Annotated in this window: 53 protein-coding genes (2 of these 53 running past the window's edge); 11 read left to right on the top strand and 42 right to left on the bottom strand. The window is 74.6% G+C overall.

Annotated elements, in window-relative coordinates:
• On the top strand, positions 1-1782 hold the 3' portion of the coding sequence (locus LPU61_RS22405; RefSeq protein WP_229406005.1) for a glycoside hydrolase family 3 N-terminal domain-containing protein. Its footprint begins 543 nt before the window's first position; the window shows 1782 of its 2325 coding nt (coding positions 544-2325); the start codon falls outside the window, past its left edge; it ends in the stop codon at positions 1780-1782.
• Between the two features lie 14 nt (positions 1783-1796).
• On the opposite strand, the gene LPU61_RS22400 is transcribed toward LPU61_RS22405, so the two are convergent.
• The 23 genes from LPU61_RS22400 to LPU61_RS22290 all read right to left on the bottom strand — a co-directional run bounded on the left by LPU61_RS22400 (position 1797) and on the right by LPU61_RS22290 (position 24374).
• Entirely contained in the window at positions 1797-2651 is an 855-nt protein-coding gene (locus LPU61_RS22400) for a CoA ester lyase (RefSeq protein WP_043968511.1), read from the bottom strand.
• A gap of 4 nt (positions 2652-2655) precedes the next feature.
• The gene (locus LPU61_RS22395; RefSeq protein WP_043968509.1) at positions 2656-4119 is read right to left on the bottom strand and encodes a dihydroorotase family protein; all 1464 of its coding nucleotides are present in this window, start codon (positions 4117-4119) and stop codon (positions 2656-2658) included.
• 4 nt (positions 4120-4123) lie between these two features.
• On the bottom strand, positions 4124-5557 hold the full coding sequence (locus LPU61_RS22390; protein ID WP_043968507.1) for an MmgE/PrpD family protein: 1434 nt from the start codon (positions 5555-5557) through the stop codon (positions 4124-4126).
• A complete protein-coding gene (locus LPU61_RS22385) occupies positions 5550-6389 on the bottom strand; it encodes a cyclase family protein (RefSeq protein ID WP_229406003.1) in 840 nt (279 codons plus the stop codon). The genes LPU61_RS22390 and LPU61_RS22385 overlap by 8 nt, the downstream gene beginning before the upstream one ends.
• A 33-nt stretch (positions 6390-6422) precedes the next feature.
• Positions 6423-7637, bottom strand: a complete 1215-nt coding sequence (locus LPU61_RS22380; protein WP_229406002.1) for a CaiB/BaiF CoA-transferase family protein — start codon at positions 7635-7637, stop codon at positions 6423-6425.
• A 5-nt stretch (positions 7638-7642) separates the two neighbouring features.
• Positions 7643-8455: an IclR family transcriptional regulator gene (locus tag LPU61_RS22375; RefSeq protein WP_229406000.1), complete on the bottom strand. Its 813-nt coding sequence runs from the start codon at positions 8453-8455 to the stop codon at positions 7643-7645.
• A gap of 46 nt (positions 8456-8501) precedes the next feature.
• Positions 8502-9479 (bottom strand): EamA family transporter, encoded by a 978-nt coding sequence (locus tag LPU61_RS22370; RefSeq protein WP_043968500.1) that lies wholly within the window; start codon positions 9477-9479, stop codon positions 8502-8504.
• Positions 9480-9488: 9 nt separating this feature from the next.
• On the bottom strand, positions 9489-10313 hold the full coding sequence (locus tag LPU61_RS22365; RefSeq protein ID WP_043968498.1) for an alpha/beta fold hydrolase: 825 nt from the start codon (positions 10311-10313) through the stop codon (positions 9489-9491).
• A complete protein-coding gene (locus LPU61_RS22360) occupies positions 10310-11674 on the bottom strand; it encodes a M20/M25/M40 family metallo-hydrolase (protein ID WP_229405998.1) in 1365 nt (454 codons plus the stop codon). Before LPU61_RS22360 ends, LPU61_RS22365 begins: the two co-directional genes overlap by 4 nt.
• Before the next feature lie 17 nt (positions 11675-11691).
• On the bottom strand, positions 11692-12432 hold the full coding sequence (locus LPU61_RS22355; protein WP_043968494.1) for an SDR family NAD(P)-dependent oxidoreductase: 741 nt from the start codon (positions 12430-12432) through the stop codon (positions 11692-11694).
• Entirely contained in the window at positions 12429-13277 is an 849-nt protein-coding gene (locus LPU61_RS22350) for an ABC transporter permease (RefSeq protein WP_229405997.1), read from the bottom strand. Before LPU61_RS22350 ends, LPU61_RS22355 begins: the two co-directional genes overlap by 4 nt.
• Before the next feature lie 12 nt (positions 13278-13289).
• Positions 13290-14114, bottom strand: coding sequence for an ABC transporter ATP-binding protein (locus tag LPU61_RS22345; protein WP_199486161.1), 825 nt, complete (start codon positions 14112-14114; stop codon positions 13290-13292).
• 26 nt (positions 14115-14140) lie between these two features.
• Positions 14141-15253 (bottom strand): ABC transporter substrate-binding protein, encoded by a 1113-nt coding sequence (locus tag LPU61_RS22340; protein WP_229405996.1) that lies wholly within the window; start codon positions 15251-15253, stop codon positions 14141-14143.
• Between the two features lie 126 nt (positions 15254-15379).
• Positions 15380-15763: a nuclear transport factor 2 family protein gene (locus LPU61_RS22335; protein ID WP_043968490.1), complete on the bottom strand. Its 384-nt coding sequence runs from the start codon at positions 15761-15763 to the stop codon at positions 15380-15382.
• On the bottom strand, positions 15763-16074 hold the full coding sequence (locus LPU61_RS22330; RefSeq protein ID WP_043968488.1) for a hypothetical protein: 312 nt from the start codon (positions 16072-16074) through the stop codon (positions 15763-15765). The genes LPU61_RS22335 and LPU61_RS22330 overlap by 1 nt, the downstream gene beginning before the upstream one ends.
• Complete coding sequence (locus LPU61_RS22325) at positions 16074-17150, bottom strand: class I SAM-dependent methyltransferase (protein ID WP_043968486.1); 1077 nt, start codon at positions 17148-17150, stop codon at positions 16074-16076. The genes LPU61_RS22330 and LPU61_RS22325 overlap by 1 nt, the downstream gene beginning before the upstream one ends.
• Before the next feature lie 94 nt (positions 17151-17244).
• Positions 17245-19257, bottom strand: coding sequence for an FAD-dependent oxidoreductase (locus LPU61_RS22320; protein ID WP_229405995.1), 2013 nt, complete (start codon positions 19255-19257; stop codon positions 17245-17247).
• A gap of 129 nt (positions 19258-19386) precedes the next feature.
• A complete protein-coding gene (locus tag LPU61_RS22315; RefSeq protein WP_229405994.1) occupies positions 19387-19758 on the bottom strand; it encodes a DUF2470 domain-containing protein in 372 nt (123 codons plus the stop codon).
• Positions 19755-20447 (bottom strand): heme oxygenase (biliverdin-producing), encoded by a 693-nt coding sequence (locus LPU61_RS22310; RefSeq protein WP_229405993.1) that lies wholly within the window; start codon positions 20445-20447, stop codon positions 19755-19757. Before LPU61_RS22310 ends, LPU61_RS22315 begins: the two co-directional genes overlap by 4 nt.
• On the bottom strand, positions 20448-21368 hold the full coding sequence (locus LPU61_RS22305) for a heme ABC transporter ATP-binding protein (protein WP_229405992.1): 921 nt from the start codon (positions 21366-21368) through the stop codon (positions 20448-20450).
• Positions 21365-22462, bottom strand: coding sequence for an iron ABC transporter permease (locus tag LPU61_RS22300; protein ID WP_229405991.1), 1098 nt, complete (start codon positions 22460-22462; stop codon positions 21365-21367). The genes LPU61_RS22305 and LPU61_RS22300 overlap by 4 nt, the downstream gene beginning before the upstream one ends.
• A complete protein-coding gene (locus LPU61_RS22295) occupies positions 22459-23544 on the bottom strand; it encodes a hemin ABC transporter substrate-binding protein (protein ID WP_229405989.1) in 1086 nt (361 codons plus the stop codon). The genes LPU61_RS22300 and LPU61_RS22295 overlap by 4 nt, the downstream gene beginning before the upstream one ends.
• Positions 23541-24374, bottom strand: a complete 834-nt coding sequence (locus LPU61_RS22290; RefSeq protein WP_229405987.1) for a hypothetical protein — start codon at positions 24372-24374, stop codon at positions 23541-23543. The genes LPU61_RS22295 and LPU61_RS22290 overlap by 4 nt, the downstream gene beginning before the upstream one ends.
• A 193-nt stretch (positions 24375-24567) precedes the next feature.
• Here LPU61_RS22290 and LPU61_RS22285 point away from each other — a divergent pair, with 193 nt between their 5' ends.
• The 4 genes from LPU61_RS22285 to LPU61_RS22265 all read left to right on the top strand — a co-directional run bounded on the left by LPU61_RS22285 (position 24568) and on the right by LPU61_RS22265 (position 28817).
• On the top strand, positions 24568-26076 hold the full coding sequence (locus LPU61_RS22285) for an HtaA domain-containing protein (protein ID WP_043968478.1): 1509 nt from the start codon (positions 24568-24570) through the stop codon (positions 26074-26076).
• Between the two features lie 68 nt (positions 26077-26144).
• Positions 26145-27188: a WxL protein peptidoglycan domain-containing protein gene (locus LPU61_RS31640; protein WP_305071972.1), complete on the top strand. Its 1044-nt coding sequence runs from the start codon at positions 26145-26147 to the stop codon at positions 27186-27188.
• The gene (locus LPU61_RS22270; RefSeq protein WP_082106862.1) at positions 27185-28012 is read left to right on the top strand and encodes a hypothetical protein; all 828 of its coding nucleotides are present in this window, start codon (positions 27185-27187) and stop codon (positions 28010-28012) included. The genes LPU61_RS31640 and LPU61_RS22270 overlap by 4 nt, the downstream gene beginning before the upstream one ends.
• 205 nt (positions 28013-28217) lie before the next feature.
• Entirely contained in the window at positions 28218-28817 is a 600-nt protein-coding gene (locus LPU61_RS22265) for a DUF5134 domain-containing protein (protein ID WP_229405984.1), read from the top strand.
• 20 nt (positions 28818-28837) lie between these two features.
• On the opposite strand, the gene atzF is transcribed toward LPU61_RS22265, so the two are convergent.
• The 7 genes from atzF to LPU61_RS22230 all read right to left on the bottom strand — a co-directional run bounded on the left by atzF (position 28838) and on the right by LPU61_RS22230 (position 37224).
• Positions 28838-30535, bottom strand: coding sequence for an allophanate hydrolase (gene atzF / locus LPU61_RS22260; protein ID WP_229405983.1), 1698 nt, complete (start codon positions 30533-30535; stop codon positions 28838-28840).
• Complete coding sequence (locus LPU61_RS22255) at positions 30532-31155, bottom strand: urea amidolyase associated protein UAAP2 (protein ID WP_229405982.1); 624 nt, start codon at positions 31153-31155, stop codon at positions 30532-30534. The genes atzF and LPU61_RS22255 overlap by 4 nt, the downstream gene beginning before the upstream one ends.
• A complete protein-coding gene (locus tag LPU61_RS22250; protein ID WP_043968468.1) occupies positions 31152-31868 on the bottom strand; it encodes an urea amidolyase associated protein UAAP1 in 717 nt (238 codons plus the stop codon). The genes LPU61_RS22255 and LPU61_RS22250 overlap by 4 nt, the downstream gene beginning before the upstream one ends.
• 119 nt (positions 31869-31987) lie before the next feature.
• Positions 31988-33049, bottom strand: coding sequence for an extracellular solute-binding protein (locus tag LPU61_RS22245; protein ID WP_043968466.1), 1062 nt, complete (start codon positions 33047-33049; stop codon positions 31988-31990).
• Between the two features lie 284 nt (positions 33050-33333).
• Positions 33334-34860: a glutamine synthetase family protein gene (locus tag LPU61_RS22240; RefSeq protein ID WP_229405981.1), complete on the bottom strand. Its 1527-nt coding sequence runs from the start codon at positions 34858-34860 to the stop codon at positions 33334-33336.
• A complete protein-coding gene (locus tag LPU61_RS22235) occupies positions 34853-36181 on the bottom strand; it encodes a Rieske 2Fe-2S domain-containing protein (protein ID WP_229405980.1) in 1329 nt (442 codons plus the stop codon). Before LPU61_RS22235 ends, LPU61_RS22240 begins: the two co-directional genes overlap by 8 nt.
• Positions 36182-36276: 95 nt before the next feature.
• Positions 36277-37224 (bottom strand): PDR/VanB family oxidoreductase, encoded by a 948-nt coding sequence (locus LPU61_RS22230; protein WP_043968463.1) that lies wholly within the window; start codon positions 37222-37224, stop codon positions 36277-36279.
• A gap of 216 nt (positions 37225-37440) precedes the next feature.
• Here LPU61_RS22230 and LPU61_RS22225 point away from each other — a divergent pair, with 216 nt between their 5' ends.
• The 3 genes from LPU61_RS22225 (at position 37441) to LPU61_RS22215 (ending at position 39234) form a co-directional block, all read left to right on the top strand.
• Positions 37441-38160, top strand: a complete 720-nt coding sequence (locus LPU61_RS22225; RefSeq protein WP_198956737.1) for a GntR family transcriptional regulator — start codon at positions 37441-37443, stop codon at positions 38158-38160.
• Between the two features lie 73 nt (positions 38161-38233).
• Complete coding sequence (locus tag LPU61_RS22220) at positions 38234-38590, top strand: cupin domain-containing protein (RefSeq protein ID WP_043968460.1); 357 nt, start codon at positions 38234-38236, stop codon at positions 38588-38590.
• Positions 38587-39234: a cysteine hydrolase family protein gene (locus LPU61_RS22215; RefSeq protein WP_229405979.1), complete on the top strand. Its 648-nt coding sequence runs from the start codon at positions 38587-38589 to the stop codon at positions 39232-39234. The genes LPU61_RS22220 and LPU61_RS22215 overlap by 4 nt, the downstream gene beginning before the upstream one ends.
• A 49-nt stretch (positions 39235-39283) precedes the next feature.
• Here LPU61_RS22215 and LPU61_RS22210 read toward each other — a convergent pair whose 3' ends face one another.
• The 11 genes from LPU61_RS22210 to LPU61_RS22160 form a co-directional block, all read right to left on the bottom strand.
• Positions 39284-40294, bottom strand: coding sequence for a phosphotriesterase (locus LPU61_RS22210; protein ID WP_229405977.1), 1011 nt, complete (start codon positions 40292-40294; stop codon positions 39284-39286).
• Between the two features lie 10 nt (positions 40295-40304).
• Positions 40305-42221 (bottom strand): primary-amine oxidase, encoded by a 1917-nt coding sequence (locus tag LPU61_RS22205; protein WP_043968455.1) that lies wholly within the window; start codon positions 42219-42221, stop codon positions 40305-40307.
• A 79-nt stretch (positions 42222-42300) separates the two neighbouring features.
• Positions 42301-43413, bottom strand: coding sequence for an FAD-dependent oxidoreductase (locus tag LPU61_RS22200; RefSeq protein ID WP_229405976.1), 1113 nt, complete (start codon positions 43411-43413; stop codon positions 42301-42303).
• Positions 43410-44648 carry an aminotransferase class V-fold PLP-dependent enzyme gene (locus LPU61_RS22195; RefSeq protein ID WP_158499203.1) on the bottom strand — a complete coding sequence of 413 codons (1239 nt, stop codon included), beginning with the start codon at positions 44646-44648 and terminating at the stop codon, positions 43410-43412. The genes LPU61_RS22200 and LPU61_RS22195 overlap by 4 nt, the downstream gene beginning before the upstream one ends.
• Before the next feature lie 136 nt (positions 44649-44784).
• The gene (locus LPU61_RS22190; RefSeq protein WP_043968451.1) at positions 44785-46233 is read right to left on the bottom strand and encodes an aldehyde dehydrogenase; all 1449 of its coding nucleotides are present in this window, start codon (positions 46231-46233) and stop codon (positions 44785-44787) included.
• On the bottom strand, positions 46223-47281 hold the full coding sequence (locus tag LPU61_RS22185; RefSeq protein WP_043968449.1) for a hypothetical protein: 1059 nt from the start codon (positions 47279-47281) through the stop codon (positions 46223-46225). Before LPU61_RS22185 ends, LPU61_RS22190 begins: the two co-directional genes overlap by 11 nt.
• A 28-nt stretch (positions 47282-47309) precedes the next feature.
• On the bottom strand, positions 47310-48371 hold the full coding sequence (locus tag LPU61_RS22180) for an ABC transporter ATP-binding protein (protein ID WP_229405975.1): 1062 nt from the start codon (positions 48369-48371) through the stop codon (positions 47310-47312).
• Positions 48368-49216: an ABC transporter permease gene (locus LPU61_RS22175; RefSeq protein ID WP_229405974.1), complete on the bottom strand. Its 849-nt coding sequence runs from the start codon at positions 49214-49216 to the stop codon at positions 48368-48370. The genes LPU61_RS22180 and LPU61_RS22175 overlap by 4 nt, the downstream gene beginning before the upstream one ends.
• 1 nt (position 49217) lies before the next feature.
• Entirely contained in the window at positions 49218-50093 is an 876-nt protein-coding gene (locus LPU61_RS22170) for an ABC transporter permease (RefSeq protein WP_229405973.1), read from the bottom strand.
• 226 nt (positions 50094-50319) lie between these two features.
• Entirely contained in the window at positions 50320-51675 is a 1356-nt protein-coding gene (locus LPU61_RS22165) for an amidohydrolase (protein WP_229405972.1), read from the bottom strand.
• A gap of 33 nt (positions 51676-51708) precedes the next feature.
• Complete coding sequence (locus LPU61_RS22160) at positions 51709-53436, bottom strand: gamma-glutamyltransferase family protein (RefSeq protein WP_229405971.1); 1728 nt, start codon at positions 53434-53436, stop codon at positions 51709-51711.
• Positions 53437-53594: 158 nt separating this feature from the next.
• Here LPU61_RS22160 and LPU61_RS22155 point away from each other — a divergent pair, with 158 nt between their 5' ends.
• On the top strand, positions 53595-54356 hold the full coding sequence (locus tag LPU61_RS22155) for a sulfite exporter TauE/SafE family protein (protein ID WP_229406070.1): 762 nt from the start codon (positions 53595-53597) through the stop codon (positions 54354-54356).
• Between the two features lie 58 nt (positions 54357-54414).
• Here LPU61_RS22155 and LPU61_RS22150 read toward each other — a convergent pair whose 3' ends face one another.
• A complete protein-coding gene (locus tag LPU61_RS22150) occupies positions 54415-54918 on the bottom strand; it encodes a RidA family protein (protein ID WP_043968436.1) in 504 nt (167 codons plus the stop codon).
• Positions 54919-54982: 64 nt separating this feature from the next.
• Here LPU61_RS22150 and LPU61_RS22145 point away from each other — a divergent pair, with 64 nt between their 5' ends.
• On the top strand, positions 54983-55483 hold the full coding sequence (locus LPU61_RS22145) for a RidA family protein (protein WP_043968433.1): 501 nt from the start codon (positions 54983-54985) through the stop codon (positions 55481-55483).
• Positions 55480-56657, top strand: the 5' portion of a protein-coding gene (locus tag LPU61_RS22140; RefSeq protein WP_229405970.1) for an MFS transporter. 100 nt of this gene lie beyond the right edge of the window; 1178 of the gene's 1278 nt are visible here — the first part of the coding sequence; it begins with the start codon at positions 55480-55482; the stop codon falls past the right edge of the window. The genes LPU61_RS22145 and LPU61_RS22140 overlap by 4 nt, the downstream gene beginning before the upstream one ends.

The raw sequence follows: 56657 nt of genomic DNA, 5'->3' as shown, positions 1-56657 counted from the left end.
GGCGAGGACCTGGCCGACCCGACCGCCGTCCTGGCCACCGCCAAGCACTTCGCCGGCTACTCCGAGACCCAGGGCGGCCGGGACGCCACCGAGGCGGACCTGTCGCGGCGCAAGCTACGCGCGTGGTTCCTGCCTCCGTTCGAGCGGGTGGCGCGCGAGGGGTGCCGCACGTTCATGCTCGGCTACCAGAGCACCGACGGCGTGCCGATCACCGTCAACGACTGGCTCCTGACCGACGTGCTGCGCGGCGAGTGGGGCTGGACGGGCATGCTCGTCACCGACTGGGACAACGTGGGCCGGATGGTCTGGGAGCAGCGGGTGCAGCCCGACCACGCGCACGCCGCCGCCGCGGCCGTCCGCGCCGGCAACAACATGATCATGACGACCCCGCAGTTCTTCCAGGGCGCCCAGGACGCGGTCGCGCGGGGCCTGCTGGTCGAGTCGGACCTCGACGACGCCGTCTCCCGCATCCTGGCCCTGAAGTTCGAGCTGGGCCTGTTCGAGGACCCCCGCCGGCCCGACATCGCCCGGCAACGCGCGGTGATCGGCAGCGCCCCGCACGCCGCGCTCAACCTGGAGGTCGCCCGCCGGTCGCTGGTGCTGCTGCGCAACGACGGGGTGCTCCCGCTCGCCGGCGGGTTCACGGCCGACGACACCGGCCGCGCCCGGGGCGACGGCGGCCCGCCGCGCACGGTCGCGGTCGTCGGCCCACTCGCCGACGACGCGCAGACCCAGCTCGGCGACTGGGCCGGCTCCTCCGGGCAGGCCGACTGGATGCGCGACGGCCAGCCCCGCGACATGATCACCACGGTCCTCGACGGGCTGCGCGCCCACGTGCCCGACGACTGGGCGGTCACTTACGCGCGCGGCGCCGACATCCTCACCATGGCCCCCGACCCCGAGGGGGATTTGTTCCCCGACGGCCAGCCCCGCCCGCAGGTCGTCCTGCCCTGCCCGCCGGACGCGGCGCTGATCGCCGGGGCGGTCGCCGCCGCCGAGCGGGCCGACTACGTCGTCGCGGTCGTCGGCGACCGCATCGAACTGGTCGGCGAGGGGTGCAGCACCGCGACGCTCAACCTGGTCGGCGGGCAGATCGCCCTGCTGGACGCCCTCGCCGCGACCGGCACCCCGATGGTCGTCGTGCTGCTCGCGTCCAAGCCGCTGGTGCTGCCCGACTCGGCGCTCGACGCCGCCGCCCTGCTCTGGGTGGCCAACCCGGGCATGCGGGGCGGCCGGGCGGTCGCCGAGCTGCTGCTCGGCCTCGTCGAGCCCGCCGGGCGGCTGCCCATCTCGTTCGCCCGGCACGTCGGGCAGCAGCCCACCTACTACAACCAGATCCGTGGCCAGCACGGCTCCCGCTACGCCGACCTGACCCAGCGCCCCGCCTTCGCCTTCGGCGACGGCCTGTCCTACACCACCGTCGAGTACGCCGACCTGCGGGTCGCCCCGGGCGACCTCGCGCCGACGGACACCGTCCGCGCCGAGGTCACCGTCCGCAACACCGGGGCCCGGCCGGTCCTGGAGACCGTCCAGGCGTACGTCAGCGACGACGTCACCTCCGTGAGCTGGGCGGACAAGGAGCTGAAGGCGTTCCGGCAGGTGGAGCTGGAGCCCGGGCAGGCCGCCACGGTGCGGATCGACGTCCCCGTCGCCGACTGCGCCATCGTCGACGGCCGGGGCGTGCGGGTGGTCGAGCCCGGCGACTTCACGCTGCTCGTCGGCCCGTCGTCGCGGGACGAGACGCTGCTGCGGGCCCCGTTCACCGTGCGGCCGGCGGGCTGACCGCCCGGGGCGGCTCAGCCGGCGTGCCGCTCGGCGCGGCGCAGCACCTCCGTGGCGGCGCGGATCACCGCCCGGTCCAGCAGCCTGCCGTGGGCGTCGGTCGCCACGCCGGAGCCGTCGCGGGCCGCCCGGTCCAGCGCGTCGACCACCTCCCGGGCGGCGGCCACCTCCGCCGGGCCGGGCGTGAAGACGGCGTTGATGGTCGCGAGCTGGCCGGGGTGGATGGCGCTGCGCGCCCGGAAGCCCTGGCGCAGCAGCGTCCGCGTGCCGGCCTCCAGCCGGTCCGGGTCACGCAGCGTCGTCTCGACGGGGCCGACCGGCGCGACGATCCGCGCCCCGGCGGAGGCGACCACGACCTGCGAGCGGATCGGGGCGAGTTCGGTCCGGTCCGGCCCCGGTTGCAGGCCCAGCTCCCCCGCCAGGTCCGCCTCGCCGAGCCCGAGCCGCAGCACCCTCGGCGCGGCGGCGACCTGCGGGCAGGTGAGGATCCCCCGGGCGGTCTCGATCAGGGCGACGACCGCGAAGGTGGCCTCGGCCAGCCCGAGCCGGCGTTCCGCGCCGGTCAGCGCCCGGTCGACCTCGGCCAGCAGCTCCGGTTCCGCCTTCGGCACCCACACCCCGGCCACCGCCGGGGAGAGCACCGCGACGTCGGCGTCGACCTGGTCGCTGTTGATCCGTACCCAGGTCTCGGTGGTCGCCGGGGCGGCCAGCGCGGCGGCGACCGCGCGGCGGGCCTCGGCCTTGCGGGCCGGGGTGACGGCGTCCTCCAGGTCGAGCACGAGCGCGTCGGCACCCCGGCCGGGGGCCTTGCGCAGTAGTTCCTCCCGGTCCCCGGGGACGTAGAGGTAGCTGCGGGCGACGGGTGGCACGGCGCTACCGCCCGGCCCGGGGCACGTAGCGACCCTGGGGGCTGCCGGTGACCTTGCCGTCGACGAGGACGTGCTCGCCCCGGACGAAGGTGTCGGTGACCCGGGCGGTCAGCTCGAATCCCTCGAACGGCGTGTACTCCTGGCTGGACTCGGAGTCCGCGGCCCGTACCGTCCAGGTGTGGTCATCGTCGACCAGGCAGAGGTCGGCGTCGTAGCCCTCGGCGACGGCGCCCTTGCCGGCCAGGCCGAAGCGGCGGGCCGGGTTCCACGAGGTCAGTTCCGCGACCCGCGACAGCGGCAGGCCCCGGCGGCGGCCCTCGGTGAGCAGGCCGGGCAGCAGATACTCGGCCCCGCCGAAGCCGGACTTGGCGACGAAGACGTCGTCGCGGGGCTCGCCGAACTTGACCTCGTCCCTGCAGCAGGCGTGGTCGCTGACCACCCAGTCGACGTGGCCGTCGAGGAGGTGGGCCCAGAGCGCCTCGACGTCGGCGCGCGGGCGCAGGGGCGGGTTCACCTTGCCGCCGAGGCCGTGCGCGGTGGTGATGTCGGCCAGCAGGTGCCCGATGGTCACCTCGCGGCGGAAGTCGATGTGCGGGAACGCCTCGGCCATCCGCAGGGCCGCGTCGAGCGCCTTGGCCGAGGACAGGTGCAGCAGGTTGATGGTGGGCAGGCCGGTCTCGTGGGCCAGGTACGAGGCGATGGAGACGGCGAGTCCCTCGGAGTGCGGCGGCCGGGAGGCGTGGTACGCCTCCAGCCCGCGCAGCCGGCCCTCCTGCTCCACCTGCCGGGTGTAGGCGCTCATGATCTCGGCGGTCTCGCAGTGCAGCGACAGGGAGATCTGGTCGGCCAGCTCGGGGAAGCGTTCCCGGGCCGCCTGCACGCCGCGCATCACGAACTCGAAGTGGGCGTAGTCGTAGCGTTCGCCCTCGGGGATCATCAGGAACGAGTTCTGGTCGGCCGAGCGGCCGTGCAGGCCGTGCCCGCCGTAGAACATGAAGATCTTGAAGGAGGTCACCCCGAACCGGTCGACCAGGTCGGGCAGCTCGTCGATGTGCTCGCGCATCATCGGGGCCAGGTGGAAGCCGTAGTCGATGTGGGACCGGCCGGCGCTGGCGGCGAGCACGTCGGGGAAGAAGTCCTCGTACCGGCCGCCCCGGTTGAGGTAGTACTGCCCGGTGCGCATGTAGGTCAGGGCGGTGGTGACGCCGCCCTGGGCGCTGGCGCGGCTCTCCGAGGCGGTGTCCTCGGCGAGCGGATTGTAGATGCCCCAGTGCTGGTGGGCGTCGACGACGCCGGGGAAGGCCAGCTTCCCCTGCCCGTCGTGCACGGTCGCGGCGTCGGCCGGGTCGAGGCCCGGCGCGACGCGGGTGACCTTGCCTGCGGTGACGCCGATGTCCACCGTCTCGGTGTCGGGCCGGTCGTGCCGGACCAGGCGCACGTTGCGCAGCAGCAGGTCGAAGGTGGTCATGCGCTCACTCCTCAGGGGTGTCGGATGCCGCGACGGCGGCCAGCAGGCCGGCCAGCCGTCGGACGTCGGGGGCGGTGTCGAGGGCGGCGATCTCCCGCTCGACGGCCCCGGCGACGTCGGCGGGCAGCCGGCCGGCGACGTTGTGCCGGAACTTCAGGGCCAGCTCGGCGGTGGTCAGCGGGCGGGCCGGGCCGCCCCGGTTGGCCAGGACCTCCTCGGTCCACTCCCGGCCGTCGCGGGTGACCACGCGCAGCACGGCCGGGAACTGGTGCGGGAAGATCTCGTCGCAACGCTCGTCGGGGACCACGTCGACGCGGGCCATCACGGCCCGGCGGGACTCCTCGACGGCGAGGACGTCGGTGAAGTCGTCCGGGCCGACGCCGAGCACCCCGCCGCCGTGCAGCCCGGCGGCGACCGCGTACGGGCCACTGAACTGGGCCTCGTAGCCGGTGCTGGGGCGGCGCTTGCGGTCGATGGGCTGCCCGATGGTGCGGATGACCGGGGTGGGCACGCCGAGGGTGACCGACTCGACGTCGGGCGGGCGTACACCGCGTCGCCGCAGCGCCAGGGCCGCGTCGATGGCTGCGTGGGTGAAGTGGTTGGCCGGGTAGGGCTTGAAGAAGATGTCCGGCACCGCCCAGTCGACGCCCAGCCCCGCGGTGATCTCCGCCGGGTCGTACTCGCCGCGCAGGAACGCCTCGAAGAAGCCGAACCGGCCCTCCAGGACGGTGGGCGGGCCGGTGATGCCGTGCCGGGCCAGAGCCGCCGCGCTCACCGCCGAGTGCGCCGCCCAGCCGCAGTGGATCCGCTTGACGGTGCCGCCGGTGCGGTTGGCCTCGATCAGTCCGGCCGCCATGGAGGCGGCCACGCCCAGCGCGTCGAGGGTGCGCCCGGCGTCCAGCCCGAACAGCCGGGCGGCGGCGACCGCCCCGCCGAGGGTGCCGCAGATGGAGGTGGCGTGCTGGCCGTGCTCGAAGAAGACCGAGTTGCCGGCGGCGCGGTCGTAGCCGGCCATACCGAGCCGCACGCACACCTCCAAGCCCACCGCGACGGCGGCGACGGTCTCCCGGCCGGACGCGCCGGTGAACTCGGCGGCGGCGAGCGCGGCCGGCACCACCGACGCGCTCGGGTGCAGCACCGACGGCAGGTGGGTGTCGTCGTAGTCCAGCGAGTGCGCGAGCACCCCGTTGGCGAACGCGGCCAGCGCGGCGGGCACCGGGTCGGCGACCCCGATCGCCCGGGCCTGCCCCCGCCCGCCCTGGTCGCGGACGTACGCCAGGGCGGCCCGGCTGCTCGGCAGGTCGACGGCGGCCACGCAGAGCCCGACGACGTCGAGCACCCGCTGGCGGACGCTGTCGACGACGGCGGCGGGCAGCGCGGCGGCGGGCGTGTCGGCGGCGAACGCGGCCAGGGCCCGCCCGAGGGTCGGCTCAGCCACGGCCGACCACCGCCAGCGGGCGCACCGGCGAGCCGGTGGCCCCGTACAGGGGCAGCGGGGCCAGCACGAAGGTGAACTCGTGGACCGCGTCGCGGGCGAGTTCCTCCAGCGCCATCGCCTCGATCAGGTAGACGCCGTGCTCGACCAGGAGGATCCGGTGCGCGGGCAGGCTGCTGTGGCCCTGGCCGGGGCGCAGGCACTCGAAGGCGATGGTGTCGGCCCCGGCGGCGTGCACGCCGTGCGCGGCGAGCCACCGCGCCCCGTCGGCGCCCACGCCCGGCACGCCGGAGTCGTGGCCGACGTAGCGGGTGCGGTCGGGATCGTCGAAGTGCCGGCCCCAGCCGCTGCGGATCAGGACCACGTCGCCGGGCTCCACGGGGGTGCCCTGCCGGTCGACGACGGCGTCCAGGTCGGCCGGGGTGATCTCGTAGCCGGCCGGGCAGTCGGGCCGACCGAGGGCGGCGGGGACGTCGAGCAGGACGCCCCGGCGGACCATCGGCGCGACGGTGTGCACGCCGAGTTCGGTGAACCGCCCGCCGGACTGGGCGGCGGCGGCGTCCGCGCCGCCGTGCAGCAGCCCGTCGTGGGAGACGTGGGCGAGGGCGTCGACGTGCGTGCCGACGTGGGTGCCCATCACCAGCAGATCGTTGGCCGCCGAGCCGCCGTCGGCGCGGACCATGTCACCGTGCCGGCGCGGCATGGTCAGCCAGAACGGCGGGTGGTTCGGCGACTGGGGCATGCCGATCGAGAGCAGCCGGCCGAGGTCGTAGATCTCGACTCCGGCGCGGACGGCGTGGAGCAGCCGGTCGGCGTGGCGGGCGGTGGTCGTCACGGTTCCTCACGTTTCAGCGGTTCGGCCACGCCGTCAGGCGACGATGTGGCGGGCTCGGAGATCGGCGATCTCGGCCGGGTCGCAGCCGAGTTCGTCGATCAGCAGGGATTCGGTGTCGGACCCGAGGGCGCGCCCGGTGAAGCGGATCCGTCCGGGGGTCGCGGACATCCGCCACATCACGTTGTGCATCCGCACCGGCCCGAGGTCGGCGTCGTCGACGGTGGTGAGCATCCCGGTGGCCCGCACGTGCGGGTCCTCGGCGATGTCGCGGGCGCTGTAGACGGGGGCGACGGCCGCGCCGGCCTCGGTGAACGCGCGGCTGACCTCGTCGCGGGTACGTTGGGCGATCCACCCGCCGACGTACGCGTCGAGTTCGTCGGCGTGCCCGGCGCGGCCGGCGCCGGTGCGGAACCAGGGCTCGTCGATGACCTCGGGGTGGCCCACCAGGCGCAGCACCCGTTCGGCGATGGCCTGGGCGCTGGTGGAGACGGCGACCCACGCCCCGTCGCTGGTGCGGTAGGTGTTGCGGGGCGCGTTGTTGACCGACCGGTTGCCGTTGCGCTGCTCGACGACGCCGAGCTGGTCGTAGACGGTCGGGCCGGGACCGACCGCCGTCATGATCGGCTCCAGCAGGCTCAGGTCGACGACCTGGCCCTCGCCGGTGCGGTCTCGGTGGCGCAGCGCCATCAGCACCGCCGAGGAGGCGGCGATGCCGCAGATGCTGTCGGCCAGGCCGAACGCGGGCAGGGTGGGCGGGCCGTCGGCGGCGCCGGTGAGGTGGGCGAAGCCGCTCATCGCCTCGGCGAGGGTGCCGAAGCCGGCGCGGGAGGCGTACGGGCCGGTCTGGCCGAAGCCGGTGATCCGGGCGATGACCAGGCCGGGGTTGACCGCGTGCAGTTGCGCCGGGCCGATCCCCCAGCGCTCCAGGGTGCCGGGGCGGAAGTTCTCCACGAGCACGTCGGCCCGGGCGGCCAGGCGCAGCAGCAGCGCCGCGCCCTCCGGGGCGGACAGGCTCAGCCCGATGGTGCGCTTGTTGCGGGAGATCTCCTTCCACCACAGCGGGTGGCCGTCCTTGGCCTTGCCGTGCCCGCGCATGCTGTCCCCGGCGGTCGGGTGCTCGATCTTCACGACGTCGGCGCCGAAGTCGCCGAGGATCTGGCAGCACAGCGGCCCGGCGAGGATCGTGGAGGCGTCCAGCACGCGCAGCCCGGCGAGCGGGCCGTCGGCGGGCGTGGTCGGTGTGGTCACGGCGATCACCCCTCTGCCCGGTCGGCCGGCGGGTGGTAGCCCAGCTCGGCGGAGATGTCGGCGGCGGCGGCGGCCACCAGCGCCCCGTGGTCGGCGCAGACCTGCCGGGTGAACCGGTCCTGCGGCCCGCACAGGGAGATGGAGCCGAAGACCTGGCCGGTGCCGTACCGGATGGCGGCGGCGACGCTGCCCGCGCCGTTCTGCCGCTCCCCGATGCTCACCGCGTAGCCCTGCCGGCGGATGTGGGCCAGCTCGTCGCGCAGCACGGCCGGGTCGGTGATGGTCGAGGGGGTGACCCGCTCCAGCGGCTGGGCCAGGTACTCGTCGAGCTCCACGGCGGGCAGCGCCGCGAGGATCGCCTTGGACGACGAGCCGGAGTGCAGCGGGTGGCTGGTGCCCAGGGACACCGACATGCGGACCTCGTGCGGGGAGAGCACCTGGTCGATGTAGACCCGGATCGAGCCCTGCCGCACCGACAGGGTGGCGGTCTCGCCGGTGCGACGGACCAGCCGGACCAGGTACCGGCGGGCGATCTCCGGGACGTCCAGCGCGCGCAGGGCGGCCAGGCCCACCGCGAGCGCCCCGGCGCCGAGCCGGTAGCGCTTGGTGTCCTCGTCGAAGTCGAGGAACTCGTCGGCGGCCAGCTCCTTCAGGATCCGGTACGCGACCGCCTTCGGCAGCCCCAGCTCGCGGGCGATGGTGGACACCCCGAGGGTCTCCGGTGCCCGGGTGGCGATGATGTTGATGACGTCGAGGGCCCGGCCGAGGCCGGAGCGGACCCGCCGGTCATCGGGTGCGGCGAGGTGGGTGGTGGTCATGTCTGTCCTCACTGTGGGCGGACGCGGGCGCAAGGGTCACCGCCGGTCACGGTGGTGTCGCGGGGGTGCCTGGCGGCAATCCTCGCAACTGCCGCTGCCGTTCCACGGCGACGACGAGCGCCACCGAGGCGAGCACGACGGCACCGGCGAGCACCTGCCGGCCGGCGAGCCGCTCGTCGAGCACCACCATGCCCAGCAGCACCGCGATCACCGGGTTCACGTAGGCGTACGTGGCCACGAGTTGCAGCGGCGCGCGGCGCAGCAGCCAGGTGTAGACGCTGAACCCGACGACGGTGCAGACCAGCATCAGGTAGGTCCAGGCGACCCAGGAGCGGCCGGTGACCTCGGCCAGGCGCAGGCGATGCCACTCGCCGGCGGGCAGGGCGGCCACCGCCACGGCCGCGCCGCCGGCGAGCATCTGCCAGCCGGTGCCGACCAGGTGGTCGGCCGGGGCGGGCAGCCGTTGGGTCAGCGTCGAGCCGGCCGCCCAGACCATGGTGGACGCCACGATGGTGGCGATCCCGGCCAGGTGCAGGCGCTGGTCACCGGCGAGCACCAGCAGGGCCAGCCCGGCGAGTCCGCCGAGGACCCCCACGACGGCCGCCGGCCGGGGGCGCTGCCCGCCGCCGAGGCGGATCGCCAGCACCCACAGCGGCATCGCGGCGACGAGCAGGGAGGCCAGGCCGGACGACACGTACTGCTGGCCGACGGCGAGCAGGGCACTGCCCGCCCCGACCATGAGAAGGCCGCCGGCCAGCACGCCGGGCCACCGGTCGCGGGGCAGGCGCAGCCGGTCCGCTCCGTTGCGGGCCGCGACCACCGCCAGCACCAGGGCCCCGGCGGCGAGGAACCGGCCGGCGGTGGAGACCATCGGCGGCAGGCTCTCCAGGGCCACCCGGTTGCCCAGGTAGGTGGAGCCCCACAGCAGGTAGACCGCGCCCAGCCCGGCGGCGAGCGCGGCCGGTTCCACCGGTGGTGGGCCCACCACCGGCGCCGCCGCGGCGGTGGGTTCAGCGCCGGACATGGGACCGGGTCACGGGGTCACCGCCGGGGCGTCGAGGTCGCACTGGGCGGCCACGGCGTCGGCGAACGCCTCGGGCTGCTCGTCCGCCACGAAGTCGGTGCCGCCGGGGATGGTGACCAGCGGGGCGTGCGGCAGGGCGGCCCGCACCTGCGGCGTCATCCGGTCGACCAGGTCGTCGGCGCCGTGCAGCAGCACGGTCGGCACCGCCGCCAGGGCGGCCGTGTCCAGCCGGTGGTCGAAGACGGCCCGGTACGCGGTGGCGTAGTCCGGCCCGGTCAGCAGGTATTCGGCGACCTGCCGGTCCGCCTCGTCGGGGCTGAGCCGGGGGTAGAGCCCCCAGACGCGGTCCCAGATCACCCGCAGGTGCGACCCGTCGCGCTCCGGCGTGTAGCCGGGGGCGTACGTCGCCTTCTTCTGGGCGCGTTCGGCGTCGTCGTAGAGCGGCAGCCCCTGCAGGATGAGCCGGCGGACCCGGTGCGGGGCCCGCAGGGCCGCCTCCGCGGCGATCACCGCGCCGGTGTGCTGGCCGAGCAGGTGCACCCGGTCCAGGCCGAGGGCGTCGGCGGTCTGCCAGAGCGCGGCGGCGTACTGCGGGATCGTCCACGGCTGCGGCGGGGCGTCGGACATCCCGAAGCCGGGGGTGTCCACGGCGACGACGCGCAGCCCGCGCCGGGCCAGCGGGGCCAGCGCCACGTCGTAGGTCGCCGACGACAGCGGCGACTGGTGCACGACGAGCAGGGTCGGGTGTCCCGGCGTCCCGGCGTGGCGGTAGTGGACCTGGCCCCAGGGCAGGTCGACGTAGCCGCGCGCGGCGTGGCCCCGCACCCGGGTCACTCGGTCACCGCCAGGGCGGCCATGACCTCGATGACGTGCCTGATGCCGTCGCGGTAGTCGTCGAGGCGGATGTTCTCGTTGGGCCCGTCCACCCCGGAGTCGGCGCGGGACACGCCGACTCCGACGATGGGCCGGGCGGCGAGGGCCCCCTGGTTGCCGATCCACTGGGTGTACGGCTCGATCACGGGTTCGGTGCCGTACGCGCGGCGGGCGGCGTCGGCGACCAGGGCGACGAACGGGTCGCGGTGGTCGGTCATGCTCGGCCGGCTCGTCGCCATCACCTCGATGTCGACGTCGCCGAAGCCGGTGGCCGCGAGGTGGTCGCGGACGGCGGCGAGCACCCGCTGCGGGTCCTGGCCGGGCACCAGCCGGATCTCGACCTTCGCGGCGGCGGTGGCGGGGATGCCGAGGGTGACGTCGTCGCGCATGTCGCCGCCGGCGATGCCCGCGACGGTCAGCGTCGGCACGGTGCGGATCGCCACGGCGGCCTGCCGGTCGTCGAGACCGCCGGTGAAGCCGCGCACGCCGGCCCGCTCGCGCAGGAAGTCACCGTCGAACTCCACCTCGGCGAGCAGGTCGCGTTCGGCGTCGGTGAGCGGGCGTACGTCGTCGGCGAAGCCGGGCACGGTGACCGTGCCGTCGGGGCGCTGCAACTGCGCCAGGGCGGCGGCGAGCCGGGCCGTCGCGGCCGGCAGCAGCGCGGTGTTCTGGCTGGTCAGGTCGCGGGGCAGGGTGCGGACGGTGAGCCGCAGGTAGAGCACGCCCTTCTCGGCGAGCTTGAGCAGCGGCCGGTCCTGCCCGTCGCGCCAGGAGTTCTCCCACAGCGCCGCGTCGCTGTCGAGCCGGTCGGCGTACGCCGCGCAGAACGAGCCGAGGCCGGGGCTGTGCAGCCACTGCTTGCCCTCGAAGATGAACCGGCTGGTGACCGGCGGGGTCAGGCCCGCCAGCCGCCAGGCGGCCACCGCGTGGATGCGCGACATCAGCGCGCCCTTGTCGTCGGCGACGCCCCGGGCGTAGAGGCGGCCGTCGTGGATCTCGGCCGCGTACGGCGGGCTGATCCAGTCGGCGTCGTCGCCGGCCGGTTCGACCTCGACGTCGTAGTGGGTGAAGTGCAGCAGCCGGCGCTGCCCCGAGCCGGGGATCTCGGCCAGCACGTACGGGTGGGACTGCTCCCACTCGATGATCTCGGCCTGGCCGCCCCAGCGGTGCACGGAGTCGGCGATGAACCGGGCGGTGGCCGCCATCTGGTCGGGCTCCTGCCGGCGGCTGCGGATGCGGCAGAGCTGCTGGAGTTCGGCGACGAACTCGTCGAAGTGGGTGTCCACCGCGGCGAGCGCGGCGGCGGTGTCCGGGTGGGGCATGGGTTCCTCCGCGGGGCTCAGTGGATGGTGACGCCGCCGTCGACGAAGACGGTCTGGCCGGTGACCATCGCGGCGGCGTCGCTGAGCAGGTAGGCGACGGCGTTGGCGACGTCGTCGGGGTGCGCCATCCGTCCGAGCGGGATGGTGGCCAGCTTCTCGGCGAGGTACGCGGCGTCGCCGCGCACGTCGGTGGTCATGTCGGTGGGGACGATGGTCGGGCCGACCGCGTTGACCCGGATGGCGTCGCGCGCCCACTCCAGGGCCAGCACCCGGGTCAGGTGCAGCACGCCGGCCTTGCTGACGCAGTAGCCGACGGTGTTCAGCACGGCGATCTGCCCGTTGGTGGAGCCGAGGTTCACCACGGCGCCCCGGGCGGCGCGCAGCGCCGGGTACGCCGCCTGGCACATCCGGAACGTGCCGGTGAGGTTGACGTCCAGGACCGTGGTGAAGTCCTCCTCGGTCATCGTGGCCGCCGGCCCCCGGCGGACCACGCCGGCGTTGTTGACCAGCAGGTCGAGCCGGCCGTGCCGGTCGATGACCCCGGCGACCAGGCCCGCGCAGGAGCGCGCCGAGCGAATGTCGACCCGGTGGCGGCTGTGCGGCCCGCCGGGGTCGTCGACGTCGGCCAGGTCGGCGTGGGCGACGACCGCGCCCCGGGCCGCGAGGGTCGCGGCGATCCGCGCGCCGATGCCCCGCGCCGCGCCGGTGACCAGGGCGACCCGGCCGTCGAAGCGGTTGACGTCGCCGGGGGCGGTCATGCGCCGATCACCTTGGTGTCCTCGGCCCAGAAGGCGAGCCGACGCTGCAACAGCCGGATGACGAAGTGCGCGAGCAGGCCCATCACCGACAGCACCACCAGCACGGCGAACATGCCGGCGATGTCGAAGTTGTAGTTGGTCTGCAGCAGCAGGTAGCCCAGGCCCTCCTTCGCGCCGATGAACTCGCCGACGACCGCGCCGAGGATGGCGAAGACGATGCCGATGTCCAGGCCGGCGAAGATGAACGGCAGCGCGCTGGGCAGCCGCACCATCCGGAAGATCTGCGCCCGGCTGGCCCCGAATACGGTGAGCATCTGGATCCGGTCGGCGTCGGCGGCCCGCAGCCCCTCGATGACGTTGACCAGCATCGGGAAGAACGAGATGACGGCGGCCATGACCACCTTGCTGGTGAGCCCGAAGCCGAACCAGAGCACGAACAGCGGCGCGAGGGCGACCTTCGGCACGGTCTGGAACGCCACGATGTACGGCATCAGGGTGGCCTCGACCACCTTGATCTGGGAGATGAAGGTGCCCAGCAGCACGGCCGCGCCGACGCCGATGGCGAAGCCGAGCAGCGCCTCCTGGGTGGTGACCCAGAAGTGGCCCCAGAACTGCTCGTCGGTGAGCTGCCGGTGCAGCGCCTCGACGATCTGGGAGGGGCGGGGCAGCACGTACTCGTCGACGTCCAGCAGCCGGGTGCCGTACTCCCAGGCGAGCACGACCACGACGAAGACCGTGGGGACGAGCCAGAGCTGGGGGCGTTCGCGCAGGTCGACCCGGCGTCGCCGGGTGGCCGTCGGCCCCGGGGCCGGGGCCGTGGTGTCCACTACCTCGGTGTCGGTCATGGCGGCACCTCCTCAGTCGATGACGCCGGCGGCGTTGAAGTGGCGGCGGATGCGTTCGACGTAGACGCCGGCCCGGTCGGAGGACATGACGCCCAGGTCGCGGGGCCGGTCCAGGTCGATGGTGAGGATCTCGGCGATCCGGCCTGGGCGGGGGCTGAGCACCACCACCCGGTCGGAGAGGAAGACCGCCTCCGGGATGGAGTGGGTGACCAGCACCGCGGTCTGTCCGCTCTCCCGCCAGATGCGCAGCAGCTCGACGTTCATGTACTCGCGGGTCATCGCGTCGAGCGCGCCGAACGGCTCGTCCATCAGCAGGACGGCGGGGTCGTGCACCAGCGCCCGGCAGATGCCGGCGCGCTGCTGCATGCCGCCGCTGAGCTCGTGCGGGTACTTCCGCTCGAAGCCGGTCAGGCCCACCATGTCCAGCAGCTCCTGGGCACGGGCCCGGTGCCGGGCGGGATCCAGCTTCTGGATCTCCGCCGGCACCATGACGTTGTCGAAGATGGTGCGCCAGGGCAGCAGCGTGGGAGCCTGGAACACCATCCCGACCTCGCGGAGGGGGCGGGCCACCTCGGTGCCGGCGATCCGCACCGTGCCGGCCGTCTTCGGGCTCAACCCGGCGAGGATCTTGAGCAGGGTGGTCTTGCCGCAACCCGACGGGCCAACGACCGAGATGAACTCGCCGCGGCGTACGGTCAGGTTGATGTCGTGCAGGGCCTGGGTCGGTGCCGACCGGCGCGGCCGGTACTGCTTGTCCAGCCCGGCGACCTCGATCCAGGAGTCCTCCGACACCGTTGCCGGCTGCTGCGTCCGGCGACCCATCGCCTTGATGGCCATCGAATTCCCTTCCGCGTCCGCTGCCGCTACTTGGCGGGGTGGTTGGCGGCCTTGTCGAGCACCGCGGCCTTGTCGAAGTCGTTGGCCCCGGCGAGCAGGCCCGGCTCCCACACGTCGCCGAGCTGCACGTCCCCGGTGATCTGGCCGGCCTCCTTGGTGTACGCCTGGGTCTTGGTCCACTCCTGGTCGCTGATCGCGCCCCAGTCGCCGAACTGGTCGGGCGTGCCCGACGCCGGGGTGGCGGTCTTCAGCCAGGCGGTGAGGCTGCGGGTGTCAGCCGGCAACTGGTCGGCGGCCTGCTTGCCGGCGAGGATCTGCGGGAACACCTGGTAGCCGATCCGCATGGCGGCCTCCGGGTTCTTCGCGGAGAAGAGCATCGCCTTGTACGCCGCCCGCAGGAACCGGGTGTAGACGTCCTTGTTGTCGTCGAGCTTGCGGGCGCCGACGGCGAAGCTCAGCGACCGGATGCCGTCGAAGGCGTCGGGGTTGTCGAGATACTTGAGCGTGATCCCGGAGTTCTCGATCACCGCGTACGCCTGCGTGTAGAGCGCCAGCATGTCGACCTTGCCGTCGTTGAGCGCGGCGGCGGCCGGCGCGCCGACGCCGACCGGCAGCAGCTCCACGTCCTTGGCCGGGTCGAGGCCGGCGGCGGCGACGAAGGCCCGGGCGTACGGCGCGGAGCCGGAGGCCAGGCTGATCACGCCGATCTTCTTGCCCTTGAGGTCGGCGCCGCCGGTGAGCGTGCTGTCCGGCTTCACCGCCATCACCCACGGCCAGTTCTGCACCAGGCCGCCGATGGCCTTGACCGGCACGTTCTTCTCGACCGCACCGAGGATGGAACCGCTGTCGGCGGCGGTCAGGTCGGCGCTGCCCGAGGCGACGGCCTGCAGGGCGGCGACGGAGCCGTCGGTGTTGATCGTCTCGACGGTGAGCTTCTCCTCCGCGAAGTAGCCGAGCTCCTTGGCCACCGCGTAGACGGCCACCTCCTCCTTGGGACCGATGACCGCGGAGGCGATGGCGAAGGTCAGCTTCGTCGGCGCCCCCTCCTCGGCCGCCGCGTCGTCGCCGGAGCCCCCACATCCGGCCAGGGCCAGCGCGGCGACCAACACCGCCGGCAGCACACCCCACTTCTGCTTCATATCGACACCTCGTCCTCAGGGTTCTTTGGGTAGGGAAGATCGGCCGCGCGGGATCCACGCGGCGGGTGGGACGGTTCGGTGATGCCGGCCGTGGTGCGGCCGGTGGGCCGGGCGGCCCGGGGAGGGTCAGCGGGACGGGTCCCGCGACGCCACGGCGATGGCGAGGTCGTTGTAGACGTGCTGCTCGACGATCAGCCCGTCGCGCAGGACGAACACGTCGGCGTAGCGGATCCCGTCGAACGGCTCGCCGTCGGGCCACTGCCCGTACAGGCGGCCGAGGGAGGTCACCGAGACGCCGTCGGCGGCGGCACCGACCAGGTACCGGTCACGGTGCTTGCGCACCCACCGGTAGGTGCCCCTCGACGCCGACGCCAGCTCGGGCAGGGTGGCGAAGCGACGCCCGCCGGGAAAGACGATCAGCGCCCCCGGGGCGAGCAGTCGGCCGGCCCGGTCGAGGTCGCGGTCCTCGCAGAGTTGCAGGTAGTGGTCGACCAGCCGGGCGGCGTCCATCAGCCGCTCTTGCCGCTGAGGGCCGCTTCCCACTGGTCGCGCAGCGGGTGCTCGGCCGGGCCCTGCTCGGTGAGGATGCGCATCAGCCGGGTCAGCAGCAGGTCGCGCTCCCGGTCGAGCACGGCCTGCCCGTCGGCGTCGGCGGTGAAGCCGTCGAGGTCGCCGGGACCGAGCACGTCGCGGCGGACGAGCAGCTGCTCCAGCGCCCGCAGCCGCTGCCGGTCGACGTGCAGCTCGGTGGAGAGCTGCAGCACCAGGTCGAGCAGCTTGCCGAAGCGGGGGTCGCCGAAGTAGTCGAACTCGGTGCTCATCACGCCTCCGGCTTCGTCGCGGCCAGCACGGCCCAGGGGAAGTGCCACTCGACCCGGTCGCCCCAGCCCTCGGGGCGTACGCCGTCGCGGCGCTCGTCGAACGGGGTCCAGCTCGCGTCGACCAGGCCGGCCTCGGCGCAGACGGCGAGCAGGTCGGAGCCGAACAGCGCGTGGAAGAACGGCTCGTTGTTGCGCTCGGCGTGCTCGTAGACGGTGGCGTCGCGCAGCGGGTCGCCGGTGAGCTGGAACTCCAGGAAGCGCAGCGCGCCCCCGGGCTTGAGCAGGCGCGCCGCCTCGACGATCGTCTCCCGGATCGCCTCGGCGGGCATCTCGTGCAGGACCATCGTGCCGGTGACCACGTCGCAGGAGGCGTCGTCGAGGCCGGTGGCCCGCCCGTCGGCCTGCCGGTAGTCGATGGCCAACCCCTGCGCCTCGGCCTCGACGTGCGCCAGGCGCAGCCCGGGCGCGGCCAGGTCGACGCCGATGACCTGCGCCGACGGGTAGCGGCCGACCAGCGGGCGGGTGCTCTTGCCGAACCCGCAGCCGATGTCGACGACCCGGGTGGCCCCCGGCAGGTCCGGCAGCGCGGTCTCGGTGAACAGCCGGTGGAACTTGTAGCCGTCGTTGTCGCGCAGCATGACGATGCGCGCGCCGAACTCGTAGACGTAGGCGGACATGTCGTCGGAGAAGAAGCCGCCCGGCTGGATGTGGATGTCGTAGTCGGTGTACCAGGCGGGCAGGTCCACGTCGGGGTCGAGGGTGAGCGCGCCGAGCGGCTGCGCCGGCACCTCGGCGAGCTGGGCGGCCAGCTGGTCGCGGCGGCCCAGGACGGCCTCCCCGGCGGTCTTCCACAGCATCTTCTGCTGCACCCGCTCCAGGTGGCTGAACCACGGGTAGAGCGGCAGGTCGCGCAGGGTCGCGCCGGCGTCGGCGATGGTGTCCGCCGGTTCGCCGGTGGCGGCGTACTCCCGCGTCAGGGCGGGGTAGACGGTGTCCGCCCAGCGCTTGCGCAGGCCGAGGACGAAGTCCACGGCGGAGCGTTCGTCCAGGGTGAGTCGATCCTCGATGTCCAGCATGCGGATCTCCTTGCGTCGCGCCGGCCCGGTGAGGCGGGCGGCTCGGTGAGGGGATGCTCGGGTCGGTGCCGGCGGGGGTCCGCCACCGACGTGGTCAGTAGGCGAGGGCCACCGCGGCGGCGTCGGGGCTGTCGTGGCGGCCGAGGAACGCGCCGGCGAACCGGCCCTCGTACACCGCCTCCAGCGTGGTGCGGGGTGCGTTGGCGTCACCGACGAGGTGGATCCGGGGTCCGTCGGATGCCGCGTCCAGGTGGCGGAACAGGGTGTCGTCGGCGGCCGGCGCTCCAGCGTCGACGACGGCGGTGACGCCGGCGACGGTAACGTCGGCGCCGGCCAGTGGGCCGGTCAGGGCGATCGTGTCGCCGCCCACCACGCGGGGGGTCCGCAGTGGATGGACGACGACACCGAGTTCGGTGAAGCGCCGCAGCAGCGCCAGTCGGGAGTAGGTGGTGATCCGGGCGGCGAGGCTCGCCGTCGGGGAGACCAGGTGCACCCGGGCGCCCCGCCGGGCCAGCGCCTCGGCGACGGAGGACGCCGCCCAGGTGCCGTCGTCGTCGAGGACGACGTACGCGCCGTCCCCGGCCCCGGGTGCGTCGAGCAGGTCGACCGCCTGCCACAGGTCGAGCACGGGTGGCCCGCCGGGCAGGGCGCAGCGGGCAGGGCGGGAACCGGTGGCCACCACCACGTCGTCGTAGCCGCCGGCGCGTACCCCGGCGGCGGTGACGCGGTGGCCGAGGAGGATCTCGACGCCGGCGGCGTGGGCCTCGGCGGCGAGGTCGCGGGTGAGCAGGCCGAGCCGTTCCCGGCCGGACACCCGGGCCGCGACGCGGACCTGGCCGCCGAGGTCGTCAGCCGCCTCGGCGAGGGTGACCCGGTGCCCGGCGCGGCGGGCGGCGGTGGCGGCGGCCAGGCCGGCCGGGCCGCCGCCGACCACCAGCACCCGACGGGCTGGCACGGGCCGACGCCGGGCCGAGGCCCACTCCTGTTCGGCGCCTACCTCGGGGTTGACCACGCAGGTGATCGGCAGGCTGGCCTCGACGCGGGCGATGCAGCCCTGGTTGCAGGCCAGGCAGGAGCGGGTCTCGTGCTGCCGGCCCTCGGCGGCCTTGCGGACCAGGTGCGGGTCGGCGATGTGCGGGCGGGCGAGGCCGACCAGGTCCGCCTCGCCCGCCGCGATCAGTTCGGCCGCCTCCGGCAGGCTGTCCAGCCGGCAGACCGCCAGCACCGGCAGGTCGGGGAACTCCCGGGAGAACCGGGCGGCGTGGTGGCGGAAGGGCGCGTGCCCGAAGCTCATGTCGGCCATCTGGGTGGCCAGCGACCAGCTGCCGTGGTAGGCGGAGTGGCTGACGTGGACGTAGGCCAGCGGGTGGTCGGCGCGCAGCCGGGCGACGATCTCCACCATCGCGTCGGGGTCGAGTCCACCGGGGAGGAACTCGTCGGCGCTGATCCGCAGCCCGACCGGCAGGTCGGTGGCGGCGTGGACGGCGTCGAGCACCTCCCGGGTGAGCCGCATCCGGTTGGCCAGGCCGCCGCCGTAGTCGTCGTCGCGGCGGTTGGTGTGCGGGGAGAGGAACTGCTGGAGCAGGTGCCCGTGTCCGGCGTGGACCTCCAGCCCGTCGAAGCCGGCCCGCCACATCCGGCGGGCGGCGGTGGCGAACGCGTCGACGACGGTGGCCAGGTCGCGCCGGCCCATGGCGTGCGGCACGTGCGCCCCGGCGGCCCACGCCACCGGGGAGGAGGACCAGGCGGCGGTGCGGGTGGCGTCGCCGTTGGCCTGCCGGCCGGCGTGCATGATCTGGGCGAAGATCCGCGCGCCGTGCTCGTGCACAGCGTCGGTGACCCGCTGGTACGCCGGGACGCACGCGTCGGTGAAGGCGCCGAGGCTGATGCTGCGTCCGGCGCTGGTGGGGTGCACCCGGATCGCCTCGGTGATGATCAGCCCGGCGCCGCCGCGGGCGCGCTCGGCGTGGTAGGCGGCGAGTCGGGCCGTGGGCTCGTTGTGCAGGCCGAAGTTCGTGGTGTGACCCGGGACGAAGACCCGGTTGCGCAGGGTCAGCGAGGCGATGCGGACTGGCGAGAGGAGCTGCCGCAGCTTCTCGTCGACCATGCGCGGGCCTCCTGTCTGGACCTACCGACCCCCGACCGCAGACCGTTCGGGTGAACCGTACGCCGTTCGAACAAGAGGAACGCTAGGGCTGTCGTTCATCTCCCGTCAATGACTTACCAGTCAGTAACTTCACTTGAGACCCTGCCTTGACCTGCTGTTTCTCTCAGCCGAACGGGGCGGCACGCCGAGCGCGTCGCACGCCTGCTCGTACATCCGGACGACCTCCTGGCGGATCTCGGCCCGCTCGCTGATCCGGCGGGCGAACGGGATCCGCACCGGCACCTCGATGCCGGCGACGGCGACGGCGAAGTCCATGCCGTCGGCGTCCAGCCCGGTCGCCCGCGCCCGGGTGGCGTCCGGGCAGCCGCCGAGGGTGCGGCAGATCAGCAGCGAGTCGTCGGCGTGGTCGGCGTTCATGTGCCCGCAGACCGCGCGCACGGTGTCGGCGTCGAACGGCTGCCCGGCACCGTGAGACGCGGGTCGGTCCGGCCGGCCGGTCACGCCACGGCCTCCGTCGCCCCGGCGTCGGCATCGGCGGCGGCGTCGGGCACGTGCCGGGCCAGCGCGGCGAAGACCGCCGTGTTGTGCCGGTACGCCAGCAGCACCTCCTCCAGCAGGGCCACCTCGGCCGCCGGGTCGAGCGGCAGGGCGTCCAGCCGCGCCCGGTAGGCGTCCTTGTACGCCTTCGGCCGGGTGATCCGGTCGAACGCGTAGAAGCCGGCCCCCGCCTGCCCGCTCAGCCCGTATCGCCGGGCGACGGCCCGGCCGATGTGCCGACCGCCGGAGAGGTCGCCGAGGTAGCGGGTGTAGTGGTGGGCGACGAAGCGCTCCGGGGACGTGGTGGCGACGGCGCGGATCCGGTCGGCGTAGGCCAGCGTCGCGGGATGCACTGCGCTCCGCCGCGCCCAGTCCGGCCCGACCAGATGGGTCAGGTCCGCCTCCAGCGCGGGCAGCCGGGTCAACGCGTCGTCGACGAACGGCCCGGCGAGCGGGTCGTCGCGCATCGCCTCGGCGGCCGACTCCAACGCCTGGTACAGGGCGTGGTGCTGCACCACGAGGTCGACGTAGCCGGCGAGGTCCACGTCGCCGGCGACCAGCGCCGTGACGTAGCGCTGACTCTCGGCGGCGGCGTGGGCCCCCTGGCTGGCGGCCCGCAGCCGGGCCGAGAACGGGATGGGTGGCGTGCTCATCTATTCCTCCGGAACGGCGGTGCGGTGGGCCGGGCCCCGGCGGGGCACGACCAGCGGCAGGCGGGTACGCGGGTGCGGCACGACCTCGATGTCGTGCCGGTAGACCTCGCTGAGCAGGGGTGCGGTCAGGACGGCGGCCGGCGCCCCGGTGGCCCGTACCCGCCCGTCGGCGAGCAGGGTCATCCGGTCGGCGTACGCCCCGGCCAGGGCGAGGTCGTGCAGCACCACCACGACGGCGTCCCCGGCCTCGGCGCGGTCGCGGGCGATCCGCATGACCAGTTCCTGGTGGTGCAGGTCGAGGGCGGCGGTCGGCTCGTCGAGCAGCAGCACCCCGGCCCGCTGCGCCAGCGCCCGGGCCAACGCCGCGCGGGCCTGCTCGCCGCCGGAGAGGGTGGGGAACGGCCGGGCGGCGAACCGGATCACGTCGCAACGCCGCATGCTCTCGGCGACGATCGCGTCGTCGTGCGCCTGTTCGGGCCGCCCGGTCCAGGGCGCGCGCCCCATCCGGACGACGTCGACCACGGCGAACGGGAAGCTCAGGGTGTGCCGCTGGGTCAGCACCGCCCGGCGCATCGCCAGTTCCACGGCCGACCACCCGCCGAGGGGGCGGCCGTCGACCTCAACGGTCCCGGCCGCGGCCGGGAGGTCGCCGCTGGCGGCGGCCAGCAGGGTGGACTTGCCGGCGCCGTTGGGGCCGACCAGGGCGTGCACCTCACCGGCGCGGACGGCGAGGTCGACGCCGTCGAGGACCGGCCGGCCGGCGCGTTCGACCCGCAGCCCGGCGACCCGGATCCGGGTGCTGCCCGGCGTCGCCGGGGCCGGCGGCTGCGGTGCCGACCGCCGGGCGAGCACGCGCAGCCGCGCTCGCCCACGCGGGAGTCCTGCGCCGCCGGAGGGGGTCGGGTTCCCGGGCCCGGTCACGCCCAGCCTCCCGCGCGGTCCCGGGTGCGCCGCAGCAGCCAGAAGAACGCGGGCCCGCCGACGACCGCGGTGAGCACCCCCAGCGGCAGTTCCTGGTAGTCGACCAGGGTCCGGGCGGCGAGGTCGGCGGCGACGACCACGATCGCGCCGCCGAGCGCGCTGGCCGGCAGCAGCAGCCGGTGCCCGGGGCCGGCGACCATCCGCACCAGGTGCGGCACGACCAGGCCGATGAAGCTGATGATGCCGGTGAAGGCGACCGCGGCCGCGCCGAGCAGCGCGGTCACCACGATCATCCGCACGCGCAGCCGTTCCACGTCGACGCCGAGGTGGCGGGCGGACCGTTCGCCGAGGGCGAGCAGGTCGAGCCGGCGGGCGTCGGCGAGGGTGGCGGCCAGGCCGACCGCGAGGCAGGGGGCGGCCAGCCCGACGGCCGACCAGCTCGCCTGGGCGAGGCTGCCGAGGTTCCAGAACGCGATGGCCTGCACGCCGGACTCGTCGGCGACGAACATCAGCAGCCCGATCGCGGCACCGGCGACGGCGTTGACGGCGACGCCGGTGAGCACGAGGGTGACCACCTCGGTCCGGCCACCGGAGCGGGCGAGGGTGTAGACCAGCCAGGTGGTGGCGAGCCCGCCGGCGAACGCGGCGGCCGGCACCGTCCAGCCACCGAGGACGGTGACGCCGGTGACGATGGCCAGGGCCGCGCCGAGGGCCGCGCCCGCGGAGACGCCGATGACGCCGGGTTCGGCCAGCGGGTTGCCGAAGACGCCCTGCATCACCGCCCCGGAGCAGCCGAGCGCCGCGCCGACCACGGCGGCGAGCGTCACCCGGGGGAAGCGGACGAGCCACAGCGCGCTCTCGCCGTGCGGGGCGGCGGGTCGGGGGCCGACGTCGAGGCCGAGCCGGTGCAGCACCGAGCCGAGCACCTCCGCCGGGGCGATTGCCACCTGCCCCCGGCCGGCGGCGAGCAGGGCGACCAGCAGCAGGCCGGCGGTGAGCCCGGCGAGCAGGAGGGCAGCGCGTCGGGTCCCGCCGGGCCGGGCGTCCTGCGGCGCGGCGTCCACGGTGGCCGGTGGGGTGTCGGTGGCGGTCACGTCCGGTCCCGGCAGTGCAGCGCGTCGGCCAGGGCCCGCACGACCCGGCCGGAGCGGGTGCCGAAGGTGAGCAGGACGCCGTCGTCCATGTCGACGATCCGGCGGGTGGCCCCGGCGGGGGTCTGCGCCACCCCGGGGAGCGCGAGCAGGCCGTCGACGCCGCCGACGGACGCCAGCCCACCGCTCATCACCAGGATCACGTCGGGGGCCGCGTTGATCAGGCCCTCGCTGGTCAGCGGCCGGAACTTCGCCAAGCCGATCGCGGTGCCGGCGTCCACCCCGCCGGCCGCCTCGATCATCGTGTCGGAGCCGGCGCCCCGGCCGCCGATCAGGTAGACCCCGGCGGTGCCGCGCAGGTAGAGGAAGGCGACGCGGGGCGACGCGCCGTCGGGCACGCCGTCGCGGGCGGCGGCGATCTCGTCCTGGACCCGGGCGACGAGCCGCTCGCCGGCCTCGCCGACGCCGAGCGCGGCGGCGATCGCCCGCACGTGCGCGGGTACGGCGTCGAGGGTCTGCTCGGCGGCGACGAGGACGACGGGGATGCCGGCGGCGCGCAGCTGGCGCAGCGTCTCGGGTGGGCCGATGCTGTCGTCGGCGAGGACGACGGTGGGGGCGAGGGCGAGCACCGCCTCGGCGGACAGGTCGTGCCCGGCGGGGGTGACCACGGGCAGGTGGGCGGCGGCCGGGAAGGTGGTCGAGGTGTCCCGGCCGACGACGTTGCCGCCGAGCCCGAGGCTGAACACGATCTCGGCGATCGAGCCGTAGAGGTTGACCGGCAGGATCCGCGTCGCGTCGGTGACCGTGGTGGCGACGCCGTCGGCGGAGGCGACGGTGACCGGCAGGGCCGGGGTCGGCGCGGGGTGAAGCGGGGTGACGTCGGTGTCGGGCAGGGCGGCGGTGACCGGGCCGCAGGAGGTGGCCGAGGGGGTTCCGCCGCCGGCCGCCGCGCCGGTGCAGCCGGCCAGGGTGCCGGTGAGCAGCAGCAGGGCGGCCAGCGGCGCAAGGCCCCGGACGGGCGCGATGGCGTGGTGGGTCCCGGCACGGCGGGTCACGGCACGGCGGGTCACGGGGTGGCGGGTCACGGGGTGGCCTTTCGCCGACGGCGGCGCAGGCCGGCGAGCAGCGTCAGCCCGAGCAGGGGCAGGACCAGCGCGGCGAGCCACCAGCCGCCGGTGCCGGAGGCGGCGCTGACCCGGGTGACCTGGGCGGCGGGGTCGGCGGTGCCGCCCGGGGCGGCGACCGCGTCGGCGCCGGTGGCGGCCGGTGCCGCGCTGCCGGCGGGCGCGGCGGTGACCGGGGCGGCGGCCGTGGTGGCGGCCGGCGGGGCGGTGGCGCGCGCGGCGGGCCCGGTGCCGCCCGTGCCGGCGGTCCCGGTGGTGGCCGGCGCGGCGCCGGTACGGGCCGGGGTGGCCGCGGCGGCGAAGGTGATCGGCACCCGGACGTCCTGGGACCGGTCGGCGGGGCGGGTGTGGTCGGCGCGGGTGGCCACCACGCACCGGCGGACGGTGCAGTCCACGTCGCCGATGCGGGTGCCGACGGTGAGGGTGACCCGGAACGACCCGCCCGCTCCGTACGGCACGGCCAGTCCCTCCCCGTAGGAGGGTGGGTTGGAGGAGATCCAGTGCGAGGCGCCGGTGCTCCCGGTGGTGTCGGCGCCGCCGCCGCACGGGCTGGGCGCGGCACCGGCGCCGTTGTCCACGCAGTAGGCGACGTAGATGCCCTTGGTGACGTCGTAGCCGGTGCCGGAGACGGTGACGCTCGCGCCCGAGCGGGCGATGCCGCTGCTGGGCGTGACGGTGAGCGCCTGACCGCCGGCCCCTCGTCCGGTTCCGGCGTGGGCCGGCACCGCGCCGGCGGCGACACCGAGGGTGATCAGTGTTGCGGTCAGGACGGCGCGACGCAGTGATCGCATCAGGCTCCCCACATGACGGGTCCGGCCGGCTGACGCACCGACCGTGACTAAGGTTTGCCTAACCTAAGCGACACTTCCCCAGTTCACAAGGGGTTCTTCGGGCCAAGATCTTCGACCCCTCGCCCCTGTGCCGCGACAGTTAGGTTTGCCTAACCTCAACCACTGTCCGTATTGGGCGTGAGAAAGGAACAGCATGGTCCGATCCAGAACCGGTGCCGGCCGGTGGCGGTCGCTGCGGTGGGCGGCGGTCGCCCTCCTCGGTGCCTCGGCCGCACTCGTCGGCACCGCACCCGCCTCGGCGGCCGGGGCCGACATCAGCACCGGCAGCCTCACCTGGGGCTTCAAGTCGTCGTTCCGCAGCTACGTCAACACCGGCAACGGCAACCCGCCGATCGCGGCGAGCAACGGGGCCAGCATCAACAGCGACGGCACGTTCACCTTCCCCGCGAAGGGCGGCACGTACGACGCCGGCACGGGCGCCATCAACGCCGAGTACGGCGGGACGGTGGTCTTCTCGTACCCGGCGCACATGTTCACCATCACCCTGGCCAACCCGACGGTCGCCGTCTCCGGCGGCACCGCCGCCCTGAAGGCGGACGTCGACCTGGCCACCACCGCCGCCGAGCCCGTCTCGGTCCGCCAGGCCACCATCGCCACCATCGCCGTCACCGGGGCCAACCCGGGCGGCAGCGGCGGCACGGTGACCGCGACCGACCTGGCGGCGACGCTGACCGCCGAGGGCGCCAGCGCGTTCAACGGCTTCTACGCGGCCGGCGCGGCGCTCGACCCGCTGTCGTTCACCTTCTCCACCGGTGGCGGCGGCGAGCCGGCCGGCCCGGCGGTCGCCGTCAGCCCGTCCACCGGCGTCGACCCGGCCGGGGCGACGATCACGGTCGAGGGCAGCGGCTTCGACCCGGAGGCCAACGGGGCGGCGGGCGTCTACGTCTCGTTCGGCCCGAAGGTCGACGAGCACTGGACGAACGCCGGCGTCCTCCAGGTCACCAAGTGGGTGAACAAGACGAACGAGCCGACGGAGGCCCGCGACCGGCTCCAGGCCGACGGCACGTTCCGCACCACCCTGCCGATCAGCGCGGTCTACACCGACCGCACCGGCGCGCAGGTCGACTGCACTCAGGTGCAGTGCTACGTGATCACCTTCGCCGCCCGCGGCTCGGCCGACCGGAGCCAGGACACCTTCACCCCGGTCACGTTCCGCAGCACCCCGGTGGGCGGCGGCGACGCCGACCAGCAGATCACCGCCACCGTCACCGGCGGCGCGCTGACCCTCGGCGTGGCCGGCTCCACGGTCGCGCTGCCGGCGGTCAGCAACGGGCAGGTCGCCAGCGGGGCGCTGAACACCGCCACGGTGGCCGACCTGCGCGGCACCAACGCCGGCTGGAGCCTGGTCGGGCAGGTCTCCGACTTCACCTCGGCCGGCGGCGGCAGCATCGACGCGGACAACCTCGGCTGGGTGCCGAGTGCGTCCGTCGTCACCGACGGCCTCGCCGGCGCCCCCGGCGTGGTCACCCCGGGCGCGACCGCCGCGCCCGGGGCCGGCCTGGGCACGGCGCGCGCGCTGTGCACCTCGGCCAGCGGCGCGAGCAACGGCACCTTCGGCTGCGGCGCCCAGCTCAACCTCGGGATCCCGGCGTCCGCCCCGGCGGGCGACTACACCGCGGTCCTGACGCTCACCCTCTCCTGATCACGGCACCACCCGGTGGGACGGGCTCCGCGCCCGTCCCACCGGCCCGACCACCTGCGGAGCCCGGCATGCCCCTGCCCACCGCCCTGTCACGGGCGAGCGTCGCGCTCGCCGCCGCGCTGCTCGCGGCGGCGGCCCTGCCCGCGCCGGCCGACGCCGCGCCCACCCCGTCACCGAGCGCCGGCGGCGCCGACCGCACCGGCGCGGCCCGGTGGGCGGTGCAGCCGTCCAGCGCCAAGGGACCGACCGGGCGCAACTACTTCATCTACGACCTGGCCCCGGGCAGCACCCTGACCGACCACGTCGGCATCACCAACCTCGGCGACCGCCCGCTCACCTTCGACGTGTACGGCACCGACGCGTACACCACCGCCGACGGCGCGTTCGCGCTGCTGCCGGCCGACCAGCCCGCCACCGACGTGGGCTCGTGGATCCGGTTCGAGCGACGGGCCTGGACGGTGCCGCCCGGCGAACGAGTCGACATCCCGTTCCGCCTCGCCGTGCCGGCCGACGCCACCCCGGGCGACCACGCCGGCGGGGTGATCGGCGCGGTGGCCCGCGCCCGGACCACCGCCGACGGGCAGCGGGTCCTGGTCGACCAGCGCCTCGCCGCCCGGGTCCACCTGCGGGTCACCGGCCCGGTCCGCCCCGCCGTCACCGTCGAGTCGGTCGACGTCTCGTACGACAACCCGGTCGACCCGTTCGCCGGCGGCGACCTCGTGGTCCGCTACCGGGTGCGCAACACCGGCAACGTCCGGGTCACCGGCAGCGGCACGGTGCGCGTCGCCGGGCCCTTCGGCTGGGAACAGGCCCGCACCTCCCCCACCGACCTGCCGGAGCTGCTGCCCGGGGGCACCTTCACCGTCACCGAGCGGATCACCGGCGTACCCCCGCTGCTGCGGCTGACCGCCGAGGTCGACCTCGCGGCGACCACCACGGACACCGCCCTGCCACCGGTGCTGCGCTCCGCCTGGGTCTGGGCCCCGCCGTGGGTGCCGCTGGCGCTGCTCGCGGTCGCCGGCGGCTGGGGCGGGCTGCGGTGGTGGCGGCGTCGCCGCGCCCCCGGCGACGGTGGGCGGGCCACCGTGGACGCCGGCCGGGCGACGGCATGACCGCCCGGACCCGCGCCACCGCCCCGCTGGCCCTGGTCGCGGCCCTGGCGCTGGCACCCGGGGCGGTCGGGGCCACCGAGGACGGGCCCGGCGTCACCCTGCCCGCCGGGCCGCTACGCGTCGGGCAGCGGGTGCTGGTCGGCCTCGACGGCTGGCCCGCCGGCACGGTGCAGGCCGAGGTGTGCGGCAACGCCGCCCGGCGCGGGGCGCTGGACTGCGCGACGGGCGACGCCACGCACGCCCAGGTGCCGCCGTCCGGCCGCGCCCGGCTGCCGCTGCTGCTGGCCGCCCCGCCGGTGGCCTGCCCCTGCGTGCTGCGCGTCCGGACGGCGACCGGCACGGCCGCCGCCACCGCCGACCTGCCGCTGACCGGGGTGGACGCGCCGCCCGCCGCGCCGGGCGTCCCGGCCGCGCTGGCCCTGGACGCGTTGCGCGCCGACGACCGGTCCGGACCGGGCGGGTGGTTCGGCCTGCCGGGTGAGCTGGCCGTGCGGTTCACCCTGCGCAACCCCGGCACCGAGGACGTGACCGACCCGCCGTTCACGCTGCTCGTCGGGCCGCCCGGCCGGGCCCGGACCATCGTGGCCGCCCCGGCGATCGGCACCGTCGCCGCCGGGGCGACCCGCGACTACCTGATCACGGTGCCCACGGGCGCGGCCCCGTACGGGAGGTTCGAGATCGACGGCCGGATCGAGGTGCCCGGCCGCCCGGTCGCGTTCACGGTGCAGGCCGCCCGGCGGCCCTGGGGCCTGCCGGTGGCCGCGGCGGTCCTCACGGCGGCGCTGCTGCTCGCCCGACGGGGCGGCCGGACACCGTCGCGGTGACCCGTTTCCGCAGCTCGGGTGCCGTCCCGACGGCGTCACTCGCCTCTTCCCAATGCGGGCGGGAGGTGAAAGGCTGTCGGAGAGCCCGGCGCACCGCACGCCCGGCACCCGCCCCGGGCGCGGCCACGACGGTTGGCACGACGGTTCCGGGCGGACGTCCTTCCTGACTGTCCCCCGCCCTGCCGGATGAAGGGACCGCCCGCCGATGAGCGAAGCGCTGCGCTGGCCGATGACGCTCGCGCTGACCGTCGTGGCCCCCTACTTCGCGTCCCGGCTCCTGCGGCCGGCGGCCGGCGGCGGGCCGGCACGCCCCGCCCGGCACCGCGGCTGCGACGCCGCGCACCTGCTCATGGCGGTGGCGATGACGGCGATGGTGTGGACGGTCGCGGTGCCCGGGGCGATGTGGGTGGCCGTGTTCGCGCCGGCCGCCCTGTGGTTCGTGGTGCTCGCCGCCCGTTCGCCGGGCCGGCTGCCGCACGGGTCCCGGGCGGTCACCTGGTACTTCGCGGTCTCCATGGCGGCGATGGCCTGGATGGCCTGGCCGAACGGGCACCCCGGGGGCGGGGGCCATCACGGCAGCCCGGCGGGGCCACCCTGGTGGCCTTCGGTGGTCAGCCTCGCCCTGGGCGGATACCTGCTGCTCACCGCCGGCTGGTGGGCCGGTCGCGGCTTGCGGCTGACGCCGCGGTGGCCGGACCAGGCCGGGGCGGTCGCGTCCCCGGCCGGTCCCACCGTGCGGGTGGAGGGCCTCTGTCACGCCACGATGGGGGCGGTGATGGGGCTGATGCTGCTGGCGATGGTGTGAGGCTGGCCCGGCGGAGGCGGTCAGGCCCGGTCCGCGCGCAGCGCGGCCCGCCACCCACCGGTGGCGCTGACGTCCCGGGCGTCGCGTACCCCGTGGTCGCTGGCCAGGAATCCGGTCACGGTCGTGCCGTCGTCCAGGCCGACCGGCCCGAGCCCGAGCGGCGGCGGGATGCTGCCCAGCAGCGCGCCGACCGCCTGCTGCGGCAACTGCCACACCTCGACGGCGATGCCGCCGTCGGGTCCGTCGCCGGTGAACACCAGGCCGGGCCGGGCGACCCCGGGGCCGGGCAGCCGGTAGAGCCGGTACCCGGGGGCGGTGCGGGCCCGGGCGTGCAGCCGCCCGCCGAGCGCGACGAGCTGCGGGTTGAGCGGCATCCCGGTCAGGTGCGCCCCGGCGACCGCGACCAGCGCGGTCCCCGGCGACGGCGCGTCCACCGTGCGCGGCGGCTCGCCGCACCAGCGGGCGGCCAGGTCGAGCAGCGGCAGGTCCGCGAAGGCCGGCGCGACGAACTGCACCCCGAAGGGCAGGCCGTCGGCCCGGGTTCCGGCCGGCACGGCCACCGCGCACAGGTCCAGCAGGTTGACGAAGTTGGTGTACGTGCCGAGCCGGCTGTTGACGCCGACCGGGTCGGCGGCGACCTCCGCGAGGGTGGGGTGCCCCGGAGTGACCGGCAGCAGCAGGGCGTCCACGTCCAGCCAGACCTGTTCGGTGGCCCGGCGCAGCGCGGCGAGCCGGTCCAGCGCGGCGAACACGTCGGGGCCGGCGACGTCCCGGCCGGGTGTCACGATGCGCCGGACGGTCGGGTCCACGCCGGCACCGGACAGGTGCGTCCCGAACGCGGCCCACCGCTCGGCGACCCACGGTCCGCCGTAGAGCAGGGCGGCGGCGGCCAGGAACGGGCCGACGTCGACGGGCACCACCTGGGCGGCCACCGTGTCGAGCCGGCACAGCGCCGCCGCCCAGGCCGCCCGGTGGGGCGGGTCGAGGTCCAGGTCACCGGCGGGCACCGCGACCGTACGCATCCGGGTGGCCACGCCGGGCGGCGGGGCGGGCGGAGCCGGTCGCGACCACGGGTCGTCGGGGTCGGCCCAGGCCAGCACGTCGAGGGCGGACGCGGCCCCGGCCACCGTGCGGGTGAACGTGGTGACGCAGTCCAGCGACCGGCAGGCCGGCAGCAGCCCACGGGTGGAGACCAGCCCACGGGTCGGCTTGAGCCCGACGAGGCCGTTGAACGCGGCCGGCACCCGGCCGGAGCCGGCCGTGTCGGTGCCCAGCGCCAGCGGCACCAGGCCGGATGCCACCGCGACGGCGCTGCCGGAGCTGCTTCCGCCGCTGACGTGCGCCGGGCTGTGGACGCTGTGGCAGGCGCCGTACGGGCTGCGGGTGCCGACGAGGCCGGTGGCGAACTGGTCCATGTTGGTCTTGCCGGCCGGGGCCGCGCCGGCCGCCACCAGGCGGCGTACGGCGGTGGCGGACGTGGCCGCCGGCCGGTCGGCCAGGTCGGGGCAGGCCGCCGTGGTCGGGTAGCCGGCGACGTCCAGGTTGTCCTTGACGGCGAACCGGACGCCGGCCAGCGGCCCGTCGGGCGCCTCGGCGGCGAACCGCGCCACCGCCTCCGGGGCGAAGCGGGTGATCCAGACCGGCTGGTCGGGGTCCACGTCGGCCGGGGCCGGGGCGGCGGACGGCAGGCCGGCGGCGGGCTCCGGTGGCGGCGTCACGACGCCCACCCGAGCAGCCGCACCGGCGTCGGGTCGTAGCCGTTGCACGGGTTGTTCACCTGTGGACAGTTGCTGACCAGCACCAGAATGTCGCGCTCCGCGCGGAGTTCGACGTGCTTGCCGGGGGCGGAGACGCCGTCTTCGAAGGTGAGCCCGCCGGCCTCGGTCAGCGGCACGTTCATGAAGAAGTTGATGTTGTGGGTGAGGTCGCGCTTCTCCAGCCCGCCGGCCACGGCGTAGCGCAGGAACGTGCTCCGGCAGGCGTGCTGGTGGCGGGTGTGTTCGCCGTAGCGCACGACGTTGCTCTCCTTGGCGCACGCGCCGCCGAGGGTGTCGTGCCGGCCGCAGGTGTCGTCGACGATCGTGGCCAGCGGGTCGAGGCGCACGCTGCGCAGCACCGAGCCGGTGGTCAGGTACGCCGAGCCCTGGGCGCGGACGGTGTCCACGGCGCTGTACCGGTTGGCGGTGTCCCGCGCGTCGTACAGCAGGGTGTCCACGGCCTGGTTGCCGTGCAGGTCGACGATGCGCAGCCGGCCGCCGGCCGGGATCTCGCCGAGCCAGCCGTCGCCGGCCGCGACGGTCACGTCGAACAGGACCTCCGGGTCCCCCGTGTCGCTCATCGCGCGCTCCGCTCGGCGGCGGCCAGCGCCCGGGCGGACTCGGCCCGGAACGACCGGCTGGGGTCGTCGGCGGGCGCGGGCGCGCCGGGGGCGACCACGGCCCGTACGCCGGCCGGCCGCCAGTGCGCCACCGGGTCCAGCGGGTGCGGGGCGGTGGCGAACACCACCAACAGGTCCTGCTCGGCCCGCAGGCACACCCAGTCACCGGCCGTGGTGTGCCCGGGCACATAGCCGAGGGTGCCGCGCTCGTCGCCGCCGGGGCGCACCTTGACGAACCAGTTGACGGTGGCGTGCAGGTCCCGCTCGCCGAGGCCGTGCGCGTACAGCTCGTCGAGCAGCAGGCTGCGGGCGCTGCGCCGCCACCCGTTGCGGTCGCGCCCGTAGTCCGACGGGCCGAACCGGGCCAGGTCGGCGTCGACGCTGTGGCCGGTGATCGCGTCGTGCCAGTCCGACGAGGAGCCGGTCACCGAGGCCAGCGCCCTGCCCATGTCCGACATCAGGACCATCGGCGGGTGGATCCGCGCCGACATCTGCGCCTTCAGCGTGTCCGGCACGTTGAGCCGTTCCCACCGGTCGTCCGCCGCGTACAGCAGCATGCTGGCGACCGCGTCGGCGCCCAGCGCCTCCAGTCGCAGGGTGCTGCCGCGGGCGAGGGTGAGGGACCAGGCGGCGCCGCCGGGCACGTCGTGCCGGTGGCCGCCGGGGTCGCTCACGCGGCCACCGCCGCGCGGACCCTGCGGACGGGATGTCCGACGTCCATGTCACTTCCTCTCTGGTCGACGGGCCGGCGACGCCGGTGGGGCCCGCGATCAGGGCCCCACCGGTCGGTCGGTCACTTGCCTGCGAGCCACTTCGTGTACCAGGCCAGCAGTTCGTCGCTCACCTTCGCCCGCTCCTCGGAGTTCCACGGGACGACCGTGGTGTGCTCGGGGGCGTTGACGACCTTCGCCTTGGTCTCGGCGTCCATGTACTTGAACGCGTCGGGGTTGCCGGGGCCGTAGCCGGTCAGCTTGGCGAACGCCGCCTGGCGTTCCGGGTCGTTGAAGACCTTGGCCAGCGCCTGGATGTTCTTCATGTTGGGCGCGCTGGCCGGGATGGCCATCACGTTGGGCGCGATGAGCGCCTGGTCGAACGAGATCGTGACGTCCACGCCCTGGTTCTTGAGGGCGACCGCCTGACCGGACGGGCCGGCCACGACCGCGGCGGTCTTGGAGGTCAGCAGCTGCTGGATCTGCGGGTACGAGGTGTAGAAGACCATGTTCGGCCGCAGCTCGTCGAGCTTCTTGGTGCAGCGGTCCAGGTCGAGCGGGTACAGCTTGTCCGGGGTGACGCCGGAGGCCAGCAGGGCGATCTCACAGGCCCCGTCGTAGCTGCCCGGGCTGCCCATCCAGCCCCGCTTGCCGGGGAACTTCGCGACGTCCCAGAAGTCGGCCCAGTTCTTCGGCCCGCCGTTGGGGAAGGTCGCGGTCAGGTACGCCTGGACGTGGCCGACCAGGAAGGTGCCGAAGGCGTAGTCGCGGATGTTCTCGGGCAGGTTGGTGTCGCGCCCGACCGAGTCGTCGAGCCGGGCGATGTTGGCCTTGTTCTGGTAGACGGTGTCCAGGCCGACATGGATCGCGTCGTACGCGCCCTTGCCGCCGGTGAGCATCGTGTTCGCGATGGCGTCGCTCTCCACCTCGGAGATGACCTTGACGCCGGTGTCCTTGGTGAAGTCGTCGAAGTAGGTGCCGTACCGGGCCTTGTTGGTGGGGCCGCCGAAGTCGGCCCAGACGACCTGCCCGCTCAGGCCGTCCGACCCGGAGCCCGAGGCGTCGCCGGAGTCGTCGGAGCCGCCCGACGAGCATCCGCTGAGTACGAGGGCCAGCGCTGCCCCGGCGACAAGCGCCGCCCGCATTCGCCGACCCGGCTGGACCAGGAGTATGCGCAAGGTTCCTCCATGTGCTTTGGTGTGGCTTGTTCAGCTGTCGCACCGGCACCCCGCCGCCGTGGATCCATTGAACACCTGATTGGATCCCGAACTCAAGATGTGCATCCATTAAACTCGGGTCTCGCTACGGCTACGGACGTGTTTCGTGCCCAGCTCAGCGGCGTCGCAGCGACGCCGTCGGCCGCGCCAACGGACCGGAGCCGGCAGCACAGCCGGACCGGGGCCGCCAGACACCGCCGGGCCGGGCACAGTCAGAACAGCCCGAAGTACTCCCGCTGCTCCCAGTCCGAGACGTGCAGCAGGTAGCGCTCGTACTCGGCCCGCTTGAGGCGGGCGTACCAGTCGACCACCACGTCGCCCAGCGCCGCCCGGAACACCCCGTCGGCCTCCAGCGCGGCCACCGCCTCGCCGAGCGAGCGGGGCAGCGGCGGCGCGGCGGCGTCGTACGGGTTCGTGGTCGGCGGCCGCAGCTCCAGGTCGCGGGTGATGCCGTCGAGGCCGCTGACCGCCTGCGCGGCGATGTAGAGGTAGGGGTTGGCCGCCGGCTCCCCGGAGCGGTTCTCCAGCCGGGTGGCCGGGTCACCCGGGCCGCCGACGGCCCGCACCATGGCCCCCTTGTTGTCCACCCCCCAGGCGACCCGGTCCGGGGCCAGCGAGTGGCTCTGGTAGCGCTTGTAGCCGTTGACCGTCGGCGTGGTGAACGCCGCCGCCGCGGCGGCGTGGCGCAGGAGCCCCTCCAGGTAGGCCCGGCCGGTCGCCGACAGGGGCCCGGCGTCGTCGGCGTCGGGCACGAACGCGGCCCGGCCGGTGCGCAGGTCGGTCAGCGACTGGTGCAGGTGCCAGCCGGTGGAGGCCGTCTCGGCCCCCTGCGGCCGGGACATGAACGTCGCGTGGAAGCCGTGCCGCCGGGCGATCTGGCGCACCGCGCTGCGGCACACCACCACCGCGTCGGCGGTCGTCGCGGCGTCGGCCGCCGCCATGGTCAGCTCCAGCTGGCTCGGCCCGAACTCCAGCTCGATCGAGCGCAGCGGCAGGTCGAGCGAGGTCAGCCCGGTGTAGAGCGCCTGCACCAGCGCGTCGAGGCCGTCGAGCGCCTCCTCGTGCAGGAGTTGCGCGCCGGGCGTCGTCGGGCCGACCGGGGCGGCCGCGCCGGGCGCGCCGGGCCGGCCGACCCGGTCACCGGTGAGCCCCGCGCCGGCCGCGCGGAAGACGTGGAACTCCAGCTCGGCGCCGACGGTCATCCCGTAGCCGCGCCCGGCCAGCGCGCCGACCTGGTCCCGCAGCAGGCTGCGGGTGCAGAAGGGCACCGGCGAGCCGTCCGGGAAGCGGACGTCGCACAGGACCCACCCGGTGCGCTCGGCCCACGGCACGACCCGGAAGGAGGTCGGGTCCGGCACGAGGACGATGTCGCCGGCACCGGCGAAGCCGGCGACGCCGACCCCGGTGTCGGCGGCGAACACCGGGAAGACCGACTTGCCCGAGGTGTCCTTGAGCAGCAGCGAACTGGGGGCGGTCAGGCCCGAGCGCATGACCGCGGCGACCGCGGACCGGGCGATGGTCTTGCCCCGGACGATCCCGTGCTGGTCGACGAAGCCGAAGCGGATCATCTCGATGCCGAGCTCGTCGATCACCCGGCGCATCTGTGCGGCGGCGGCGTACTGCCCCTCGGACCACAGGTCGTGCCGGTCGACGAAGCCGCCCCGGTCCTGGGCCAGCATCGGTCGGGCGCTGGCCCCGCCGCCACCGGCGGAGACGTCGCGCTCGTCGGCGTTACGCACCGGCCACCTCCGGCTGCGGCCGGTGCCACGGCGACCGGCTGCGGCGTTCGGCCTCCTTCTCCCGCCACCGCTCCTGCCAGCCCTCGCTGGGCGAGACCATGTCGACGGCCAGCGGGCCGACCAGCCGGGCCGCCTCCGCCTCGTCGAGCGGGTGCGCGGGCAGCGCGCCGCCGGCCTGGAAGGCGTCGATCGCGCGCAGCAGCAGCCGGCGGTTGGCGGTGACGGCGCGGTCGGACACGCCGAGCCGCTCCACGGTCCGGTCCTGGATGCGGCCCATGCTCTCCACCGCCCACTGGTCGTGGACGTTGATGTCGAGCCCCATCCCCGTGTACGTGAGGTCGCGCTGCTCGGCCGGGTCGAAGCCCCAGTTGTTCGACCGGTTGCGCAGCGGGCGGTAGTCGGGCAGGGAGACGTTCTCCAGCCGCTGGCGCAGCAGCGTCTCCTTGTCGGTCCGCTCGGCGAAGTCGTAGAAGATCATGAACCAGTGGTGGTTCTCGTCGTCGATCGGCACGTGCCACTGGGTGAAGACCTTGTCGTTGCCGAACGGCACCACGAAGGCGTTGGGGAACAGCAGGTTGGTCACCCGGACGTGCTTGTGCTGCTCGGTGAGCTGGCGGATCGCGAAGACCCGCAGCCCGTGCTCGGCGCTCTCCACCTCGATGTCGGGGCGGTAGTGGTCGCCGACCAGCTTCGACAGCTTGGTGCCGGTGCCCTCGACCTCCTCGCTGAACTGCTGGCCGTAGACGTCGCGGGGGTCCTCGCCGACGAACCGGTGCAGGAAGGAGACGTGGCTCGGGTCGATGCCGCCCTCCAGCCCCTGCAGCCAGTTGCACTCCCACAGCCCCTTGAAGGCGAACGTGTACTCGTCGGGCGCGGTGAAGCAGTCGTACGCCGGGAAGGGCGGCGGGTCGCCGGCCCCCAGGTAGGCGAAGACGATGCCGTTGCGCTCCACGCACGGGTAGTTGGCGATCCGGATCTTGTCGAGGAACTGGCTGTGCGGGGGCTCGGCGGGCTGCTCCACGCAGCGTCCCTGCGCGTCGTAGAGCCAGCCGTGGTAGAGGCAGCGCAGCCCGCCGTCCTCCAGCCGGCCGTAGGAGAGGTCGACCCCGCGGTGGGCGCAGAAGCGGCTGATCAGCCCCCAGCCGTCGGCGCGCCGGAACAGCACCAGGTCCTCGCCGAACATCCGGATCGCCTTGACCGGGCGGTCGTCGGGCATCTCCGACACCAGCGCGGCCGGCTGCCAGTAGGCCCGCATGAGGCCGCCCAGCGGGGTGCCGGGCCCGGTCCGGGTGAGCTTCTCGTTGTCTGCCTGTCGCAGCACTGCTTACCTCCGCGGTTGGGGAATGGGGGTGGAGCGGGGAGCGGGTGCCGGACGCCCGCCGGCGGCGGTCGGCAGGGGCGGCACCTCGGGGCGGCTCACAGGTCCAGGACCAGCCGGTCGCCGGCGGCGCGGGAGACGCAGACCATCAGGCAGTCCCCCGCCGCCCGTTCCTGGGCCGTGAGGACGTGGTCCCGGTGGTCGACGGCCCCCGCGAGGACCCTGGTCTCGCAGCTGCCGCAGATCCCCTCGTGGCAGTCGTTGACGATCTCGACGCCGGCCTCCAGCAGGACGTCCAGCGCGGACCGGTCGGCGGGCACCGTCACCTCGACGCCGCTGCGGTCGAGCCGGACGGTGAAGGCCCCGGCCGGCTGCGGCTGCGCCGGCACGGGCGCGGAGAACAGCTCGGTGCGCAGCCGGTCGGGGCGGCCGGCCGCCTCCGTGGCGGCGCGCAGCCCGGCCAGCAGCCGGCTCGGGCCGCAGGCGTAGACCAGCGCGTCGGGCGGCAGCCCGTCGAGCAGGTCGCGCAGCTCGGGCCGGGGCCCGTCGTCGGCGGCGTGCACCCGGATCCGGTCGCCGTAGGGGGCGAGCTCGTCGAGGAACGCCATGCCGCGCCGGCTCCGGCCGAAGTAGTGCAGCCGGGAGGCGGCCCCCCGCCGCCGCGCCTCGGCCAGCAGCGGCAGGAGCGGGGTGATGCCGATGCCGCCGGCCACGAACAGGTAGCTGCCGGCGGGTTCCAGCGCGAAGTGGTTGCGCGGGCCGCGCAGCCGGACCCGGTCGCCGGGGCGCAGGTGGTCGTGGACCCAGGCCGAGCCGCCGCGGCCGGCGGGCTCGCGCAGGACCGCGATCCGCCACCACGGGGCGCCGGGCTCGCCGCACAGGGAGTACTGCCGGGTGGAACCGTCGCCGACCACCAGGTCGACGTGCGCCCCGGGGGTCCAGTCCGGCAGCGGCGCGGCGGCGTCGGCCGGGACCAGCTCGACCGACAGCACACCGGCCGCCTCCAACCGGAGCGCGCGGACGACGAAGGGTAGTTCTGTAGACACGGGCCCCCTCTCATTGGATCCAATGTTACTTTCTTCGGATCCGTTACGGAAGCAAACACACCCATGTCGGGGTCACGTGGGTCCACGCATCCTCCACCCTGCTATCGTGGTGTGACCCAACGGGCAGGTTTGGTCGCCAACGCGGCGTTCCGATGCTCCGCCGCAGGTGAGCGGCCGGGGGGCCCGGATCGATCGACGCAGAGGGAGAGTGGCCGGTTGACCACCGAGGAACTGGCGGCAACCCGCAAGACCGGCGCCGCCCTCGTCGACGACCTCGCCGAGCAGATCCGCAACCGGATCATGACCGGCGAGATCCCGATCGGCGCCCAGCTGCGCCAGGCCGAGCTGGCCAGCAACTTCGGCGTCTCCCGCACCCCGGTCCGCGAGGCGCTGCGCCAGCTGCAGACCAGCGGCCTGATCGAGGTGCTGCCCAACAAGGGCGCCGTGGTCAGCGTCCCCGCGCCGTGGGACGTCCGCGAGGCGTACGAGGTGCGCGCGGAGCTGGAGGCGCTGGCCGCCGCGCGCGCGGTGCGCCGGATCACCCGCGACCAGATCGACCAGCTCCGGGCGGCCAACCAGGAGATGTACGACCTCTCCGTCGCCGGGCGCGGCGACGGCGTGCCCGCCCAGCACGACCACCGGCGCAGCAACGACGTCTTCCACACGCTGATCGCGAGCATCTCCGGCAACGCCCGGCTGAGCAAGGCGATCAACGACATCAACGAGACCTTCCCGCGCAACGTGTCGGCGCAGTTGATCGTCAACGACAGCCGGCACCGCGACGAGAACTTCCAGGAGCACGAGCGGATCCTGGAGGCGCTGGCCGACGGCGACGCCCAGCGGGCCGCCGACCAGATGCGCGAGCACGTCATCAAGGCCGGCGAGCAGCTGGCCCGCTGGTACGAGCTGCGCTCCTCCACCGTCTTCCGCGGGTAGAATTGGATACAATCTAGCCGTCATGGCATCCACTGAGTTAGCCTGGGCCTGTTCCCCGCACTCAGGAGGTCACATGACGCTCACCACCGTCCCCCGCACGGCCACGGGGCTCGAGGAGAAGCCCCTCGGGCCCCCGAGCGCGCAGCCGCTCAGCGGCGAGATCCTCGTCCGCAGCCGGGTGGACTTCACCAACGAGGCGCGCACCGTGATCTCCGGCGTCTGGGAGAGCGACCCGGGCACGTCGCGCTGGGAGTTCCTCACCCGGGGCGAGATCATCCACGTCGTCTCCGGTCGGATGACCGTCCAGCGCGACGGCGAGGAGCCGGCCGAGGTGACCGCCGGCAGCACGGCCTACTTCCCGATCGGCTGGTGCGGGACGTGGACCGTCCACGAGACGCTGCGCAAGGTCTACGTGGTGTTCAAGCCATGACGAACCCGCCGCCGCCCGCGATCGTGGGCAACGCCGTACTCGTCGTGGTCGACATCCAGGGCGGCCCGGTGCCCGACGAGGAGTCCCGCTCCGAGATCGCCCACATGGGCGGCCGCCGGGAGCGCGCCGACCGGGTGGAACGCCTCATCGACGCCTGCCGCGAGCACGACGTCCCGGTCGTCTTCATCCAGGAGGTCCACAAGCCGAGCCTGGTCGACATCGGCCGCGAGCTGGACGGCGACGAGGGCCCGCACTGCGTCGAGGGGTGGCCCGAGACGGAACTCGCCCCCTGGGTACGGCCACGCCCCGAGGAGTTCCTCATCCGCAAGCGGCGCTACTCGGCGTTCTTCGGCACCGAGCTGGAGATCGTGCTCAAGGCGTACCGGGCCGGGACGGTGCTGCTGATCGGCGGGCTCACCGACGTGTGCATCCACTACACGGCCGTCGACGCCCACCAGCACGACTACCGGGTCCGGGTGCTGACCGACTGCGTCGGCGGCTCCTCCCGCGAGGCGCACGACGCCGCGCTGCGCGCCGTGCGGTACCTCCAGCGCGACGCCCTCGTCACCAGCGACCAGGTCTTCGCCTGGCTGGCCGCGGGCAAGCCGACCGCCGACGTCGCAGGCGGGCCGGCCGCCGGCTGAGCACACACGTGGCCGGGGCGCCCCCGCAGGAGCGCCCCGGCCACCGGCCTCACCGGCCGAACATCGCCCGCCGGGGATTGTCCACCGTCATCATCGTGAGCACCTCGGGCTCGATGCCCGCCGCCACCGCGTACTCGGTGAACTCCTCGAACAGGAAGCACATCCCCGGCCCGCCCAGCTCGGCCTGGTGGGACCGCTGGCTGACGTCCTGCGACAGCAGGATCTTCGCGGCGAAGCCCCGGTCGACGAGGTGCCGGAGGTAGTCCACCCGCCGCCGCAGCTCCGGCACGACCACCTGCCCGCCGCTCTTGCAGGCCATCATGCAGTCGTACTGGACGTAGACGCCCCGGTGGAGCAGGTCCAGCGAGTAGCGCACGTCCTTGACCGTGTCGGTGTGCCCGATCACGATCCGTTCCGGGTCGACGCCCTCGGCCGTGAGGATGTCGATCTGCGCCTCGCCGGTGGGGTAGGTGGGCGCGTGGGTGCTCACCAGCGCGCCGGTCTCGACCGCCGCCCGGCCGGCGGCCCGGAACGAGCGCTCCTCGTTGGCGGTGATCCTCGGCTGGTCGGAGGCGATCTCCCCGATCAGGCCGGCGCGCACGCCGGTGCCGGGGATCTCGTCGAGCAGGTCCGCGACCAGGTGGTCGGCGATCTGGTTGGTGCTGGTGCGCTCCCACCAGCCCTGGTCGAGGTACGCCTCGAAGTAGTGCCCCGTGCCCAGCACCACGGTGACGCCGGTGCGCTCGGCCAGTTCCCTGGTCGCCAGCACGTTGGCCACCGAGCGCGACCCGGTGACCGGGTTCTGCACCTGGTGGGCCGGGTCCCGGTCGTAGTAGACGGGCGCCGCGTACGCGCTCAGCTCACCGTTCGTGACGTCCCACAGGGTCTTCCCGCCGCGTTCGACGAACCGGCGGATGTCGCGCTCCCGCTCCTCCCACACCGTCATGAACCCGTCCCGCGACTCGGTGCGGGTCAGGTTGGCGAAGACGTGCTCGTGGGGCAGGGTCAGCCCGAGGTCCTCCGGGCCGATGGGCCCGGTGACCGACCACACCTGGTCCATGCCGCGCCCCCTAGTGACAGCAGGCGTCGTCGGCGCCGGCACCGTGGCGGCGTGGGGCCGGCAGGTCCAGCGACGGGTTCCGGTCGAAGAAGCCGTCCGGCTCCAGCCGCATGCCGATGCGGTGCACCGCCATGATCGGCCACTCCTCGGGGCGGGGGTCGTGGTGCACGCCGACGACCGGCCACAGCACGAGTTCGACGCCGTCGAGCGACCGGTTCGCCTGCTGCCAGGCGGTGATGCCCTCCGCGCCGAGCGGCGCCTGGTTCGGGTACTCGCCGGCGATGAACCGCTCCGTCGGCTCGTACGGCGTGGCCCAGAGCTGCTTGGCGACGAATGGCGCCTTCCGTTCCACGATGCTGCCGGGCCGGGCGTAGAGCCGGGCGGTGTTGGGCAGGGTGAGCCGGTAGCCGGTCTGGTCGCCGTAGCGGTTCGTCCGCGAGGTGCTCTCGACCAGCCAGTGCACCGCCTGCGCCGGGTTGGTGTTGCGGGCCGCCTCGGCCTCCGTGGTGATCGGCGTGCGCACCATCCGGCAGGCGTTGCCGTACGGGTTGAGCGCCTCGTCCGGCTCCACCTCGGCGTGGATCTCGTAGAGCCGGTTGAGCGGGCCGTCGACCCCCATGTCCAGCCGCAGGCCGAAGTAGTGCTGGTGGTTGGGGGCCTGCACGTTGGGGGCGACCAGCCGGCCGTAGCGGGGCGTCTGCCCGTCGTCGATGCCGGAGACCGACATGACGCCGGTCAGCTTGATCTCCAGGTCGATCATGCCGTCCTGGTAGAACGACCAGTAGAAGCCGTAGTCGTAGTTGGCCACGGTGGCGAAGAAGGAGATCACCAGGCGGCGGCTGCGCCGCACGTCCGCCTCACCGGTGCGGGTGTTGACGTGCTTCCACAGGATGGAGAAGTCCTCCTCGTGCAGGCAGACCGCGTTCTTGATGGTGCGCGCCTCGCCGTGGCCGTTGAGCACGGCGGTGTCGAAGTAGCGGATCTCCCCCAGGCAGTCGCAGCCCAGCTCCAGCGACGCGGTGAGCGGGCCGGCGCCGTACTCGCCCCAGTCGAAGAAGTTCTTGCGGTACGCGGTCGGGTCGCTGTCGAGATAGGGCACGTACATCTCGCTGACGGCCGCCCGGCGCACCACCGGTCGCGCCTCGTCGCCGTCGTGGTAGACGACGTCGTGCAGCACCAGGCCCTCGCGGTGGGTGAAGCCGACCCGGAACGACCAGTTCTGCCAGGTAACGAGCTGCCCGTCGATGGTGAAGCCCGGCCCCTCGGGCTGGACGATCTCCAGCGGCGCGACGTGCCGGTCCGGCCCCCAGGTGCCGGAGCGGTAGTTGCCCGTCTCGGAGGCCATCGGGAGCACCCCGTGGTCCTCGATCCGGACCACCTCGAGGGTCTCCAGGTCGATGATCGGCACGAGCCCGGCGACGGGCCGGGCGTAGCCGTTGTCGTCCTCGCTCACCCGGTGCCAGACGGTGCCCCAGGACAGCCGCCGGCCGACCAGGTCCTCGGGCTCGAAGCCGGTGATCGACTCGGGGTCGACCCAGACCAGCGAGACGTCGGTGATGCCGCGCCGGGCCAGCGCCGCCTGGAACGCGGCGTCCTCGCGGCACGCCTGGGCGACCATCCGGGCCTCCTCGCTGGAGACGCCGGGCCGCTCGGCGTCGACCGGCGTCCAGGAGGCGATCGACGCCGGCCGGTCGGTGCCGGAGGTCCACGCGCCGACCTCCCAGGCGGCGTGGGCGTCGGGGTTCATCACCACCAGCCGCACCGGCCGGCCCTGCCCCGGGGCGAGGGCGCGGGCCAGTCCCTCCTCGACGGCGATCCCCCAGTAGCGCGGGCGCTTGCCGATCCGCGGATCGTCGCCGACCAGCGCGACGACCTCGGCGATCTCGGCTGCGGTGAGGGGGTCGTTCCAGTGCGCTGCGGTCGTCATGAGTCCTCCACGGGGTGCGGGATGCGGGCGGCGGGCACCGGCCCACCGGCGGGGGACGCCGGGGCCGGCGGCGCGGGCGTCACGGGTCGAGCCGGCGTCGTACGCCGACGAAGTCGAGGTCGCGGCGGTCGTCGCCGCCGCACAGGTCGGCGACGGCCGCGCCGATCGCCGGGGCGAACTTGAACCCGTGCCCGGAGCACGCGGCGGCGACGACCACCGGCGGGGCCCAGGGCAGCCGGCCGAGCACGAACCGCCGGTCCCGGGTCATCGTGTAGAGGCAGGACGCGGCCTCGACCACGTCGCGGCGCGGGTCGGCGGCCACGCCGGGGACGTAGCGCGCCATCAGGTGGCACAGGTCGCCGATCTCGTCGGCGGTCGGCGGCGCGGCCGGCCGCTGCGGGTCCCAGACCTCACCGGCGTCGACGCCGGCCTTGAAGCCGTTGCCGGCGGCGTCGGGGATGCCGAAGACGAGGCCCTCGGGCCGGTCCACGGAGAAGGCGCCGAGCCGGGGCGGCAGGGCGGCCGGCTGGTCGGGGCGGAGCGTGGCGGTGACGATGCGCCACACCTCGAACAGGTCGGCGAGCTCGGGCACGACCCGGCCGACCCAGGCGCCGGTGGCGAGCACCAGCGAGCGGGCCCGGATCCGGCGGGCGGTGGTCTCGACCAGGCACCCGTCGCCGGTCGCCTGCCAGCTCAGCATGCGTTCGCCGAAGGCCAGCTCCGCGCCGGCCGCCCGGGCCCCGGCGCGGGCGACCGCCAGGGCGGTGCCGGCCTCGACGACCCCGGCGGACGGGTCGTACACGGCCCGGTAGCCGGCCGGCACGGCGAAGGAGGGCATCAGCTCCCGCAGCCGGCCCCGGTCCTCGACGACCTCGCAGCCGGGCCCCTGGAGCTGGGCCGTCCCCCGGTGGGCGTAGAGGCCGCCGGTGCGCCGCACCAGGGTCTCGCCGCTGGCCCGCTCCCAGCGCTCCCAGCCGGCGAAGGCCCGCGCGACGAGGTCGTTCCAGACCGGGTTGGGGTACGCGCGGCGGATCATCCGGGTCCGGCCGTGCGACGAGCCCCGGTGGTGGTCCTCGGCGAACTGGTCGATCGCCACGACGTCCGCGCCGCGCTGGGCGAGCTCGTAGGCGGCGGCCGAGCCGTGCACGCCGAGCCCGACGACGAGGACGTCGACCTCGGGCGGCCCGCTCACGGGTTCGCTCCCCGGGCGATCTCGGCCACCGCGCCCAGCAGCGCGTCGAGGTCGGCGTCGTTGTTGTAGACGTGCACCGAGGCCCGGACCACGGCGGGCACGCCGCGCAGGCCGAGGTCCCACTGGCCGTGGCTGGCCGGCACCGACACCGTGCGCACGCCGCGCACGGCCAGCCGCCGGCTGACCGCGTCGCTGCCGAGACCGTCGACGGTGAACGTGACGATGCCCGAGCGGCTGGCCGGCGGGTCCTGCACGGTCACCCGGTCGATGGCGGCGAGCCCCCGACGCAGCCGGGCCCCGCACGCGGTCAGGTACGCCTCGGTCGCCTCGACGCCCCGGTCGAGCAGCTGGGTCAGCGCCACCCCCAGGCCGAGCCGGCCGGCCACGGAGGACTCCCAGGTCTCGAAGCGGCGGGCCGTCGGCGCCAGGGTCCACTGGTGCGTCCCCGTCCACACCGCGCCCCGCACGTCGGGCGCGACGGGCGTGAGCCGGTCGAGGAAGTCACCGCGGAGGTACGCGAAGCCGGTGCCCCGGGGGGCGCGGAGGAACTTGCGTCCGGTCGTCACCAGGGCGTCGCAGCCGATCTCGTCGACGTCGATGCGCAGCTGCCCGACCGACTGGGTCGCGTCGAGCAGGTAGACCGCACCGGAGCGGCGGGTCAGCGCGCCGATGTCGCGCGCCGGCTCGACCAGGCCCGACGACGTCGGCACCTGGGCGACGCAGACGACGTCGCGCGGGCCGCCGGTCAGCGCCCGCTCCAGCCGGTCGAGGTCGACCGCGCCGTCGGGGCCGCTGGGCAGGACGACGAGCTCCGCGCCGGTCTCCCGGGTCAGGCTGAGCAGGTGCAGGGCGTGGCTGACGTAGGTCGAGCGGGCGACCAGCACGCGGCTGGTCGCGTCCAGGCGGAGCGCGTCGACGATGACCCGCAGGCCGGTGCTCGCGCTGTCGGACAGGGCGATCTCCTCGGCCCGGGCGCCGACGAGACGCGCCGCCGAGGCGTACACCTCCTCGATGCGGCCGGCGACGGCCGCGGCGGCCTCGTAGCCGCCCTCGGTCTCCTCGCGCCGCAGGTGGGCGACGACCTCGTCGACCACCGCGACCGTCGGCAGGGCGGAACCCGCGGAGTTGAGGTGGTGCGCGTGGCGCACCCCGACCGTCTGCGCCCGTTCCCGGGCGACGTCCACGGGTCGCACGAGGGTGCCGAGCCGGTCGACGTCCGCGTGGTCAGCGTTCACCGAGAGCTCCACCGTCGACCGCTCCCCCAACTCCCGACATGGGATCCAGAAAGACCGAATGTGGATCCCATCGTACGGCACGATCTCCCACGCTCGCCAGCCTCATGGATACTATCTCCCTCAGAATGGATACGATCTACAGGCTGACGACGACGGCCTTCGACTCCAGATAGCCGTGCAACGCCTCGTCGCCGAGATCGCGGCCGACGCCCGACTCCTTGCGCCCGCCGAAGGAGAGCGCGGGGTCGAACACGTTGTAGCTGTTGACCCACACCGTCCCCACCTCCAGCTGGGCCGCGACGCGGTGCGCCCGGCTCAGGTCGGTGGTCCAGACGCCGGCGGCGAGGCCGTACGTCGAGTCGTTGGCGATCCGCACCGCCTCAACCTCGTCGTCGAAGGCCAGCACGCCGACCACCGGCCCGAAGATCTCCTCCCGGGCGATGACCATGTCGTTGGTGACCCCCGCGAAGACGGTGGGCGGCACGTAGAAGCCGGGGCCGGCCGGGGCCGCGCCGCCGACGAGCAGCTCGGCCCCCTCGGCGCGCCCCTGCGCGACGTAGCCGAGGACCCGCTCGCGCTGCTCCGCCGAGACCAAAGGACCCACCGAGATGCCCCCGGCCAGCCCGTCGCCGACCGGCACCCGCGCCGCCGCCTCGGCGAGCCGCCCCGTGAACTCGGCGAGGACCGCGCGGTGCACCAGCAGCCGGCTGCCCGCCGTGCACATCTGCCCGGAGTGCCCGAACGAGGCGCGGAGCGCGGTGGTGACGGCGGCGTCCAGGTCGGCGTCGGCGAAGACGATGTTGGCGCTCTTGCCGCCCAGTTCGAGGGTGACCCGCGCCAACCGCCGGGTGGCCGCGGCGCCGACCAGCCGGCCGACCTCCGTGCTCCCGGTGAAGGAGACCTTGGCGACGCCGGGGTGGTCGACCAGGGCCGCGCCGACGCGGCCGTCGCCGGTCAGCACGTTGAGCACCCCGGCGGGGACCCCGGCGGCGGTGATCAGGTCGGCGAGGCGCAGCATCGTCAGCGGCGTCTGCTCGGCCGGCTTGACGACCACCGAACAGCCGGCGGCCAGCGCCGGGGCGATCTTGAAAGCGCCGGTCATGATCGGGAAGTTCCACGGCAGGATCAGCGCGGCCACCCCCACCGGCTCAAGCGTGGTGTAGACGTGGTGCGCGCCGGGGTCGATCGGGACGGTGCTGCCCAGCAGCCGGCTCGGCGCGCCGGCGAAGTGCCGGAAGGTGCGCGCGGCGGTGGCCACGTCGGCCCGGGACCGCTCGATCGGCTTGCCGTTGTCGCGGGTCTCCAGGATCGCGAGCTCCTCCAGCTCCGCCTCGATCAGGTCGGCGACCCGGTGCAGGATCCGGGTCCGCTCCAGCGGCGGCAGGCCCACCCAGCGCCGGTCGGCCAGGCTCCGCCGGGCCGCGCCCACGGCCGCGTCGACGTCGGCCGGGGTGGCCTGGACGGCCCGGGTGAGCACCTCCTCGGTGGCCGGGTCGACGACGTCGAACAGCTCGCCGCCGGGGTGCCACGCCCCGTCGACGAACAGCGCCTGGGTGGGAGCGAGGGCGGGCAGCTCAGCGCGCATGGTGGGCCTCCTCGGCCGGGGTGGTGGTCGGGTCGACGGTCGGGGACGGCCGGTCCAGCAGCCGGCGCGGCTCGTGGGTCACCATGGCCGCCAGCCGGTCCGGGGCGACGCCCCGGCGGACCAGCTCCGGCAGGACCCGGGTGGTGAGGTGGTCGTAGCCCTCGCCGCCGTAGCGGCGCAGCTGGGCCTTGGTCCACACCGAGCCGCCGAGCACCCACCGGCCGTCGGGGCGCGCGGCGAGGAACGCCTCGAAGAAGTCCAGCCGCTGCCCGTCGGACGGGTTACGCATCCGCCCGACGTGCTGGCACTCGGTGCCGAAGCACATCTCCAGGGTCGCACCGGTGTCGAGCAGGTCGTGCCAGTAGGCGGCGTCGAGGTACTCGTCGGCGTTGGTAAGCAGGATCCGGTCGGCCGGCAGCCCGGCACCGGTCAGCTCGGCCACCACCTCGACGCCGGTGCGGCTGTCGCCGTCGAGCCGGACGCCGACGCTCGCCCCGGCACCGGCGGCGGCGACGGCCGCCGCCCGCAGCCGGGCCCGCTCGACGGCGGGGAACGCCGCGGTGGTGCCCATGATCCCGAGCAGGGCGGCGCGGTAGTCGGTGCCCGGGACCCGGTCGGTCAGCGCGCCGTGCAGGAGGCGGTGCACCCCGTCCTCGTCGAGGTCCCGCGCCCAGCCTGGCAGGGTCGGCGTCACGTACAGGCCGTACGCCACGGCGACGTGCACGCCCGCGGCCCGCGAGATCGCCGGCAGGGCCGGGTGGTCCGGCCCCAGCCCGATGCTGGTGTCCTCGACGACGAGGTCGACGCCGCCGGCGGCGTGCCGCAGCTCCGCGGCGGCGAGCCGCGGGTCGTCCAGCCGCAGGTTGTCGGCCAGGGCCAGGGCGTTCCACCGGAGGAAGCCCAGGTTGGCCGTCGTCACCCGCTGGTCGGCGGGGGCCGGCTCCGCGCCGGGGCGGCTCAGCGCGCTGGCGTCACTGAGCAGATGCTGGTGCATGTTGACCCGGCCGACGCCGGCCGCCGCGACGGGCCCGAGGACCGTCTCGATCATCGCCGCCGCCCCGGCCTGCCCGCCGCCATCACGCGACCAGCTTGAGCTGCTCACCCACGGCGGCCGGGTGGATCACGTGGACCCGGTCGGAGTCCGCGCACCCGAGCGTGACCTCGCTGCCGGGCAGCAGCGCGCCGGCGTCGGTGTGCGGCGGCAGCGAGCAGACCACGCTGCGCCCGGCCGGGGTGGTCACCTCCAGCCGGAAGCGGCTGCCCTGGAAGCTGAGCAGGCGGACCACGCCGCGCACGTGCCAGCGGTCGCCGAGCTGGCCGGCGTCGAGCACGACCAGGTCCTCCGGGCGGACCACCGCCGTGCCGGTCGCCGGTGCGCCCGAGTCGACCGGCAGCGGCCCCTGCCGGTCGGCCGGGAAGAGGTTGGCCTCGCCGAGGAAGCTCGCGACGTACTCGTCGACCGGCCGGCGGTAGAGGTTCTCCGGCGAGTCGACCTGCACGAGCCGCCCCTCGTGCATGATCGCCACCAGGTCCGACATCGTCATCGCCTCGGCCTGGTCGTGGGTGACCGCGACGGTGGTGATGCCGACCTGCTGCTGGATCCGCTTGATCTCGACCTGCATCCGCTCGCGCAGCTGCTTGTCGAGGGCGGCCATCGGCTCGTCGAGCAGCAGGATGCTCGGGTCCGAGGCGAGCGCGCGGGCCAGCGCCACCCGCTGCCGTTGGCCGCCGGAGAGCGACGCCGGGGCCCGGTCCACCATGCCGCCGAGGTCGACCAGGTCCAGCATCTCCTGGACCACGCGCCGCCGCTCGGCGCTCGGCCGGCGGGCCGCCCGCAGCGGGAAGGCCACGTTCTCCCCCACGCTCATGTGCGGGAACAGGGCGTACGACTGGAAGACGACCCCGACCCGGCGCTTGCGCGGCGGCCGGCGCTCGACGTTCTCCCCGTCGAACAGCACGTGCCCGGAGTCGAGCTGCTGCAGCCCGGCGATGACGTTGAGCAGCGTGGTCTTGCCGCTGCCGCTGGCGCCGAGCAGCGTCACGAACGTGCCCGGCTCGGCGTCGAGGCTCACCCCCCGCAGGACCTCGAACTGGCCGAGGGTGACGTGGACATCCTTGATCGACAGCGCGATGCTCATGCGGTCGCGGCCTTTCGGGAGAGACGCCGGGCGCGGGCCGACCGGCGGTTGGAGAACAGGCTGTAGCCGCCGAGCAGCGCGACGGCGAGCATCGAGACCAGCGTCGAGGCGGCGGTGAGCTGCGGCGACAGCTCCTCCTGCGACGCGGTGAGCATCTGCAACGGGAGGGTCTTGACGCCGATCGGGGTGAGGAAGACCGAGAGGACCACCTCATCGAAGATCACGGCGAAGGCGAACACCGCGCCGGCGAGCATGTGGCCCACGATCATCGGCAGGTCGACCCGCCAGATGACCATCGGCCACGAGGCGCCGAGCGTGCTGGCCACCGGCCGCAGCGCGGGGTCGGCCTGGCTCAGGCCGGAGGAGACCATCACGAAGACGTACGGCACGGCGAGCAGCGCCTCGCCGAGGACCAGCAGGGCGAGGTTGTCCTGCAGGGCCTCGGCCCGGAGGCTGACCGAGTAGAGGCCGACGGCGTACGCGACGGGCGGGATGGCCATCGGCACGATGAAGAGCGTGCGCACCCAGCTGCGCGCCGTCCGCGAGCGCAGCCGGGTCAGCGCCAGCGCGCCGAGGGTGCCCAGCGCCACCGAGATGACGGTGCCCAGCCCGGCCACCCGCAGCGACACCTTGAACGCGTCCATCCACTCCAGATCGTTGAGCACCCCGGAGTAGGACTGCAGGGAGAAGCCGTCCGGCGGGAAGATGATGAACGAGGTCTCCGTCCAGCTGGTCGCCACGACGACCAGGAACGGCACGTAGAACAGCAGGCTGGTCACCAGCGCGACGACCAGGATGGGCAGCCGGTACCAGCCGAGGCTGCGGCGCAGCGGGGAGTCGGTCATGTCAGCCCCACCTCTCGCTGACCTTGAACAGCCGGTCGGCGACCAGGTAGATGGCCACCGTGCCGCCGACGAGCAGCAGGCTCATCGCCGCGCCGACGTCGGCGCGGTTGGCGGTGTTGAGCTGGGCGTTGATGATGCCGGACATGGTCATGTTGGCGGGCCCGCCGAGCAGCAGCGGGGTCACGTAGAAGCCCAGGCTCATCACGAACACCAGGACGCCGCCGCTGATCATGGCCTGACGGATCGCCGGCAGCACGACCGCGCCGAGGGTGAGCAGCGGCCCCGCGCCGAAGACGGTGGCGGCCTTGAGCTGCTCGCGGTCGAAGCCGATGACGGACGCCAGCACCGGCAGCACGGCGAACGGCAGCATCACGGCGATCATCGCCGGGTACATCGCCGCGGTGCTCTGGTAGAAGTCGATCGGCTCGCTGCGCAGGTGCAGCAGCTCCAGCACCCAGAAGAGCGCGCCGGTCGGGAGTTCGAGGAGCATCCAGCCGATCGTGCGCACCATGACCGACGTCCAGAGGGAGATCAGCAGGCCGCCCATGAGCAGCGCCTTGACCCACACCGGCCCGACGGCGATGGCGAACGCGTAGCAGGTGCCGACGACGACCGTCGCCACGGTCACCACCGCCGCGAGCAGCAGGGTGCGCCACACGGAGTCGACGAAGACCTCCATCCGCAGGGACTCGGCGAAGGCGTTGCCCTCGCCGGAGAGCGCCTGCTGGACCAGCGCGACGACGGGCCCGGCGACGGTGAGGAGGAAGAACACCAGCGGCGGCCACAGCAGACAGCGCCGCTCGGCGGCGGCGCCGTCCGCCATGGGCCTGCGCCGTCGGGTGGTGGCCGGCGCGGCGAGAGCCTGTTCCATGGTCATCTTGGCGCGCTCCGCTTCGCCGCCTGCGCTGCCCCGACGTACGCTGCGAGCTGGGGTTGCGGCCGATGAGTCATCCGGTTTCCCTTCCACCGAAACGAACTGCATTGGATCCACGGTATTGCTTTATGGATCCCGTAGCGTCCCACGTGCGTTGCCGATGTGTAAACAACCGCGACCCGTCCCGTCGACGGGAGGTGGCGGGCCCCGGCGGGTGCCGGCCCGGCGCTCATGCCGGCGCCCGGTGGACCGTCCGGCCGCCGACCACCGTGCGCAGCACCCGCAGGGTCGGCAGCTCGTCGGGCGGCACGCCCAACGGGTCCCGGTCGAAGGCGACCCAGTCGGCCAGCCGGCCGGGCGCGAGGCGGCCCCGCCGGTCGCCGTCGAAGGCCGCCACGGCGGCCGTCGCGGTGTACGCGGCCAGCGCCTCCGCCACGGTGATCGCCTCCTGCGGGGCGAGCGGCTCCGCCCGGCCCCGGACCCGCCGGGTGACCGCCGACCAGATCAGCTCGCGGGGGTCGAACGGGAAGAACGGGCCGTCGGAGCCGAGCGCCACCGGGACCCCCGCGTCGAGCCAGGAGCGCAGCGGGTTCATCCGTTCCGCCCCCGCGCCGAGCTGCGCGACGAGGCCGGCGGCGTTGCGCAGCGGGATCGACGGCTGGGCGGCCAGGACGACGCCGAGGCGGGCGGCGAGGGCCATCGACTCCGGCTCGACCTCCAGGTAGCCGTGGATGATCTGCCACTGCCGGCCGGCGATGGGGTGCTTGCGGTCGGCCTCGGCGAAGCAGTCGAGCACCGTGGCGATCGCGGCGCCACCGACCGCGTGCACCCCGACCGACCAGCCCTCGGTGGCGCAGAAGTCCACCAGCCGCTGGAACTGCGCGGTGGGCAGGCGCTGCCGCCCGGTGGAGCCGTTGTGCGGCCACGGCGTGCGCCGCAGCGCCTCGCCCTTCATCGCCTCGCCGTCGAAGTAGACCTTGATGCCGCCGACGCGCAGCAGGTCGTCGCCGTCGCCGGTGCGCAGGCCCAGGCCCCGGAGCCAGTCGATCGCCCCGTCGACGTCCGGGTCGGCGAACCCGCCCACCTCGGGGTACGGCATGGCCACCACCCGCATGGTCAGCTCGCCCCGCCGCCGGCTCTCCTGGTAGCCACGCAGCTCCTCGGGGGTCGCCGCGGGGTCGATGATCCCGGTGAAGCCGAGCTGGTGCATCAGCGGCTGCACCAGCCGCAGGGCGGCGGCCCGGTCGGCGGGGGTCGGTGGCTGCGGGCCCCACCCGGCTTCGAAGCCCCTCTCCCGCATGGTCGCGATCACCAGGTCGAGATCGTGGGTGGCGTCGCCGAGGTCATGGATGATCTTGAGGCCGCCGCGCTGCATGTGCAGGTGGGTGTCGATGAGGCCGGGGGTGATCGTCGTGCCGTCCAGCTCCTCGACGCCGACCCCGGCGGGGCAGGCGGCGAGCACCTCGGCCAGGGTGCCCACGGCGGCGATCCGGTCGCCGTCCACCGCCATCGCCTCGGCCAGCGGGCGCGCCGGGTCCATCGTGTGGATCCGCCCGGCGACCACGTACGGGGGTTCAACGTTCACCACGATCTCCTCACGGAGCTGCTCGAAGGGCGGTCAGGACACGTACGCCGCCGCCGGCTGGCGCGGATCGGCCGCCGCCTCCAGGAAGCCGGTGCGGGCATTGCGGTAGATCGCCTCCACGGCCGCCGCGTCCCGGGTGAACGCCGGCCAGGACCGCACGTCGTGCCCCCTGGCCCGCAGCGCCTCAAGGGTCCCGGCGGGGAACCGGTCCTCCAGGAACAGCCGGGACGGCAGGTAGTCGAAGGGGGCGAACGAGTTGGGGAAGCTCCAGGTGGAGAAGCGCGGCGCGTTCACGGCCTCCTGCAACGGCATCCCGAAGTGGAAGGCGTTGAGGAAGACCTGCACCATCGCCTGCACCTGCATGTCGCCGCCGGGGCAGCCGAACGGCATGACCGAACCGTCGTCGCGCACCACGATCGCCGGGTTCGGGGTGAGCCGGGGCCGCTTGCCCGGGGCGACGCCGGACGGGTGCGCCGGGTCGGGCCGCGACTGCATGCCGCGCAGCGACGGCACGAACCCGGTGCCGGGGATCACCGGCGAGGTGGAGGCACCGTCCGACGGCGTCGCCGAGAACGCGTTGCCCCAGGCGTCGACCACGCAGACGTACGAGGTCGCCCCCTCGCCGACGACCGGCAGCTCGTCGTAGTCCTTGGGCTCGGGCAGCGGCTGCGGCGCGCCGAAGATCAGGTCGGGCAGGCCCGGGTGGGCCCGGTCGGCGTCGATGCCGGCCGCGCGGGCCACCGCGTGCGCGGTCGACAGCAGCCGCTCGACGTCGACGTCGACGAACGCCGGGTCGCCGTAGAGGTGCTCGCGGTCGCTGAAGACGCCCTTGAGCGCCTCGACGACCAGGTGCACGTACCCGGGCGAGTTGTGCTCCAGCCCCTGCAGGCCGTACGCCTCGAGGATCTGCAACGTCTGGGCCAGCGTGGGTCCCTGGCACCAGGCGCCGCAGGTCAGCACGGCGAAGTCGCGCCAGCGGGTGGTCAGGACGGGCTCGCGGCGGCAGCGGAAGTCGGCGAGGTCCCGCGCGGTGAGGTAGCCGCCGTTCTCCCGGTGGTAGGCGACCATCCGCTCGGCCAGCTCGCCCTCGTAGAAGACCGCGCGGGCGGCCTCCAGGCCCGCCAACCGGCCGCCGGTCGTGGCCGCCTCCGCGTCGGCCATGAGCTGGATGCTGCGGGCGAGATCGGTCTGGACGAACCGCTCGCCGACCCGGGGCGGCCGGCCCTCGGGCAGGTAGATGGCCGCGTTCGCCGGCCAGTTGCGGTAGCCGCGCTGCCGCGCGGTGATCCCCTCAACCAGCAGCGGGAAGGCCGCGAACCCGTCGCGGGCGAGCCGGATGGCGGCCTCGGCGACCTGGCCGAAGCTCATCGTGCCGTAGTCGCGCAGCGCCGTGATCCAGGCGTCGGGGGCCGCCGGCACGACGGTGCGCAGCAGGCCGCGCGGGATCGTGCCGGCGTGCTCGCGCAGGAAGAGGTCGGCCGGGATCCCCGCGGGCCACACGCCGAGGCCGTCGATGCTGACGGTCGTCCCGTCGGCCATCCGGATCATGATGGGGGCCACGCCCGCGAAGTTGACCTCGTCGGCGTGCAGGACGGCCAGCGCCATGCCGGCGCAGCAGCCGGCGTCGACGGCGTTGCCGCCGGCGTCGAGGATCGCCAGGGCGGCGGAGCTGGCGAGGTAGTGCCCGGACGAGACGGCATGCCGGGTGCCCAGGACGGTCGGGTGGGGTACGTGCCAAGCCGGAGCGCTCTCGTGGCCCATCGGGCTCCTCTTCGTCAGCGGCGCCTGTGCCGTCTGGACAGGGCGGGTCGGCGGGACCCGGCGGGGGCGGGTCCGGCGCCGGAGGCCGGGGTGGCCTTCCGCGCCCGAGTGATGTATCCATGCTACATGACATTGGATCCAATGCGCGAGTGCCAATCGTGACCCCGCCCCAGGCCGCCCTCCTGCTGCTCGCCGGCCTGGCCGGCGGCATCGTCAACGCCGTCGCCGGTGGCGGGTCGCTGGTCACCTTCCCGGCGCTGCTGGGCATCGGCCTGCCGCCCGTGTCGGCGAACGTGACCAACGCGCTGGCCGTCGCGCCCGGGTACGGCGCCAGCGTCCTCGGCAGCCGCGCCGACCTGGCCGGGCAGGGCCGGCGGATCCGCCGCGCGGTGCCGACGGCCGTCCTCGGCGCGCTCTGCGGCACCGTGCTGCTGCTGGTCACGCCACGCGCGGTCTTCGACGTCGTGGTGCCGTTCCTGGTGCTCGGCGCGACCGCGCTGCTGGCGTTCCAGGGCCGGGTGCGCGCGATCGCCGGGCAGCCCCGGGCCCACTCCCCCCGCCGGGCCGGCGCGGCCCTGCACCTGGCCGTCTTCGGCTGCGGGCTGTACGGCGGCTACTTCAACGCGGCGCTCGGCCTGCTGCTCATCGCCGGCCTGGCGCTCGTCCTCGACGACTCGCTGCGCCGGGTCAGCGCGCTGAAGAACGTCCTCTCGGCGACGGTGGGCGTGGTGACCATCCTGGTCTACGGCGCGTTCGGGCCGGTCAACTGGGCCGCCACCGGGGTGCTGGTGCCGGCGACCATGCTCGGCGGCTTCCTCGGCGCCCGGCTCGCCCGCCGGCTGCCGCCCGCCCTGCTGCGCGCGGTCATCATCGCCTTCGGCACGGTCGTCGGCGGCGTGCTGCTGGTCCGGGCGTTCTGACCCCGCGCGGCCGGGGCGGGCGACCGCCGCCGGCCGCGTGCCCCACCCGGAGGGCGGGTCAGGAGTCGGCCGCGCCGCGGGTCTCGACGACGGTGAGGATCTCGAAGACGTTGCCGCCCGACAGGCTCAGCACGCCGACGCTCGCCGAGGTGGCCCGCCCGACCCGGTCGCCGAAGACCTCCACGAAGAGGTCGTTCGCGCCGTTGGCGACCAGGTTGACGTCGCTGAACTCCGGGGTCGTCACGACCAGGCAGAGGGTGCGCACGAAGGAGGTGACCTCGTCGAGGGAGCCCACCGCGAAGCGGATCAGCCCGAGCACGTTGACGGCGGTGTAGCGGGCCGCCTCGTAGCCCTGCTCCGGCGTGACGGTCGCGCCGACCCGGCCCGGGAACACCTTGTTGCCCTGCCGGTCCTCCGGGGTCATGCCGCCGAGCGTGAGGGTGCGGCCCGACCGGTGGAACGGCTTCATCGCGCCGTACCGCTCGCCGTAGGGCGGGTCGGCGTAGTCGGGGATCACCAGGCCCAGCTCGGCCACGCGCTGCTCAGGGGTCGGGGTCGTCATGCCAGCCTCCTCCGGTTAAAGTGGATCCACTCTAACCATCTTCGGATACAAAGCGGGAGAGTCTGTGGCCAGTGCGGAGCAGAGAGTCCGGGAACTCGGCCTGGAGATCCCCGACTACGCCGACCCACCGTACGGGCGGCGCTACGGCCGGCTGAAGCCGTTCCACCGCATCGGCGACCTGCTCGAACTCAGCGGGCTCACGCCCGAGAACCGGGCCGGCGAGCGGCTGCACCCCGGGGTTGTCGGAGTCGACGTCACCGTCGCGCAGGGCTACCAGGCGGCCCGGCTGACCGCGATCCACACGCTCGGGATGATCCGGCTCGCGCTCGGCTCGCTCGACAACGTGGTGGGCCTGTCCCGCGCCCTGTGCTTCGTGGCCTGCCCACCGGGGTTCGAGCCGCTGCACGAGGTGTCCAACGGCGCCACCGACCTCTTCGTCGAGGTGTTCGGCGACGAGATCGGCAGCGTCGGCCGGGCGTCGATCGGCGCGACCGCGCTGTCCCGGCGCAACTGCTTCGAGCTGTGGCTCAGCCTGGAGTGCGCGCCGGAACCGACGGCGTCATGACGTCGCCGCGCGACGTCACCCGGACCGTACCCTTCTGGCTCCTCTTCGCCGCCTCGACCCTGGGCGCGATGACCAACTCCGCCAGCACCCCGATCATCCCCGGCTACGTCGAACGCGTGCTCGGCGGCGACGCGTCCCTGTCCGGCGTGCTCATCTCGCTCAGCGCGGTCGCCTCGATGGTCGCCATGCCCGTTGCCGGGCTGCTCGGCGACCGGCGCGGCTACCGGGCGGTGGCGTTGGCCGGCGGCGGCACGGCGGCGCTCGGGATGCTCCTGCTGGCGGCGGTGCCCTCCCTGTGGGGCGCCGGCCCCGCCCGGCTGCTGTTCGGCCTCGGCAACGCCGCCGCGATGACGCTCGTCATGGCCTGGCTGGTCGCGCTGGCGCCCACCGGGCAACGCGGCCGGGCGTTGAGCGTCTTCGGGCTGAGCGTGTGGCTCGGGCTCGCCGTCGGCCCGCAGGTAGGCGTGGCGGTGAACCAGGCGGTCGGGCCCGCCGGCGTGTTCGCGCTGTGCGCCGCCCTGGAGGTGGCCACCGTCGTGCTCGTCGCCTGGCTGCCCCGGCCGGCGCGGCCACCGGCGGCCCCCCGCAGCCGGCGCGCGGGCGCGGTGCGGGGCTCCTTCCGCGCGGTCTGGGTGCCGGGCGTCGTCGCCGCCGCGGCCTGGTGCGGCGAGGGGCTGATGCTCGGCTTCCTCCTCGTCCACCTCCAGGCCCGGGGCGTGCCGGCCGGCGGCGTCACGGGCGCGGCCTCCGTGTTCGCCGTCTTCTCGGTCAGCGTCATCGGCGCACGGATCGCCCTGGCGGGCCTGCCGGACCGGATCGGCCCGGTCCGCGCGACCGCGGTCTCGCTGTGCGCGCTCGCGGCCGGCCTGACCACCATGGGCCTGGCACCGAACTTCTGGGTGGCCGCAGCGGCCCAGGTCCTGATCGGCATCGGGTTCTCGCCGCTGTACCCGTCGCTGACGATGCTCGCCGCTCGGGGCCTGGACGGCGCGAACCAGGCCCTCGGCCTCGGCCTGTTCTCCAGCTTCACCGGCCTCGGCTACGCCGGTGGGGCGCTCGTCGGCGGGCTCGTCATCGCCGCCGCCTCGACGGGCTGGGCGTTCCTCCTCGTCGCGGCGCTGCAGGTGGCGGCGCTGGTCGTCGTCGCGGTCTTCGCCCGCGAAGCCCCGCCCGA

It is taken from the genome of Micromonospora sp. NBRC 110038 (genome assembly GCF_020884815.1).
Classification (GTDB): domain Bacteria; phylum Actinomycetota; class Actinomycetes; order Mycobacteriales; family Micromonosporaceae; genus Micromonospora; species Micromonospora haikouensis.
Note: the sequence above shows the minus strand (reverse complement) of the source record. Positions and strands in the feature narration are given on the sequence as shown.

What these genes read in the sequence shown, in the direction of transcription:
- LPU61_RS22395 (WP_043968509.1), bottom strand. Translation starts at nt 4,119, where the DNA reads ATGACCACCTTCGACCTGCTGCTGCGCAACGTGCGCCTGGTCCGGCAC.
- LPU61_RS22375 (WP_229406000.1), bottom strand. Translation starts at nt 8,455, where the DNA reads ATGACCACCACCCACCTCGCCGCACCCGATGACCGGCGGGTCCGCTCC.
- LPU61_RS22370 (WP_043968500.1), bottom strand. Translation starts at nt 9,479, where the DNA reads ATGTCCGGCGCTGAACCCACCGCCGCGGCGGCGCCGGTGGTGGGCCCA.
- LPU61_RS22360 (WP_229405998.1), bottom strand. Translation starts at nt 11,674, where the DNA reads ATGCCCCACCCGGACACCGCCGCCGCGCTCGCCGCGGTGGACACCCAC.
- LPU61_RS22355 (WP_043968494.1), bottom strand. Translation starts at nt 12,432, where the DNA reads ATGACCGCCCCCGGCGACGTCAACCGCTTCGACGGCCGGGTCGCCCTG.
- LPU61_RS22350 (WP_229405997.1), bottom strand. Translation starts at nt 13,277, where the DNA reads ATGACCGACACCGAGGTAGTGGACACCACGGCCCCGGCCCCGGGGCCG.
- LPU61_RS22345 (WP_199486161.1), bottom strand. Translation starts at nt 14,114, where the DNA reads ATGGCCATCAAGGCGATGGGTCGCCGGACGCAGCAGCCGGCAACGGTG.
- LPU61_RS22340 (WP_229405996.1), bottom strand. Translation starts at nt 15,253, where the DNA reads ATGAAGCAGAAGTGGGGTGTGCTGCCGGCGGTGTTGGTCGCCGCGCTG.
- LPU61_RS22335 (WP_043968490.1), bottom strand. Translation starts at nt 15,763, where the DNA reads ATGGACGCCGCCCGGCTGGTCGACCACTACCTGCAACTCTGCGAGGAC.
- LPU61_RS22330 (WP_043968488.1), bottom strand. Translation starts at nt 16,074, where the DNA reads ATGAGCACCGAGTTCGACTACTTCGGCGACCCCCGCTTCGGCAAGCTG.
- LPU61_RS22325 (WP_043968486.1), bottom strand. Translation starts at nt 17,150, where the DNA reads ATGCTGGACATCGAGGATCGACTCACCCTGGACGAACGCTCCGCCGTG.
- LPU61_RS22320 (WP_229405995.1), bottom strand. Translation starts at nt 19,257, where the DNA reads ATGGTCGACGAGAAGCTGCGGCAGCTCCTCTCGCCAGTCCGCATCGCC.
- LPU61_RS22310 (WP_229405993.1), bottom strand. Translation starts at nt 20,447, where the DNA reads ATGAGCACGCCACCCATCCCGTTCTCGGCCCGGCTGCGGGCCGCCAGC.
- LPU61_RS22290 (WP_229405987.1), bottom strand. Translation starts at nt 24,374, where the DNA reads ATGCGATCACTGCGTCGCGCCGTCCTGACCGCAACACTGATCACCCTC.
- LPU61_RS22285 (WP_043968478.1), top strand. Translation starts at nt 24,568, where the DNA reads ATGGTCCGATCCAGAACCGGTGCCGGCCGGTGGCGGTCGCTGCGGTGG.
- LPU61_RS31640 (WP_305071972.1), top strand. Translation starts at nt 26,145, where the DNA reads ATGCCCCTGCCCACCGCCCTGTCACGGGCGAGCGTCGCGCTCGCCGCC.
- LPU61_RS22270 (WP_082106862.1), top strand. Translation starts at nt 27,185, where the DNA reads ATGACCGCCCGGACCCGCGCCACCGCCCCGCTGGCCCTGGTCGCGGCC.
- LPU61_RS22265 (WP_229405984.1), top strand. Translation starts at nt 28,218, where the DNA reads ATGAGCGAAGCGCTGCGCTGGCCGATGACGCTCGCGCTGACCGTCGTG.
- LPU61_RS22255 (WP_229405982.1), bottom strand. Translation starts at nt 31,155, where the DNA reads ATGAGCGACACGGGGGACCCGGAGGTCCTGTTCGACGTGACCGTCGCG.
- LPU61_RS22245 (WP_043968466.1), bottom strand. Translation starts at nt 33,049, where the DNA reads ATGCGGGCGGCGCTTGTCGCCGGGGCAGCGCTGGCCCTCGTACTCAGC.
- LPU61_RS22220 (WP_043968460.1), top strand. Translation starts at nt 38,234, where the DNA reads ATGACGCTCACCACCGTCCCCCGCACGGCCACGGGGCTCGAGGAGAAG.
- LPU61_RS22215 (WP_229405979.1), top strand. Translation starts at nt 38,587, where the DNA reads ATGACGAACCCGCCGCCGCCCGCGATCGTGGGCAACGCCGTACTCGTC.
- LPU61_RS22210 (WP_229405977.1), bottom strand. Translation starts at nt 40,294, where the DNA reads ATGGACCAGGTGTGGTCGGTCACCGGGCCCATCGGCCCGGAGGACCTC.
- LPU61_RS22205 (WP_043968455.1), bottom strand. Translation starts at nt 42,221, where the DNA reads ATGACGACCGCAGCGCACTGGAACGACCCCCTCACCGCAGCCGAGATC.
- LPU61_RS22190 (WP_043968451.1), bottom strand. Translation starts at nt 46,233, where the DNA reads ATGCGCGCTGAGCTGCCCGCCCTCGCTCCCACCCAGGCGCTGTTCGTC.
- LPU61_RS22185 (WP_043968449.1), bottom strand. Translation starts at nt 47,281, where the DNA reads ATGATCGAGACGGTCCTCGGGCCCGTCGCGGCGGCCGGCGTCGGCCGG.
- LPU61_RS22180 (WP_229405975.1), bottom strand. Translation starts at nt 48,371, where the DNA reads ATGAGCATCGCGCTGTCGATCAAGGATGTCCACGTCACCCTCGGCCAG.
- LPU61_RS22175 (WP_229405974.1), bottom strand. Translation starts at nt 49,216, where the DNA reads ATGACCGACTCCCCGCTGCGCCGCAGCCTCGGCTGGTACCGGCTGCCC.
- LPU61_RS22170 (WP_229405973.1), bottom strand. Translation starts at nt 50,093, where the DNA reads ATGACCATGGAACAGGCTCTCGCCGCGCCGGCCACCACCCGACGGCGC.
- LPU61_RS22160 (WP_229405971.1), bottom strand. Translation starts at nt 53,436, where the DNA reads ATGGGCCACGAGAGCGCTCCGGCTTGGCACGTACCCCACCCGACCGTC.
- LPU61_RS22150 (WP_043968436.1), bottom strand. Translation starts at nt 54,918, where the DNA reads ATGACGACCCCGACCCCTGAGCAGCGCGTGGCCGAGCTGGGCCTGGTG.